The sequence below is a fragment of the Thiobacillus sp. genome (genome assembly GCF_030696885.1).
GTDB lineage: Bacteria > Pseudomonadota > Gammaproteobacteria > Burkholderiales > Thiobacillaceae > Thiobacillus.
In genome coordinates this window covers 57,672-114,424 of sequence record NZ_JAUYRI010000010.1, presented here as the reverse complement: position 1 = coordinate 114,424, position 56,753 = coordinate 57,672, and the positions used below count along the sequence as shown (strand labels likewise).

Here is a 56,753-nt window from a genome sequence, read left to right as displayed (position 1 = left end):
AAGCCTTCGCCGACTGGCAGGTTGATGCCGACATGATGAAAGTGGCCAAGTCCGATGCCGTTTTCATGCACTGCCTGCCGGCGCATCGCGGCGAGGAGGTCACCGCGGAGGTCATCGACGGCCCGCAATCAGTGGTGTGGGACGAGGCCGAGAACCGCCTGCACGTGCAGAAAGCTTTGATGGAATACCTGTTGCTCGGAAGAGTGGAAAGCTGAAACATGAATATTGCCTACTTTAAGGACATGGATTCGCTCTATGTCGAAATCAGTCCCGAAAATCCCGCGCAGTCGTGGGAAGCGCACGAAGGCATTGTGCTCAACCTGTCGGAAGACGGCCGCGTCGTCGGCATCGAAATCGAAAAGGCGAGCCTTGCCACCAACCTCGACATCCTGAAGATCGGCGGCTTCCCCGGCCAGGTCGAGATCATCGACAAGAACCAATCCGGCTCCACCCATTGAACTCACACACCATGAGCGACATCAAGAAAGTAGTACTCGCCTATTCCGGCGGCCTCGACACCTCGGTCATCCTCAAATGGCTGCAGGACACCTACCAGTGCGAGGTGGTGACCTTCACCGCTGACCTCGGCCAGGGCGAGGAACTCGAGCCGGCGCGCGCCAAGGCGCTGCAGTTCGGCATCAAGCCCGAGCAGATCTATATCGACGACCTGCGCGAGGAATTCGTGCGCGACTTCGTGTTTCCGATGTTCCGGGCCAACACCGTGTACGAGGGCGAATACCTGCTCGGCACCTCGATTGCGCGGCCGCTGATCGCCAAGCGCCTGATCGAGATCGTCAACGAAACCGGTGCCGACGCGATCTGCCACGGCGCCACCGGCAAGGGCAACGACCAGGTGCGCTTCGAGCTCGGGGCCTATGCGCTCAAGCCCGACGTCAAGGTGATCGCGCCGTGGCGCGAGTGGGATTTGCTCTCGCGCGAGAAACTGCTCGCCTACGCCGAGACCCACGGCATCCCCATCGACATGAAGCACCGCCAGGGCGGCTCGCCGTATTCGATGGACGCCAACCTGCTGCACATCTCCTACGAAGGCCGTCATCTGGAAGACCCGAATGCCGAGGCCGAGGAAGACATGTGGCGCTGGACCGTGTCGCCGGAAAAGGCACCCGACCAGGCCGAATACCTCGAGCTCACCTACGCGAAAGGCGACGTGGTCGCAATCAATGGCCAGGCCATGAAAGCACACGAAGTGCTGGCGAAGCTGAACGAGATCGGCGGCAGGCACGGCATCGGCCGGCTCGACCTGGTGGAAAACCGCTACGTCGGCATGAAGTCGCGCGGCTGCTACGAAACCCCCGGCGGCACCATTCTTCTTAAGGCCCATCGCGCGATCGAATCGATCACGCTCGACCGCGAAGTCGCGCACCTGAAAGATGATCTGATGCCGCGCTACGCCAGCCTGATCTACAACGGCTACTGGTGGGCGCCCGAGCGCGTGGCGCTGCAGACGCTGATCGACCACACCCAGCAGCACGTCAACGGCACGGTGCGGCTGAAGCTCTACAAGGGCAACGTCATCGTCGCCGGGCGCGACTCGAAGACCGACTCGCTGTTCGACTCGACCATCGCCACTTTCGAGGACGACGCCGGCGCCTACGACCAGAAGGACGCAGGCGGCTTCATCAAACTCAACGCGCTGCGGATGCGCATCGCAGCCAAACTCGACGCCCGGAGAAAATAAGCATGTCCCAGTTCGACAATGTCGCTGTCACCAAGCAGGCCAATGTGTATTTCGACGGCAAGTGCGTCTCGCACACCGTGCAGTTCGCCGACGGCAGCAAGAAATCGGTCGGCGTGATCCTGCCGTCCTCGCTCACCTTCAACACCGGCGCGCCGGAAATCATGGAAACGGTGGCGGGTGCGTGCCGGGTGAAACTGGCCGGGGACACCGAGTGGAAGACCTACAGCGCCGGACAGTCGTTCGATGTGCCGGCCCATTCCAGCTTCGACATCGAAGTGATAGGCGAGCCCTACCACTACGTCTGCCACTTTGGTTAAACGCTGAGCCATGACCACCGTCACCGTCGTCAAGAAGAACGGCCGCATCGCAATTGCGGCCGATACGCTGACGAAATGGGGCGGCGGCAAGGAATCCGCCACCTACGTGGCGAACCACGAGAAGATCATTCGCGTCGGCGACAGCTTCGTCGCCGTCACCGGCTCGGCGACTTTCAAGCTGATCCTCGCGGATTATTTCGATTCGCTGGATGAAACGCCGCAGCTGGATTCGGTCGCCAGCATCTTCAGCGTGTGGAACACCCTGCACGGCGCGCTCAAGGAGCACTACTATCTGCAGACCGGCGAGGACAAGGAGGAAGACCTCGAGTCCAGCCGGATGGACGTGCTGATTGCCAGCCCGCGCGGGATTTTTGGCGTGGCGGCGCACCGCACGGTGCAGGAGTTTTCGAAATTCTATGCCTACGGCAGCGGCAGTCCGTATGCGCTGGGCGCGATGTATGCGGCCTGGCACGCACCTGCACTCGACGCCGATGCGGTGGCGCGGCTGGGGGTGGCGGCGGCGGCCGAATTTCATGACGAAACAGGGCTGCCGGTGCAGTCGTTTGTGATGGATTGTGAGGAGTGATCTAAATGCCCAGCTTTGACATCGTGTCGGAAGTCGACAAGCAGGAAGTGCGCAACGCGGTCGATCAGGTCAACAAGGAAGTCTCCACCCGCTTCGATTTCAAGGGATCGGACGCGCGCGTCGAACAGGCCGACTATGTGCTGACGGTGCATGCCGATACCGAATTCCAGCTCGATCAGGTGCATGAGATTCTGGCGCAGAAGCTTGCCAAACGCAGCGTGGACGTGAAATGCCTGGATATTGGCAGCGTCGAGAAAGTCTCGGGCAACAAGGTCAAGCGCAACGTGACGGTGAAGACCGGCGTCGAGACCGAATTGGCGAAGAAAATCGTGCGCTGCATCAAGGACAGCAAGCTCAAGGTGCAGGCAAGCATCCAGGGCGACACCGTGCGAGTGTCCGGCGCCAAGCGCGACGTGCTGCAGGACACCATCGCACTGATGCGCAAGTCCATCACCGATTTTCCGCTGCAGTACCAGAATTTCCGCGACTGAGGAGACCCTGATGGCCAAGGTACTCGTTCCGCTTGCCGACGGCTGTGAAGAACTCGAAGCCGTCACGATCATTGATTTGCTGCGCCGTGCCGGCATCGAGGTGGTGACCGCCGGCCTCAAACCCGGCGTCGTCAAGGCCAGCCGCGGCGTGCAACTGGTGCCAGACGTGACGCTCGACGCGGCGCTGCAGGACAGCTACGACATGGTGGTGCTGCCGGGCGGCATGCCGGGCGCATCCCACCTGAAGGACGACGCGCGTATCCTTGCGTTGCTGAAAAAAATGGCGGCTGCCGGCAAGTACACCGCCGCCATTTGCGCCGCCCCGATGGTGCTGGCCGAAGCGGGCTTGCTGCAGGGCAGGCAGGCTACCAGCTACCCCGGCTTTCTCGACGGCGTGCCGGGCGTCACCGTGAGCACTTCCGCCGTGGTCCTGGACGGCACGGTGCTGACCTCGCGCGGCCCCGGAACGGCGATGGATTTTGCGCTGGCGTTGGTCGAGGTGCTGGCCGGCGGCGACACGCGCCGGCAGGTCGAAACCGCGCTGGTCAGACCATAGCCGGACGCGCGCCATCGTTCTATCATTGCTTAATACACGCTGACCCCGGAGACCTTCATGCAGATTCGCGAAATCCTCACGCTCAAAAGCGACGACATCCACAGCATCGCGCCCACCGATTCGGTGGAAAGCGCTGCCGCCAAACTGGTGGGCCTGGGGGTGGGTTCGCTGGTGGTGCTGAAGCAGGGTGAGATGGTCGGCCTGGTGACCGAACGCGACCTGGTCAAGGGCATGGTCAAGCTGGGCTGCGACCTGAAGGACGCTGAAGTCGGCACCATCATGGTGAGCGAGCCGGTGGTGGCCAGTGCCGACGATTCGGTGGACTATGCGCGCGACGTGATGACCAAGTCGCATATCGGCCACCTGCCGATTCTCGACGGCAACAAGCTGCTCGGCATCATTTCCTTCCACGACGTGGCGCGCGCCAGCCTCAAGGAAGCCAATTTCGAGAACAGCCTGCTCAAGCGCTACATCAAGCACTGGCCCGAGCAAGGCTGAGCCGTAGGTCTATCGGATCGACTCGATGTCGATCGTCTTGCTGACGATTTGCGGGATGATCAATGCATAGCCCTGCTGCTGCCAGTGCGCGAGTTCGGTGATGGCATTGGGCACCACCTCGATGAAATCCTGGAAGTCCTCCACGCGGTAGCCGTAGTCCACCGCGGCCTGGCCGCACACCTTGAACGTCACGCCGAAACCCGCGTAATAGCGCATGCGGTCGACAGCGTCCTGGTATTTTTCCTCATTCTTTTTCGCCACCGTCACGATCTCGGTGCCGTGGATGACCACGACGATGCTCAGGTCTTCCGGCGAATAGTTATAGGGTGCGTCCATCAGGGGATTCATCAACGAACGCACCCAGAAGAGCGCGCTGCCGATTTTCTGCGGGTCGTCCAGATAAAACTCGAACATGACCTTGGCCGGCGCATAGGGCGTGGCCACTAGCTTTCCCGCCGCCAGGGCCGGCGTGCCGAGGCTCAGAAACAGGCTCAGCCACAAACTTGCCAGCACGGCCAGCAGGGTTTTCATCGGGGGCTTCATATGCGTGCTCCTTATCCTAAGGAAGTGTCTTTTTTATAGGCGCTGGGCGGCATTTTGCTGCAGGCGACGCAGCGTCTGGAACAGTTTGAGCCGCGCCGGTTCGATCTCGCCCGCCGCAGCGGCCTCCTGTAGCCGGCAGCCCGGCTCGGTTTCGTGCTTGCAGTCGCGAAAGCGGCACTGCCCCAGAAGCGGACGGAATTCGATAAAAGCGTGCGCCAGTGCGCCGGCATCGAGGTGCTGCAGCGCGAATTCCTGCAGGCCGGGCGAATCGAGCACTGCCGAATCGGCGTCCAGCCGGTGCAGGCGGGTGTGGGTGGTGGTGTGGCGCCCGCTGTCGAGCGCCTCGGAGTATTCGGCGGTCAACACGTCGGCGTCCGGGAACATCGCATTGATCAGCGTCGACTTGCCCATCCCGGACTGCCCGATCAAGAGCGTGGTGTGGCCGTGCAGCGCCGGGCGCAGCGGCGCCACGTCGGTCAGCGCCGACAGCGTCACGAGCGGATAACCGATGCGGGTGAGCAGATTCAGCCGTTCGCGTGCAGCGGGCGTTTCCGGCAGGTCGGCCTTGTTCAGAATCAGCAGGCTGGCGATGCCCTGGTCTTCGGCGGCGAGGACGCAGCGCTGCACCAGTTCCATCGAGAAACTCGGCCGTGCCGCCACCACCACCGCAAGCTGCGTGACGTTGGCGGCAATCGCCTTGGTCTTGAAGGCGTCGGAGCGATACAGCAGGCTGGTACGCGGCCGTACGGCCTCGATCACGCCGGCATCGCCGTCGCGCCGGACGTCGACCTGGTCGCCGCAGACCACGCGCAGGTGGCGACCCTTGACCTGACACGGCAGGGTGCCCTCCGCCGTGGCCACGATGAAGCGGCGGCTGAAGGCGGCGACGACCTGACCGGTCAGGGCGGACACGGGCTCAGATGTCAAACAGCATGTCGACTTTGGCGGCGCAGATGAAATCGTTTTCGGACAGACCGCCGATGGCGTGCGTCCAGAATTCGACCTTGACGGTGTTGTACCCCACCAGCAGGTAGGGATGGTGGTCTTCGCGGTGCGACACCCACATCACGGCGTTGGTGAATGCCTGCGCCTGGTAGTGATCCTTGAATTTGTATTCCTTGACGATTTTCACGCCGTCGCGCTGCCAGCCGGCCAGGCCCTTCAGCAGCGGGGCGATCTGGGCATCGCTCAACGCGGCGACGCCGCCCTCGCAGGGCGCGCATTTCTTGCGCACGAGTTCTTCGACGATGGTGGTCATGACGCGTCCTTACTTGAACTTGTAGTACTGCTGGTTGAGGTAGGCGGCGACATGCGCCTCGTCTTCCGGGAACCAGCCGGCGCCGGTGTTGGCGTTGCAGCCGGAAATACGGGCCGCCAGCTGTTGCGCGGACTTGACCTTGCGGTCGGTGCGCGTGTACATCTTGCTGCCGTCACCGCCGAACATGCTGACGTGACAGCTGACGCAGGTCTTGTCGTGCAGGCTCTTGCCGGTCTTCGGGTCGCCCTTTGCGAACGGTGCAGCCTGGACGCTCAGGGAAAGCAGTGCAGTCGCGAATAAAACCGTCAGGGTTTTCATGGCCAGCCTCCTGGAGAAGAAGCCTGGATTATGGCCGCAAGCTGGGCCTTCTGCTACCCCGTGCGGGGCAAGGTCTATGCGAAAATGCAGCCTCACCACTTCAGGAAATCCTCATGGCGCTCAATCCCACGCATCTGCTCTGGCTGGACATGGAAATGACCGGTCTGTCGCCCGAAACCGATCGCATCATCGAACTGGCCATCGTCGTCACCGATGCCGATCTAAACACGGTGGCCGAAGGCCCGGTGCTGGTGGTGCATCAGCCCGACGAGGTGATGAACGCGATGGACAGCTGGAACAAGGGCACCCACGGCAAGTCGGGGCTGATCGACCGCGTCAAGGCCTCGCAGCTCACCGAGGCCGATGCCGAAGCGCAGATGCTGGAATTCGTGAAGCAGCATGTCCCGCCCCGGACCTCGCCGATGTGCGGCAATTCCATCTGCCAGGACCGCCGTTTCATGGCACGTTCCATGCCGCAGCTGGAAGCGTTTTTTCACTACCGCAACCTCGATGTCAGCACGCTGAAGGAGCTGGCGAAGCGTTGGCGCCCCGGCTTGTGCGAGACCTTCAAGAAATCCAACAAGCACGAGGCGCTGGCGGACATCTACGAATCGATTGAAGAGATGAAGTACTACCGCGAGCACTTCATCCGCAGCGAATAAAAAAAGGCGGCCGGAAGGCCGCCGCAGGAGGAGGCAGGTCAGGATTATCAGAAGAACCAGGTCAACTGGACGCTGGCCCGGTCGCCGAGGTTGTCGGCGATGAGCTGTGCATTGGTCCGCTGGGCGCCGGCCGGAATGGCGGACAGGTTGGGTACGTCCAGGTCCCGCCATTCATAGTTCAGCGTCAGCCGCGTGTTTTTGTAGAAGAACCAGTTCGCCCCCAGCGTTGTGGTGGTGAACTGGCGTTCCAGCGCTGCGGTTTCGGTCATGCGGTTGAAGACGTCGTGCCGCAGGTTGACTTCCCAGTTCTTGTGGAAGCGCCACCCGCCCTCGACATACCAGCCGTTGGCCTTTTCGTTGAGCCCGACCTGAACGGGTTGCCCCGGGAAAGGCGGGTTGGGGCCGCCGAAGATCATGCCGTCGCCGCGCAGGTATTCTGCTGTGGCACGCCAGGGGCCTTTCTGATAACGGGCGCCGATGCCCTCGCGAATGCGGTCGTAATCCTGTCCGCCGAATTCGCGCTCGCCGTTCTGGTGCCAGAGCCATACTGAGGCGTCCTCGCGATTGGGCCCCTTGCTCTTGCCGAACACGTAGGATGCCTGCAGGCGGCCGGTAATGTCCTTGTTGTTGTCGTTGTCGGACAACTCCTCGATTTCGTTGCCGTTGGAGACCATCAGCGCATAGGAAAACTCCCATGGACCCTTGTTGAACCAGTCGTAGACTTGCAGGCCCCAGTCACGGAAACCTGAGCCGCCGCTGACGGTCGCGCCGTTCGATGCGCCCGTTGCGTTAACTGCGCCCGTCGATTTGACCTGGTTTTCGACCAGCAGATTGGTCGCGGCATTGCTGAAATAGACGTACGGATAGGCCAGGTGCACTGCCACCAGCGCCTCCTCGCTGGTGGGAAGCTTGAACAGGCCGGCGCGGATGCGTGCGCCCGGGATGTAGTTGAAGGTGATCGAGGCATCGGTCATCATCACGTCGCGCTGCGAAGTGATGGCATTCTTGCCCGCCTCGGCGAGCAGGAAGTAGTTGATCTTGCCGGGCACGATGTTGCCTCGGGCGCCCAGGCGGGCACGAAAAAATTGAGCCTGGTCATTGTCTTCAAGATCGGGGCCCACCCGGTTCGGCAGGGTGAGCTGGCCGTTGAATGGTGCGGCCGCGCCGAGCAGGCCCTGAATCGGATCGGCATCGATGGTGGTGTAGGTTGGCTGAAAAAATCCGAACAGCTTGAAGTGGCCGCTGTCGGGCGCTTCATTGCCCTGGATTTGAAGCCAGTTGGCGGCTTGGGCGGGCAGTGGCAGCAAGGTTGCCAGCAGCACGATCATTTTTGTCTTCATTGATGCGTCTCCCTGAGTGTGCGTTTATTTTGGGCGTAGAGCGACCCTGAACTGAGGCCGATGGCCGCAATTCGGGGTGGACAACAGGTAACTTGATTCTGGGGCCCCGGGCCCCAGGCGGGCAGAAGCTTAGGGCTTCAGGTAGACGTAGCCTTCCTGGGCCTGCAGCTTGCCGATTTCGGCTACGCCGGACGGCACGATGGAGGCATCCGGGTTCACGGCGCTGGCATCGAGCTTGCGGCCTTTCAGCGTGTTGGCGCAGACATTGAATTTCACACCTTTGGCCGTGAGGCCTGCAATAGTGGAGCCGAGCTCGCCCTTGTCGTCCTTGGCGTCGTTCAGCAGGAAGTCGATGCCCTTGCCGTGGGTCACCACAACGATTTTGGCGTCGGGGGCAGCGTTGAGGTGGTTATTGACGTTGTTCATTGCAACGCGGGCGTTGGCGGAATCGTTGACGTGGTACACCACTTTTTCTTCAGCGGCGTTGGCGGCCATGGGGGCGGTGGCCAGAAGCAGGGCGGCGAGCATGGGGGTGAAAGCGCGTGTCATGGTTGAGTCTCCTGTATTGATGGATAAGCTGGCTCTATAGCAGCCTCGCTTGAGTGTAAGACGTATCATCTGGAACACTTATTCCATTTCCGGCCATAAAACTTTCTGGAATAAATGGACTACTGCTTCCGTCTCACCCACATGACCATGATCAGCCGATTACTGTTTGGCCCGTTTCGCCCCAGCATCGAAGCAATGCGACCGGTGCTTTACCGCATCGCCTATGCCTGGTGCCACGATGCTGCACTGTCCGACGACCTGGTGCAGGACACCCTGTCCAAGGCCTGGACGCGGCGCGCCCAGCTGCGCGACGAAGCCTCGCTCAAGGCCTGGGTCGTGTCGATCATGCATCACTGCTGGCTCGACCACCTGCGCAGCCGACGCGACTTCGATGACGTCGAACTCTGGCAGGACACGCTTGAGTCCCTCACCGAATCGCCCGAAGCCTGCTGCAACCGCGAACAGGTCATCACCTGCGTGCGGACGGCGGTGGCGCGGCTGCCGCTGGGCCAGCGCCAGGTGCTGACCCTGGTGGATCTGGAAGAATTCAGTTATGTCGAGGTGGCCGGGGTACTGGATATTCCGGTCGGCACGGTGATGAGCCGGCTGTCGCGCGCCCGCGCGAATCTGAAAATCCTGCTGGACAACACAATGAAACAGCCCGTAGCGGAATCGCTGCTGAGGAGAGTGAAATGAATGTCGCCGTATCGGACGAAACCCTGCACGCCTTCATCGATGGCGAACTCGATGTGGCGGAGTGCGAGCAGCTGCTCGCACGAATGCGTGATGACGAAGCCCTGAGCCGGCGCGCCTGCGCGCTGCGCAGCCTCAAGAGCATGGTGCGGCTGTCGTATGCAAAGCTTCCGTCTGCGGCGCCTACAGTGCGTGCCATGCCGAAGCAGCGTCGGGTGCAGCGTTGTGCCTATGCCTGCCTGATACTGCTGGCCGGCCTCAGCAGTGGCTGGGCGCTGCGCGGCCTGGACGCGCAGGTCGCCACCACGGCGCCCGCTACGCTGCCCGGCGGCTACCAGATGGTCAGTCTGGGAGGAGAGCCCGACCCCGGCCGGGTGATGCTGCACCTCGACAGTTCTGCGCCCGAGCGCATGCTGGCGGCGCTTGATCAAGCCGAACGGCTGCTCGACGAAGCGGAACGCGAAGGGCGGGCGATGCAGGTCGAAATCGTCGCCAACAGCCACGGCATCGACCTGATGCGTGCCGGCGTCAGCCCACATGCGGCGCGCATGGCGCAGATGACGCAGCGTCATGCGAACCTGCAGTGGGTGGCGTGCAGCCAGACCATTGCCCGCTTCACCGGCCAGGGAAAGAAAGTGGAATTGCTGCCGACCGCACGGGTGGCGCCGACCGCGATCGGCGAAATCGTCACCCGGCTGCAGCAAGGCTGGACCTATGTCCGGGTTTGATGGGGGTCCGCTGCATCCTTCAGGACACAAAAAAACTTACAGTCAGGCAGTCAGATGGGGAGCAGTCGCGCTCCTGCTGCTGATTCCCGCCCTGGCCGGTGCGGCCGCGCTGGACAACCGCCTCGCCCGGCACCCCTCGCCGTATCTGGCCTTGCATGGCAGCGACCCGGTGGCTTGGCAGGAGTGGAATGCCGACACCGTCGCCCGCGCTCAGCGCGAAAACAAGCTGTTGTTCGTCTCGGTCGGCTACTTCGCCTGTCACTGGTGCCACGTCATGCAGCGCGAAAGCTTCAAGCATGCGCAGATTGCGGCGCTGCTCAACCGCGATTTCATCCCGGTCAAGGTCGACCGCGAACTCAACAGCGGGCTGGACGACGCCCTGCAGGATTTTTCCACCACCCTCAACGGCACCGCGGGCTGGCCGCTCAATGCCTTCGTCACCCCGGAGGGCTTCCCCGCGTTTGTCCTGCTGTATGCGCCCCCGGACGATTTCAACACGCTGCTGAAACACCTGTCGGGACGCTGGAAGGCCGATGCGGCCGGCATTCGCGGGCTGGCACGGCAAGTGGCGCCGGCGCCCGCGCAGCAGCCGGTGGTCGCGCCGCTGACTGCCGAACGCAGCGCGCGCGCCTGGTCGCAATTCGTCGACAGCGCCCTGCAGGAGGCCGACACCCTGCGGGGCGGCTTCGGGCAGGTCAACAAATTTCCCATGGCACCGCAGTTGCATGCGCTGCTGGAACGGCAGGCGCAGCAGCCGGAGCCGAAGCTGGCCGAATTCCTGCGGATGACGCTCGACCCGATGGCGGCGCGCGGCATGCGCGACCATCTCGGCGGCGGATTTTTCCGCTACACCGTCGACCCCGAGTGGGATACCCCGCATTTCGAAAAAATGCTCTACGACAATGCCCACCTCGCCATGCTCTACCTGCGCGCCGCGAGCGTGCTGCGTCAGCCGCGTTACCGCGAGGTGGCACTCAGCACACTCGATTTCATGCAGACCGAGTTGCTCGATCCGAGTGGCGGCCTCTACAGCAGCACCTCGGCGGTGGACGATGCCGGGCGTGAAGGCGCAACCTATCTGTGGGAACCCGACGAACTGAAACGCCGCCTGTCGCCCGACGTGTTTGCCGCCGTGCGGCGGGTGTGGCAACTCGATGCGGCGCGCCCGTTTGACGACGGCTATCTGCCTGCGGAATACCGCGCGCCGACGGCAGCGGAGCGCCGCCTGCTGGCCGAGGCGGTGCGCGTGTTGCGGCCGCTGCGCCTGGCGCGCAGCCTGCCCAAGGACGACAAGCTGAACGCCGGCCTGAACGGACTGGCGCTGTCGGCGTTCAGTCAGGCCATCGCACTGGACCCGGCCTACCGGGCACGTGCCGATCGCCTGCAACATTTTCTGCTGACGCAGCTGGCCCGTGACGGACGGCTGATGAAGTCAGTGGCGCGCGGCAAAACCCTGCCGGGTGCCGAGCTGGAAGATTACGCCTATGTCGTGCAGGGGCTGCTCGACCACGCCGACGCCACCGGCAATGCGCAGTCGCGCGCACGCGCGCAACAATTTGCGCGCACTGCGTGGACGCTGTTCTGGAGCGAGAAGGGCTGGAAGCACGAGGCGCGACCCTTGCTGGCGACGCTGCAGCCGGTACCGGCGCTGGCGGACGGCGCGCTCTACTCGCCGTCGGAGGTGCTGGTGCTGGCGAGCCTGCGCCTGCAGGATCCCGTCCTGCAGCGGCAGGCCCGGACAGTTGCCGCATGGCGCCTGCCGGCGATGGAACGCGATGCCTTCGTGTTCCCCACCCGGCTGCGGGTATTGACGCAGGCGCAGTCGGGCCGGTGATGCGTTAGTGTCGCGACACTAGTTGAGCTCCCCCTCCGGGACGGGCTCCATCGCGCGCTGCAGGGGACGCCGCCCGACGCGGATCGAGAGGTCCAGCGACTGCTGCTTGCGTTCCACCGTGAGCTTCGCTTGCGCGCCCGGCTTGAGGGCGGCAATCAGGTTGAGCAGCGAAGCCGAGTCGGACACCTTGCTGCCGTTGACGGCCAGCAGGATATCGCCTGGCCGCACGCCGCCGGCATCGGCCGGGCCGCCTTTCAGCACCCCTGCAATCAGCGCGCCTTCGGTCTGTTTCAGATTGAAGGATTCGGCGAGTTCGGGCGTCAGGTCTTGCACTTCAATGCCGACCCAGCCGCGGGTCACGCTGCCGGACTGGATGATTTCCTCCATCACCTGGCGTGCGATGGAAACCGGAATGGCGAAGCCGATGCCCTGTGAGCCGCCGGTGCGCGAGTAGATCGCGCTGTTGACGCCGACCAGGTGGCCCGCCGCGTCGACCAGCGCGCCGCCCGAGTTGCCGGGGTTGATGGCCGCATCGGTCTGGATGAAATTCTCGAAGGTGTTGATGCCCAGATGGGTGCGACCGAGCGCGCTGACGATGCCCGCGGTCACGGTCTGGCCGACGCCGAACGGATTGCCCACCGCCAGCACCCAGTCGCCGACATGCAGCGTGTCGTCGCGCGCAAACGTGATGGCAGGCAGATTGCCGGCGTCGATTTTGAGCACGGCCAGATCGGTTTCCGGATCGGCGCCGACCACCCGTGCCGGCAGCGTGCGGCCGTCCGCCAGCGCGACCTGGATTTCGTCGGCGGCCTCGACCACGTGCTGGTTGGTGAGGATGTAGCCACCAGGGCTGACGATCACGCCCGAACCGAGGTTGGACACCTCACGCGGCCGTCCATCCAGGCGGTCGCCAAAGAAATAGCGAAAGATCGGGTCCTGCAGTGCGGGGTGGGTTGGGCTGCGCACCTTTTGCTGGGTGAAGACGTTGACCACGGTCGGAATGACACGCGTCGCAGCAGGCGCGAACGATTCGCCGGCGGCGGGTCCGGCGCCGGCAGGCGACTGCGCCTGCTGGATGACCAAAGGCTGCTGCGCCTGCCAGCGCAGCAGGTCGGGCTTGAACAGCACCAGAATGAACAGCACACCCAATGCCACTGTGGTGGATTGAGCGAAAAGCAGCCAGAGTTTGCGCATAGTGATTAAATTCATGGACTTGGCGTGATTTCGCCAGCCGGGGATTATAGCCCAGGGCGACCGGCAATCTGTGCTATTGCAAAGACGGGCTTCCGGAGCGTGCGGCAAATTGGTTAGAATGCCGGTTTTATCGCAAAACGTTCGGGTTAGGTAAACATGAGCCAGGAAGTTGAAGGGCAAAAAGTGGACGCACGCAAACGTAAATTTCTGATTGCGGCGACCAGTGCCGTGGGCGGGGTCGCGGTCGCATCAGTGGCCGTGCCGCTGGTGATGAGCATGATGCCGAGTGCACGTGCCAAGGCGGCCGGCGCACCGGTGGAAGTCGACATCAGCAAGGTCGAGCCGGGCATGCTGTTGACCGTCGAATGGCGCGGCAAGCCGGTGTGGATCGTCAACCGCACGCCGGAAATGCTCGCGCTGCTGAGCAAACACGACGCCAAGCTGACCGATCCCAACAGCGATATGCCGCAACAGCCCGACTATTGCAAAAATCCGACGCGTTCCATCAAGCCCGAGTATCTGGTGGCGGTCGGCATCTGCACGCACCTGGGCTGCTCGCCGACCTTCCGTCGCGAGATCGGCGCCGCCGACCTCGGCGCCGACTGGTCGGGCGGCTTCTTCTGCCCCTGTCACGGTTCCACCTTCGACCTGGCCGCGCGCGTGTTCAAAGGCGTGCCGGCCCCGACCAATCTGGTGATTCCGCCTCATCAATACCTCAGCGACGCCAAGTTGCTGATCGGTGTAGACGCAAAAGGAGCTTAAATAAATGTCTGCCCTGCAAAAAATGATGGGTTGGATCGACGATCGTTTCCCGCTCACCGCCACCTACAAGGCGCACCTGTCCGAGTACTACGCGCCCAAGAACTTCAACTTCTGGTACTTCTTCGGTTCGCTGGCACTCCTGGTGCTGGTGATCCAGATCGTCACCGGCATTTTCCTGACAATGAACTACAAGCCGGATGCGGCGCTTGCGTTCATCTCGGTCGAGTACATCATGCGCGACGTCGAGTGGGGCTGGCTGATCCGCTACATGCACTCCACCGGCGCCTCGATGTTCTTCGTCGTCGTCTACCTGCACATGTTCCGCGGCCTGATGTACGGGTCCTACCGCAAACCGCGCGAGCTGATCTGGATCTTCGGCGTGCTGATCTATCTGGTGCTGATGGCCGAAGCCTTCGTCGGCTATATGCTGCCGTGGGGCCAGATGTCCTACTGGGGCGCCCAGGTGATCGTCAACCTGTTCGCCGCCGTGCCCTTCATCGGTGAAGACCTGTCGATCTGGATTCGCGGCGACTACGTGATTTCGGATGCCACGCTCAACCGCTTCTTCGCCTTCCACGTGATTGCCTTGCCGCTGGTGCTGATCGCGCTGGTTGCGGTGCACCTGGTGGCGCTGCACGAAGTCGGCTCCAACAACCCGGACGGCATCGAGATCAAGAAGAAAAAGGATCCCAAGACCGGCATCCCGCTCGACGGCATTCCCTTCCACCCGTACTACACGGTCAAGGACATCGTCGGCGTCATCGTCTTCCTGATGCTGTTCTCGGCGATCGTCTTCTTCGCACCGGCGATGGGCGGATACTTCCTCGAAGCGGCCAACTTCGTCCCGGCCGATCCGCTGAAGACGCCGGAGCACATCGCGCCGTTGTGGTATTTCACGCCGTTCTACGCGATCCTGCGCGCGGTGCCGCCGCTGTTCGGCTCGCAGTTCCCGGGCGTGGTGGCGATGGGGCTGTCGATCGTGTTCCTGTTCTTCCTGCCGTGGCTGGATCGCAGCAAGGTCAAGTCGATCCGCTACCGCGGACCGATCTACAAGGCCTTCCTTGCTGCATTCATCGTGTCGTTTATCGGTCTCGGCTACCTGGGCCTGCTGCCGTCCACCCCGGTGGCGACGATTTTTGCCCAGATCTTCTCGGTCATCTACTTCCTGTTTTTCCTGTTGATGCCCTGGTATACCTCGATTGACAAAACCAAACCGGAACCGGAAAGGGTGACTGGCTAAATGAAACGCTTGAAGAATTTTCTTTTCCTGCTGGCGGCAGCCCCCGTCGTGGCTTTTGCGGCGGGCCCCACGGTTCCCCTGGACAAGGCGCCGATCAACCTCTCGGACCAGGATTCCCTGCAGCGCGGCGCACGCATGTTCGTCAACTACTGCCTCAACTGCCACAGCGCCAGCGTGATGCGCTATTCGCGGCTGCAGGACCTGGGGCTGACCGAAGAGCAGATCAAGGACAACTTGCTGTTCGCGACCGAGAAGCCGGGCGAGCCGATGCATGTGGCCATGCGCCACGCCGAGGGCAAGGCCTGGTTCGGTGCCACCCCGCCCGACCTGTCCGTGATCGCCCGTTCGCGCGGTGCCGACTGGCTCTACACGTACCTGCGCGGCTTCTATCGCGACGACACCCGCGCCACCGGCTGGAACAACACCGTGTTCGACAAGGTGGGCATGCCGCACGTGATGTGGGACCTGCAGGGCGAGATGGTGCCGGTCTACAAAAAGGATGGCGAGCATGAAGTCATCGAGCGCCTCGAGCTGGCCAAGCCCGGCAGCGTCAGCCTGGCCGAGTACGATGCCATGGTCGGCGACCTGGTCAACTACCTGCAGTGGATGGGCGAGCCTGCCCAGAACCAGCGCAAGCAGCTTGGCGTGATTGTGCTGCTGTTCCTGGGCGTGTTCTTCGTGGTGGCCTATTACCTGAAGAAAGAATTCTGGAAAGACATTCACTGAGCCCGCTCACTGCCGTTCGCCAACAGCCGGACTGTGTCCGGCTGTTGGCGTTTTAAGCATTTAACACCGCAACACCTTAGGGAGCCCCCGCCATGATGACCCTGTATTCCGGCAGTACCTGTCCGTACAGCCACCGCTGCCGCATCGTCCTGTACGAAAAAGACATGGACTTTGAAGTCATCGATGTAGACATGCACAACAAGCCGGAAGAAATCGCCAGCATCAGCCCCAGCGGCAAGATGCCGGTGCTGGTCGAGCGCGACCTGGTTCTGACCGAGTCCAACATCATCAACGAATACATCGACGAGCGCTTCCCGCATCCGCAGCTGATGCCGCCGGACCCCGTCATGCGCGCCCGCGCGCGGCTGGTGCTGTTCAACTTCGAGCACGACCTGTTCACCCACGTCAACACGCTGGAGCACAGCCTCGGCAAGGGTTCGGACAAGGCGCGCCAGGAAATCCGCGACAGCCTGTCGCAACTCACGCCCATCCTCACCAAGCAGAAGTACCTGATGAACGATGAGTTCTCCATGCTCGACGTGGCGATCGCACCGCTCTTGTGGCGTCTTGAGCACTACAGCATCGAGCTGCCCAAAGTGGCCGCGCCGGTGCTCAAGTACCGCGAGCGCCTGTTCAGCCGTCCCGCGTTCATCAACGCGCTGACGCCCACCGAAAAAGCGCTGCGCAAGTAAGCGGCAAAGGGAATAAGAGCAGCGCGGTGGCAGAAATTTCATCCAAGCCCTACCTGATCCGCGCGCTGTACGAGTGGTGCACGGATTCGGGTTACACGCCGCAGCTGCTGGTTGCTGTCGATGGCCGCACGCGTGTGCCGGCCGGCTTCGTCAAGGATGGCAAGATCGTGTTCAACATCAGCGCCGGGGCGACGCGCAACCTGATGCTGGACAACGACTGGATCCAGTTTTCTGCACGCTTCGGCGGCGTCTCGCACGAGATCTCGGTTCCGGTGGATCGCGTTGCCGCGATCTTCGCGCGAGAAAACGGACAGGGCCTGCATTTCGAACCTGTCGACGCGCCCGGCTCGCCCGAACCGACCCCGCCGACGGCGTCGCCGTCGGGCGAGGTAGCCGCACCGCCCAAGGGCAAGCCCTCGCTCAAGGTCGTCAAGTAATCCACTGCTGCGCGGCATCGCTATAATGTCGCGCTTCGCCGCTTTAGCTCAGGGGTAGAGCAACCGCCTTGTAAGCGGTAGGTCGTCAGTTCGAATCCGACAAGCGGCACCAATTACCCATAGCAACACGTATCATGCAGTAACCTAAACCCGCATCTAGCAATGGATTGCGGGTTTTTTGTTGTTTCATGTCGCAACATGGCATAGCATGGAAATACCGCCCAACTGGCGGTACGTAGGGGCGGTATGTGACATGCCGCCAAACCGCATACCGCCAAAACCATGAAAGGCAACAGCCATGCCGCTATCCGACCAGGCCGCCAGGAAAGCCAAGCCCATCGACAAGCCTTACAAATTGGCCGATGAAAAGGGGCTGTATCTGTTGGTGAACGCTGCCGGGAAGTATTGGCGGATGAACTACCGCCACGACGGCAAGCGCAAGACGTTGGCGCTGGGGGTCTATCCAGATGTGACCCTAGCCCGCGCCCGTGAGAAGCGCGACGAAGCCCGCACCCTGCTGGCGGATGGCATAGACCCAAGCGAAGCGCGCAAGCATCGCAAGCTGGCAGATAGGGCTGCCAGTGCAAACAGCTTTGAGGCCGTTGCCCGTGAATGGCACGCCGGCAAGTCGAAGTCGTGGGCGAAGGTGACAGCCGACAAGGCCATCACCCACTTGCAAGCCTATGTATTTCCCGAGATAGGGCACCTGCCCATCACCAGCGTGAAGGCGGCCCACCTGCTGGCGATGCTGCGCAAGATTGAGTCCAAGGGAATCGCCTACACTGCCAGCCGGTTGCGGGAGATGTGCGGGCAGGTATTTCGTTATGCCGTGGCTACCGGCAGGGCGGAAGATAACCCGGCTGCGCACCTGCTGGGGGCAATGCAAAAGCCCGCCACCAACCACCGGCCAGCCATTACCGAACGGCGCGAGTTTGGCGCTTTCCTGCGCGATCTGCGGGAGGCCACCGGCTTTGAGCCTGTCACACGGTATGCGGCCTATTTCGCCATGCTGACGATGGTGCGGGCGCAAGAGTTCCGCTTTGCACGCTGGGAGGAAATCGACGTTGAGGCGCGGGAATGGAAAGTGCCAGCGCATCGCATGAAGGTCGGCAAGACGCTGCCAGCACATACCGTTGCATTGTCCCGGCAGGCGCTTGAGTTGCTGGAAGAACTGCGCTTGCTGACTGGACACACGCCCTTCCTGTTTCCTAAGTCCAAAGGCTACGGCGAAGGCGAAGTCATATCCGAAAACACCGTCGGCAAGCTGTTGAACAATCTGGGCTACCAAGGCCGCCAGTGCGTGCATGGCTTTCGTGCGTCGGCGCGCTCGATCCTGAGCGAACAGGGTTGGAGTGTTGAAGCGATGGAACGCCAGCTAGACCACAAGGAAGCCAGCGGCACCGTGGCGGCCTACGCCCGCAGCCAACACCTGCCCGAGCGGCGGAAGATGATGCAGGCGTGGGCGGACACCTGCGACGCACTGGAAACCGGAGGGGAAGTGATACCGTTGCACCGGGGCGCATAATGAGTTAGCTGCGCCTAGCCCGACGGGGCGAAAACCGGGTTCCCTTGCCCGGCTGGCGCGGCTCCCCACAAGGGCTGCGTGGAGGGGCGCCGATGATGGATTTATCGCACTGGGATTTGGTTGATGAATTTTCGATGAGGGAGGCGGCTTGTCTGGCCGGTGGAATTGAACCGCTTGTTTATGCGGAACTGCCAGTGGAGCGGAGAGCGAAGGCCGATCTTATCTATCGACAAATTTCCGTAGGCTATGCCACGGCAGAGTCTGCCGTTAGTTTTTCGCTCATATTCGGTAATCGGTTCGATTCAGGCGAGACACTGGGTTCGGTTTTCTCGGGATTTTCTTTCCCGCTACCGAGTACGCAGCTTGTACGAGAGGTGGAGGGCTGCCTTCGGATGGGGCGCGCATTTAATTCGACAATATTGGATGATGCCCCGTCTTTCTCTAGACAAAGCCTTGGCGACTGGTTCAACCTCAAGGGGTTCCATCCGATCTACAAGTTTGCTCAGACTTCAATGGAAGATGGCCGTGAGGAACAGTCCGTGATTCAGTCTCCATCCAGGGAGCATGTTTCCGACAAGCTAGCGAAATTGAATCAGGCTGCGGCGAAATTCTGGGCTAACGCTGATCGGGATGACCGAGGGACACACCCCGATAATGCCAAGGTAACCGCGTGGTTGGTGGATCAGGGTTTTTCTCCAACGCTGGCAGACAAAGCGGCGACTATCATCCGCCCTGAATGGGCACCTACGGGCCGTAAGCCGGAAGACTAGAGATACCTTCAACAAATAATCTGTGACACCCATATCACCAATAGCGGCGGGGGTTTCAGAGGGGCGACTCCCTTAAAACAAAACCCCTTTCCGTTTTTCTTCGGCGGCTGCACTGGAATATTTACGCCAATGCACTGCCAGGCCATCGTGTGTGCTTGGCTGCTTCTCGAAGGAAAACAGCATGGCGAATCAAACCGCGCCCAACCTCGACACCCTGCCGGACTCCGGCTTCATTTCCTGTAGCACGCTCGCTGCCGCACTCGAAACCAGCCTAACGACAGTATGGCGTTGGTCTAAATCTGGACGGCTGCCGAAACCGCACCGCCTGGGCGAAGGGACGACCCGCTGGCGTGTTGGCGAAGTTCGCGAAGCACTCTCAAAGCTTGCAGCCTGAGCGGAGCCGACCATGGAAAAAGAAAAAGGCCACCCGCAGGCAGCCCAAAACACACACGGCGATCATAACGATAACTCCGCCCACACTCAACGCCTGCACCTGCTGGCGGCGTTCGAGAAACAGCATTCACTGACGACGATTGAAGCCCGGCGCGATCTGGACATTTTGATGCCTGCTGCGCGCGTGTTCGAGTTGCGCGCGATGGGGTATGACATTGCGACGATCTGGACACAAGGCGTAACCGAGTGCGGGCGCAAGCATCGCATAGCACGCTACGTCTTGAAAAAGGCCGCGCCATGAATGGCGAATGGCTGGAACGCCTGCAATCGCTCTGTGAGCGATTTTCTCACCTTGGCATAGGGGCTGACCTTGCCGCCCTGTCTTTAATCGAACTGTGGGGCTTGTATTGCCACCTGTCCCGGCTGGTGGAGGGGTGAGCCATGGCCGAGAGAAAGCAGAAGCGGCTCCTAGAGTCAATTTCCGGCCTTTACAGCGGGATACCTCACGCGGTTTTGGATTGCACTGCGTTCAAGGGGTTGAGTTATCCGGCAAAGGCTCTGCTGTTCGAGTTGATGAGGCAGCACAATGCATTGAAGGGAAATAACGGACACCTGCACTTGTCGTTCTCATGGCTTGCGAACCGGGGCTGGAAATCGCGCGATGTAATCCAGCGGGCAAGGGATGAACTCATGCGACGCGGCCTGCTAATTCAGACAAGGCAGGGCGGGCTGAATATTGGCGCTTCGCGTTACGCAGTTACTTGGATCAAGATTTCAAACTTCGTCGGGCTGGAAATTGAAAGTAAGGACTATCACCCCGGCGCATGGGGTTTTATGGACGCCTTGCCCATCGCCCAGAGAAACGCGAGCACCAGCCCGCCAGCCAGTAAAGGCAATACCCCCAGCCGGTACGGTCCACTCCCGCCAGCCGGTAAAGCTGAAGCTCTTACAGTACCGTGAGCAGGTACGTAAACGGGGGTATTTGGTGCGTTCAATGTACCGCCAGCCGGTAACAATGAATGTATTACCACTCCCTGCCCGTGATTCGCTTGATTGCTCTCCTGGATGGAAGAGGGGGAGGGCGTGGAAAAACTAGCCCGCTATCGAAAACATCGACCGTGCTTGCTCTTTCGAGCTAACGCTGACCCGGAAAATGGAGCGGCGAGAAAGCTCAATTTTTGATGGCCCTCGCGCGCGCACGCGTTTGCCCAGTATTGGCGGGCCTTTCGGTCTGGTTTGATGGCTCGCAACAAGTGTCATTTATCTAATGATTTCGTATTCTGTGGGGGCTAAATAATGGGCACTGGTGGCATGAGATTCGGGGCTGGCCGTCCGGGGTGGAAGCGCAAGGCCGAACAATCGATGGCTTTTGACGTAAGGCAGATTGCCAGGAAAGGGCTGCTGAGGCCGGGGGCGTTTTCATGGCATTGGTCACGTAACGGGGAGAGCGCCGGCAGCGTAGGCGTGCGTGTTGCTGCTGATACCGAGCGTGTAACCCTCTCTTACCAGTGGACGCCTTATAACAGCGAGCCGCGTAATGTTGAATGCTCGCTGTGGATCGAACGCACCCCCTGCAACTATGGCGGCTCGCGTCCGTGGTTTCGTTGTCCCTCATGTGGGCGCCGCTGTGGGATCGTGTACTACGGGGCACCTGGAGGGCGTTTCGCGTGCCGTCATTGCGTCCGTGTTGGCTACTTCAGCCAATGCGAAGACGAAACGGGGCGGCTGTGGCGCAGGCAGCGCAAGGTTGAACGTAAGCTGGCCGGCGGCGCTTGCGAGTGGAACGGCTGGCGAAAACCCAAGGGGATGCACCAGGAGACTTTTGATCGGCTGCGCAGTCAGATATGGGAGCTGGAAATGCGCAGGGATGAGGTGTTTGAGATTCAAGCGGCTGCGTTACTGCGGCGATGGGGAGTTCTTTAAAGAACTTCAGGCTTGACCTGGTGGTATGTGCGGCTCAAGATTATGCTTAGTCGTTTAATTAACGGCAAGAATAAAACAAAGGGGGCAATGGAAATGAAAAGAATTATTGGTGGCCTTTTAGTAGTGGCGGCCTGCTCTTCTGCAATGGCGGATGATAACTGGGTAGTTACTGGGGCAAGTGAAGAAAGAGGTACTGAGTTCTCAATAAAAAAGGAATCGGGCCTGATCACAAAAAACAAAGCTGGTGACGATATTTTTGTAGTCGTAGGTCGGGTGACTTATAAAAAGACCACAAAAATTGACCTTGAAAAATGGTATGTGAAGTATTCGGACTGCATAAATAAACAAGGACAACTCGTGACTCTCTCTCTTGGTGGAGATTACCTATATGAGAATGACTTTGTTTTTAATGCGGGGTCTATAGCCAGCGCAAACGCGGAGTTCATTTGTGCTGCATATGAATATGCATTAACTGAAATGAATAAAAAGGGTATTTGAATCGATAATCGCTCGCTGTTTTCCGCTGAACTATCTTTAAGCCACCATCACGGTGGCTCTATTTTTTCCTGGGTCGATCCGACAACCTTGTGATCGAAGGGCAAATGTTAGGCTCTACGACGATAGACGATTGGAGCAAAGGTAGCAGCGATCAAGTGGCGGTAGTTCTGGCGGTATGTTTGTATTATTAAATTATTGGATCAAGCAACCACGTTGTCTGTAGCTTGTTATTCGAGTCAGACAAGCGCACCACTCACATGCACGTCAAAAAGCCGCATCCGATATTGGATGCGGCTTTTTGACGTGCGCTACAGGCAGCAGCAGCTTAGTCGATTCCCAGCCGCTCCAGCCGGTAACGCAGGCTGCGGAAGGTGACGCCCAGCACGCGGGCGGCGGCGGTCTTGTTGTAGCGTGTCTGTTCCAGCGCTTCGAGGATGGCGGCGCGTTCCATCTGGTCGAGATAGTCCTGCAGCGGGTACTTGCTGCCGGGCGGGGCGCCGGACGCAGTCGGGAGCGGGGCGAGGTTGAGTTCGTCAGATGTGATGCGTTTGTTTTCGCACAGCGCCAGTGCGCGCTCCAGGGTGTTTTCCAGTTCGCGCACGTTGCCGGGGAAGGCATAGGCGCAGAGCGCCTTTTCGGCGTCGCGTTCGAGTTTGACGTCGCCGCCGCCCAGCTTGCTGAGCAGAAAGCGCGCCATCTCGGGAATGTCTGCGGCGCGGTCGCGCAGGCTGGGCATGACGAGGTCGATGACGTTGAGACGGTAGTACAGGTCCTGGCGGAAGCGTCCGGCCTCCACCAGTGCGGCGAGGTTCTGGTGGGTGGCGCTGATGATGCGCACGTCGACAGATTCCTCGGTGGTGGCGCCGACCTTGCGCACCTTTTTTTCCTGCAGCACGCGCAGCAGCTTGACCTGCATCGACAGCGGCAGGTCGGCCACTTCATCCAGGAACAGGGTGCCGCCATCGGCCGCCTGGAAAAAACCGTTGCGGTCGGCTTCGGCACCAGTGAATGCGCCTTTGCGGTAGCCGAAAAATTCGCTTTCCATCAGGGTTTCCGGAATCGCGCCGCAGTTGACCGCGACGAAGGGCTTGTCGGCCCGGCTGCCGAGGCGGTGAATCAGGCGTGCCGCCAGCTCCTTGCCGCTGCCCGATTCGCCCGAGATGTGCACCGGCGCCTGGGTGCGCGCGAGCTTGGCGATGCGCTCGCGGATGTCCTGCATGGCGGCCGACTGGCCGATCAATTCGCGCGAGGGCGACTGGGCCAGCGCGGCCTCGGGGATCTTCAACGCGGATTTGACCAGCGCGCGCAGCTGGTCGAGCGCCACCGGCTTGGACAGATAATCGAAAGCACCTGCCTTCAGCGCGGCCACCGCGTTGCCGGCATTGCCGTAGGCGGTGATGACCGCGACCGGCACCGGCAGGTTGAGTGCACTGGCGGTGGTAATCACGTCGAGGCCTTCGCCGTCCCCCAGCCGCATGTCGGTGAGGCACAGGTCGTAACGGGTTTGCGCGAGCCGCAGCTGCGCCTCCGCCACGCTGGCGGCGCGGTCGGTTTCCAGGCCCATCTTGGCCAGCGTGAGTTCCATCAGGTCGAGCAGGTCGGGCTCGTCATCCACCAGCAGAATGCGCGGTACGGTTGCCATGCTCACTCGCTGCCGCGCAGGCTCAGGCGGAAGCAGGCGCCGCCCGGTGCGGGGAGGTGGGTGAGGCTCGCGTGATTGGCCTCGGCCAGCTCGCGTGCCAGAAACAGCCCGAGGCCGGTGCCCTGCGCATCGGTGGTGCTGAAGGGTTCGAACAGCTTGCTTTCGAATTCGGCGGCGACGCCGGGACCGTCGTCCTCGATCTCGATCCGTGCGCTGCCACCCACGACCTGGGCGCGGATGCGCAGGCTGCCGGCTTGTTTGCGGCTGTAACGCCAGGCGTTGCGCATCAGGTTCCACAGGATCTGGCGCAGATGGTCGGCATCGAACTTGAAGTGAAGCGCGTCGGGCATGGTGACTATGACGGCCTCAGCCGGGATTTCTTCAGTCTGGCGCAGTTCATCGATCAGGGCAGTCAGCAGGGTCGTATCGAAGCTGACCGGGTTGAGGCGGTCGCGCCGGTTGAGCGTCAGCACTTCTTCCACCAGTCGGTCGAGCCTGTGCGCGTTGTTTTCGATGATGCCGGTCAGCTTGGTCAGGGCAGGGTCGTGGGTTTCCTCGCGCAGCAGTTGCGCGGCATGGCTGATGGCCGACAGCGGGTTGCGGATTTCATGCGCGATGTTGGCGGTCAGCCGGCCCAGTGCGGCCAGCTTCAGCCGCTGCGCGACCTGCTCGGCCTGGCTTTGATCCTCCAGCACCAGCACCCGGCTGTTGTCGGCGGTGGTCAGCGGAATGCAACGCACCCGCAAGCGCGCAGCCGCCGTGTTGAGCGTGGGCGTGGCGCCGGGGGCGATCAGCTGCGACAGCCGTGCCAGTTCGGGCGACAGCGCCTCCAGGCGGGTGATGCCGGGCAGGATCGCCTTGGTGGTGCCGAGCAGCGTCAATGCGCGCGGACTGGCGTGGCGCACGACGCCATCGCCGCGCACTGCCAGCAGGCCGTCGGGAGAATTCTCGATGGCCAGCGCATTGATGCGGTTGAGCAGCGCCAGTTCATCCGCCTGACGCTGCGCCAGCTTTTCCGACTGCAGCGCGCGCTGGGTCAGCGCATGCGCCACCCAGCCGATGGCGAAATAGCCCAGGCACAGGATGCCCACCTGAAAAAAACTGTCGCTCCGCTGGGTGGCGTTGAGAATGCTGAAGCCGTGCTGCAGCAGCACCGCAATCGACGCCATTGCCGCGTACAGCAGGCTGAGCCGGCCGCTGCCGATCAATCCGCCCGATGCGATCGAGATCACCAGCAGCAGACCCAGGCCTGTGGACAGGCGTTCGCTGGTGCCCATCAGCAGCACGACAAACAGGATGTCCGCGATGATGTGCGCGGTGAGCTGGATCTGAAAATCCGGCCAGCGCGCGCGGATGCCCAGCACGAACAGGGCCGTGGCCACCAGGTAGGCATAGGCAAAAGCCTGGAAGCGGGGTGCGGCGTCGGGGCGAAACAGATCGGACGCGTCAAACAGCAGGCCGGTGAACACCAGGGCCAGCGTCAGCGTCAGGCGGTACAGGTTGAAATAGTCGAGACTGCGCCAGTGCGACGCGAAATAACCCTGCGAGGCAAGGCGCGGCAGAGGGGCTGCCGCCGTGCTCATTTTTTACCGAGTTGCTTGTGTTCGGGTGTGCAGAACAGCTCGCCGCCGGAGTAGATGGCTTCGCTACGCGGCAGATTTACCCCGCAATGCGCGCATTTCACCATGTCCTCGACGACCGGGGGCTTGGACGCGGGCGGTTTGGCCAGCGAACGCTGATAGGCGCGGACAATGCCCCACACCACAAACCCGATCACCAGCAGCACCAGAATCTTGATCACGCCATTGCCTCCAAAAGGGCGCCCAGCATAGCATGGCCGCGCACGGCCTGGCAGCGTGCGGCGAGCGCGGAGCGGCATCGGGGTTGCCGCTTTCGTGTGTCGGAATTTTTTACATCAGGTGCGCGGTTCCGTCGTGCTGCAACTCGGGAATGGTATAAAACACCCACGAATACAAGTCCTTATTAACCGAACAAAACCGGTGGCACGGGTCCTGCTAGTAATCAGGCAGGTTATTCGGACAACAGATTCGAAAGCCGACACATAAAAAACAAGCTTTACAAAAAAAGCAACAAACAGTGCGCGTGAAAAGCAGTGGACATCGGCAGTACGGATGTCCGGGCGGGTTCGATTCGGACCTTGCCGCATCCTGTGATCGTTGGGTTCGCTCAACGGTATCTCATGCGCACGCCAAGACGGTGCTGCGCCGCATTTACTATTGCAGATTCCGTCTTGCCGTGCGCGTGCGCCCCGGTCCCGGTACGTTTGGACTCGGGCGGGACGAGGCGGGCTGAAACGAATGACAAGGTGTAACCAGAAAAGCAGCCGGGCCGGCACGGCAAGGCGGACGACAGATCCGCCCTATTCGGCCCGACAAGCTGCACACAACAAAAATAGCAACAGGTAGTGCGCGTGAATAGCAGTAGGCGTCTTCGGCAACGGTGACGCCAGGAGGGGTGTGTTACATGCATGCCCCGCCGCTTCTGTTTCGCTGGGCTTTCGCCCAGCGATGCCTCATGCGCACGCCGGTAAGGCGCTGCGTTTTTTTTTGCTCCTTGCCGGCGTGCGCTGGGTTTGTTTGCCCCGGGTGTCCGTGCGCCCAGCGAAGCGGTTTTGGGAGGCGGCCGCAAGGCTGAACGGTTTGACAGACTTAAAGCGGAGATTTGCCTGGATCGCATATCCGGCCTTAAACCCAACATCATTCCAAAGGAGCAATCGATGAAGCGCATGAAAACACTGACTGCAGGACTCTTCCTGTTGAGCCAGGCATTATCCGGAGCCGCTCTCGCAGCCTCCGTCACCCTGTCGGGCACGACCGTCGACTTCACCTTCGACGACGCCATGCTCGGCCTGTTTGGCCCCGCCAATGTGTCCGGCAACAGCCTCTACTTCACCCCGACCGATTTTGAGGCCAAGTCGCTCAATGGCGCCGGTTTCGCGCTCACCAACGACACCATCAACATCAAGGTGTCGGCGCATTCCGGTTGGTTGTTCTCCAGCATCGGTCTCGTGGAAAAGGGCGATTATCTGCTGCTGGGTTCGGGCAGCATGGCCGATGTCGCGGGCCAGATGCGGATCTTCGATATCGCGGCCCCACTGGTCGACATCACCACCAGCATCGTATCCAGCAGTCCGCTCACCCAGATGGGTTTGCCCACCCACAACTGGGACGCCCAGGTGTCGACCGACCTGTCTGCATGGAATACCGCCCAGGCGCTCAACGTGACCATCGAAAACCTGCTTCTGGCGTCCACCGGCATATCACCTTCTCTGGCATTCGTGGAGAAAAAATTCGTCGGCCTGACCGTGGTCACGGCGCCGATACCCGAGGCTGAAACCTACGCCATGATGCTGGCAGGCCTGGGGCTGGTGGGTTTCGCGGCGATGCGCCGCCGCGCAGCATTGAAATCGATCGTGTAGCCATCAAGCAAACAAAAAGGGCAGCCTGAACTGCCCGCCAGACAAGAGCCTTCCCGGAACGGCGTACTGCTCGCATACGCACTGTCGGGAGAAGGTTCGATCGAATGCGTTCACGCGCATCTAGGCCCGCTCAATCGCGGGCCGTTTTTTTGCGCTGCGGGGGTGTCGGTACCACGGCCGGATGGGCGGGTCCGTCGCCCGGACCGGCCAGCTCAGGCCGTCTGGTTTTCGGGGTAGGGCGAATCGAAGGCGGCGCATCAGCGCTTCTTGCTTCCCGGCAAAATGGAAATGCGCACTGGCCCGGAAGCCCGCCGGCATGCCGAAGCCTCGTCCCTATGTTCGTGCGGCTGTCGGGATTCTTTACTTTCGGCGTTGAATCCGGCCCCGCATATCAGCGTGAAAAGTTAAATTCTTTTTGCAATCATGAAGGTACAAAAGTCTCTTCAGTCAGGCGTGCATCTTGCTTACTTATCCGTGACGAACAAATTCTATAAATATCAAAAAAACATGCGGACAACAAAAAAAATATGGATGGGCCTGGGACTGCTGGCGTTTGCACACGCTTCCTCGGCCGCCCCCCTCACTCTGTACGGCAACGGCTTCAGCGTTACTTATGACACCGCCCAGACCGGCCTCTTCGGCACGGGCGACCTGTCCGGATCGCTCGATACCTTGTATTTCCAGCCCACCCGCTTCGCTGCCGTCTCAAACGGTCCTGAAGTCTCCACGTCTTCCTCGCTGGAATTCACGCTCACCATTGACACGGGCTACCGGCTCAACGGGATCGTGCTGACCGAGCGCGGCAACTACACCCTGCACAACGGCGGGTTGGTGGACGTGTCCGCCATCTTGGGCGTCACCGCCAACGATACGCTCGGCGCGACAATCCTGAATCTGGCGCCCGCGCAGCCGCTCAACCAGGTCGGCCGCACCAGCATCACCTGGGCGATGTCCGGTCTGTTGGCCGCGCCTGCCAGCACGGCGCAAGTCTTCACCGTCAGGCTCGACGACACGCTCATCGCCGATCCGACCAGCGGCATCGGCTTCATCCGCAAGAACTACGCCGGCTTCGGTATCATGGCCGCGCCGGTCGCGGTGCCCGAGCCGTCCGCGCTGGCGCTTCTGCTGGCGGGTGCCGGCGCGGCACTGTGGGCCCGGCGTCGCCGTCAGCCTGCAGCATAAAGCCTGGCTTCGGCCGGGCCACATACATATAAACATACATAATAAAGAGGAGCGCAGCACACAATGAGAACCCCCACCAAAGCCGCCGTCGCGGCACTCGGTCTCGCCGGTTTTTTGCTCGTCGGCGCAGCATCGGCCAACGAAGTCACCTTCACGTTTGATACCACGCAGCCGGACTTCAGCATGTTTGGCACGCCCACGGTATCCGGCAACAGCCTGACCTTCGCCCCGAGCAGCTTCCGCGCTACTGATGGCGCGCCGGCCTATCCGATGATCACCATCACCGTTACGGCCAATGCCGGCTATTTCCTGTCCGGTTTCCAGTTGATCGAGACAGGCGGCTACACCCTGCCCACGAGCGTGGACGAGGTCTCTCTTGGCGGCGTCTTCGAGGCGCTGGACATCGAGGGAACCACCGGCAATTTAGTGTCTTCCGCCATCACTGGCTCAGCGTTCACCACGACGGGTAGCAACCTCGCCTGGACGGGCGGCGCGTCGCTCGCCATTCCGGCCAGCGGCTGGGGCGGCCCCGACGGCCTCGTCACCAGCGTCACGCTCACCATCGACAACCAGCTCTTCGCCTTCGGTGCCGGCGAAATCTGGAAGGACGCGATCAGCGTGGTGGCCGTGGCCACGCCGGTCCCCGAAGCCGAAACCTACGCCATGATGCTGGTGGGTCTGGGCCTGGTCGGTTTCATGGTTCGGCGCCGAAGCCGTGCAATCGCCTGATCGATAGGCAAATGCATGCAAACGGCTCCCGATGGGAGCCGTTTGCATTGGTGCATGCTTGATTGGGTGTTCCTTGTGCCGCACAGGAGGACCTACATACCGGCAGCCCTTTGGCTGTCGGTTTTTTTTACATTCGTGATGGATGGAATTTATCGGCGAGTGAGAAAACGATAAGTTTTTTCGAGCAATCAATCTGGTATGAAATGTCTACGCGATCTGGTGCGTTTTTTGCTAAACGGTCTTTGCCTCGTAAGACGGTGTCTGTACAGGCCCACTTCCATTTCTAAGCATGCTCATGAAATGGCATAAAACGTGTGTGTGAAGGAGGGGTGATGAATCGTAAGAACGTTTTGCTGGCTTCGCTATTGGCCGCGTCAAGTTTTGTCGTTCAGTCCGCGCAAGCGGCACCCAACTGGATTGGTACTGCCGACTATACGGCCGGGAGTCCTGAGGGGGACGAAGATGTGGTTGGCCCGTTCAGTACCTATGACTTTGGCACGGGTGTGGTGTTGCTGGAAACAACCAGTGTGGTGGGTAACGTGTCCACCCTGAATGGCTACTTCCAATCGTTTGTCACCAATCACGAACTGAATAGTGTCCTGGTGCTGGCGGCCAATCTGAACACCACCTATGAGTTGACGGTGGTCGCCAATTTCTCGCAGACAACGACGCAAATCGACCCGAATACCGCTTCGACGGTGATCCAGAATGGCGGCAGTTTCACGATCTATCGCGATACATACCCGGACCGCGACTACACGACGGATAGCGGTTTTACGAACGGCGAAGTCATCATGAGTGGCACCGTCACCGGCGGGGGCGGGGTAGCGGCGACCTTTGGCAGTGCGATCTTTGGCGCGAACGACATCACTGTCCAGGTCACCAGTTTCGATGCTGCTGTGTTCGATCCTGACACCATCGCCACTGCAGACGGGATTTTTACATTGCGCCTTGGAAATTCAGCGGATGCAAGCTTTTTGAGCGATGTGCCCAGTGTTCTCGGTAACACCGCGGATGCGGGTGATTACAAATTTGCCGCCGATGGCTATGCCACGCTGGCGGTCCCCGAAGCCGAAACCTACGCCATGATGCTGGTTGGCCTGGGGCTGGTCGGCTTCATGGTTCGGCGCCGCACGCGTTTGCTAGCCTGAACTTCATCTCCGTGGGTATCGCGGCCCCCTCCGGGGCCGTTTTTTTTTGATTCGGCCTGAAACGCGGTGCGGCAATGCTGGCCCGGGACCATCGTCTTCACCCATCGAGTTCGCCGAATCTCGCACCTGAGCCTGCATACCCGGATCGATGCTGTGTGGGGGGGCATTCTCGCCGTCATTCCCAAGACACAAACCTGCGCCATGATGCCGGATGGATTAGGGTAGGTTGGATTCATGGCGCACCGCCGCACGCGTTGGCCGGATTGAGTTTCGCGGCGCAGGTAGGGTGGCCCATCATAAGGCTTGGTATATATGTTGCTGGAATATGGTATGGATGTAGCATAATGACCCATCAGGTCTGGCCACCAGGCAAACAAACGGCGGGCGGCCTGACCCGATAAGTAATAAAAAACGCATCCCTGCGGTGCGCCAGGAGCAATGACAAACCACAATCAGTGGCTATTCCGCCAGCAACTTTCCGTTGTGTCGCTAACCAAGATCCTGCTCGACCCCTTTGTGGCCGTGCTGGTCCTGATCGCCTGCACCGTGGTATTTGGCGAGCCGTTTCGCGGGCCGTATCCCATTCTGGCGCTGATCGTTTTTACACTGACCTTCCCCGGAAAATGGCCCGAAGTGACGCTGCGCGCCTTCTGGAACGAGGTCATCATGCCCTGGATCTTTCTGGCCGGGCTGATCCTGCTGTTTGGCTATTCCTCCGGCTACCTCGACTGGTTCCCGCCCGATCTGGTGCTGGCCTGGGTGCTGGCCACACCGGTGGCCATGTACTTCGCCCACCGCGTGGTGCGCCGGCTGCTGCCGCGCCTGCTGCTGCTGGAAGGCGGGCGCCGCCGCGCCATCATTGTCGGGGCAGGGCAGTTGGGCACCGAACTGCGCGGCCGCTTTGCCAACGACAGCTCGCTCGGCGTCGACGTGATCGGCTTCTTTGACGACCGCAGTATGGACCGCACCGAACTGGTCGACCCCAAAAAACTGCTCGGCAAGCTCGACGACATCCCGAGCTATGTGAACAGCAACGGCATCGACCTCGTCTACATCACGCTGCCCATGGCCGCCCAGCCGCGCACCCTGAACCTGCTCGACGCCCTGCGCGACACCACCACCTCGGTCTATTTTGTGCCGGACATTTTCGTGTCCGACCTGATCCAGGCCCGGGTCGACCACATCCACGGCATGCCCGTGGTGGCGCTCACCGAAACGCCCACCCTCGGCGTCTCCGGCATCGGCAAGCGCATCAGCGACGTCGTCATCGCCAGCCTCATCCTGCTACTGATCTGGCCCTTGCTGCTGATCGTGGCCGCCGGCGTCAAACTGTCGTCCCCCGGCCCCATCATCTTCAAGCAGCGCCGCTACGGCCTCGACGGCCAGGAAATCCTGGTCTACAAATTCCGCTCCATGCGTGTCTGCGACGATGGCGAGGTCATCAAGCAGGCCGGCCGCTGCGACCCGCGCATCACCCGTTTCGGCGCCTTTATCCGCCGCACCTCGCTCGACGAGCTGCCGCAGTTCATCAACGTCTTGCAGGGCCGCATGAGCGTCGTCGGCCCGCGCCCGCACGCCGTCGCCCACAACGAGCAGTACCGCAAGCTCATCAAGGGCTACATGCTGCGCCACAAGGTCAAGCCCGGCATCACCGGCTGGGCCCAGGTCAACGGCCTGCGAGGCGAAACCGAAACCCTCGACAAGATGCGCGCCCGCATCCAGTACGACATCGATTACATGCGCAACTGGTCGCTGGTGTTCGACCTGATGATCATCGGCAAGACTCTGGCGGTCGTCTGGCGCGATCAGAACGCGTACTGACATACATAGGTTGGCAATCCCTTGCCAACGTCCATGCGCCACAACCGTCCAAGCGGCGGGAAAGGATTCCCGCCCTACGGCTGCTCGCGGGTGTTCGACCTGACCTGATGATCATCGGCAAGACCCTCGCCGTCGTCTGGCGCGATCAGAACGCGTACAGACATACGTAGGTTGGCAATCCCTTGCCAACGTCCATGCTAATGCAGGCTGGCCCGGATGGATCGGGACAGCGACCGCATTGCCCGCACAGCAAAACTCCCGATCCGCGACGCCCTGCGAAGGCTGCGTTACCCAATGCCCGGTCCTATCAGATGGGCCCGGGTGTGGGGCGTATGTTTATACATGTATTAATTAAATTAATGATTGCCGTTGTGTCGATAAATTTTACACATGGCTTGGCGGATGGTAATAAGGTACCAATATATTGAATCAAAAGACTATTATCCGCTGGTATAAGGAAATTCTGCCGGTGATTCGAGCCCATTTAACTGCATCAGCCTATTTTTTTGCATCCCAGGTGTCGGATTTTTTTACAGTGGTAGTTCGAAACTACCAGTACGTTCTGCAGAGCCGCAGCACCGAATCCTTAAACGATTGATTCGATGGCCATAAATAATTATCCAACAAAGCTGGTACGGCCATTGCTAAACAGGCAGGGCCGCAAAGCATTTTGTACGGTGCAGCGTATCGCACCGGGTGGCAGGAGGATGTAGTTGTTTGATCGATCGATACTTTCTACACGACTAGAGGAGATACACAATGAATTTCAAGATGACAAAAATTGCTGCAGCAGTCGCGATGGCGATGGCCGCGAATGGCGCCTACGCTTTGAGCGTGACCAGCGTGCAGATTGCTGACACCATTAACGCTACTACCAACGCGCTGGGTACTGATGGGAGAGAAGGTGCTTTCCGTTTCGGCAATATCAACACGACCACGTACACCGGCGCAAGTCTTTGGTTTGGTGACTTGAACGGCGGCATGATCAACATGTCGGGCGGCGCGCCGCTGCAATTCACATCCGGTTTTTCGTTTGCCGGTGCTGATTTCCAGCCCTTCAATGCAAAAGTGAACGGTGGTGTGGTTGTTCCGGGTTCGGGCGCCATCACCTGGTCCACCAGCGCTGCAGCTGATGCGGCAGCAGTCGGTACGGTTCTTTCCGGTTCCGACCTGATCATTTCCAACTTTGACTGGGCTGGTTACTACGTTGGTGCGAATTTCAACTTCGCGCAGTCGCCTGATGCCGCCCCGAATGTGCTCAACTTCATCAAGACGGGTTCCGACGAATATGCTTTCCGCCTGTCGTTCCAGCATGACATCACGACGGCTGACGATCCGTCGCAGTCCTATACTACCCAGACCGCACGCTGGGTGCTGGAAGGCACCATCTCCACTGCTGCGCCCATCCCCGAGGCTTCCACCTACGGCATGATGCTGGCCGGTCTGGGCCTGGTTGGCGCCGTGGTTGCCCGCCGTCGCCGTTCCGTCTAGTAATTTGCCAAAGCAATTTCGTAGCATCTTGAAGCCGACACCCTTTGGGGTGTCGGCTTTTTTGATTGGTTGTGTTGTGCCGGATAACCATGCAGCAAACTGATATCGACTCATTGGCCGACCAGGCCTGGGCGTTGGTGGATGCCAGCCGGTTCCATGAGGCCCATGCATTGTTTGCCCGACTTTGTGAGCTGACGCCCGGGGACCCGGAAGTCTGGATGATGCGTGGCGTCACCCAGATGGAGCTGGACGACAAGGCGGGCGCACGCCTGCATCTGCAACGGGCACTCGAACTGGATTCCGCGTATGCCGATCCCTGTTTGCATCTGGGTAAACTTGCGCTGGGTGCAGGCCATGTCGCTGAGGCGCTTGAGTATGCGAAAAAGGCGCTTGCTCTCGACCCCCGGTATGCCGAAGCCTGGGTTCTGCTGGCCGCTGTGCAGGGCTCGTTGAACAATCACGCCGAAGCTGAGAACGGCGCACACAAGGCTTTGAGCCTTGACCCTGAGTCAGTTCAGGCAGGTGTTCAATTGGCGCATGCCTTGCGTGCGCAAAACAAGCTTGATGAGGCGGTCAGACAGTTTCGCCAGATATTGACCCGACATCCGGGATTGATTGAGGTCGAGATGGAGCTGGCGGCGACGTATGCCCGGCTCGCGCACTATGAGCAGGCGGCCGCCTGTTATCGGGATATCCTGGCGCGTGCACCTTGCAACGCCAGAGCCCATAACGAACTGGGCAATGCATATATGGCGCTGGACGACCACATTCAGGCTGAGCGCAGTTATCGACAGGCCCTGGAATCGCCGGATGCTGCCCCGGAAGCGTATGCCAACCTCGGCTTGATCCTACAGACCAAGGGAGATTTTACCGGCGCCGCCCATTTGTGCAGGCAAGCGCTGGCACGCAAGCCGGAGAGCGCGCCCCTACATCAAATGCTGGCGACAGTCCTGGAGTTTCTTGGCCAATACGACGAAGCGGTCGCTCATTGTGACCTGGCTTTGTCTCATGATCCGGGCTTTACCGAGGTGCTGGGCACTAGGGGGCGTATCTTGATCAAGCAAGGGGATTATCAAGGATGTCACGCCTTGCTAAAGCCCCTTATCCAGAGTGGCGCGGCCAAAGCCAAGGCCAAACTTGTTTTTGCCGAGGCGGCCACCCGTCTGGGGCAGTCTGATGACACGGTCAACATGCTGGAGGAATCGTTGCTGAAAGATCGGTTGGATAAAACCGAACGGCAACAGATTCATGCGGCTCTGGGGCGGATTTACGACGAGACAAATCGCTATGACCTGGCTTTTGCGCATTTTCAGCAATCAAATGCGCTCAAGGTCGGCAGCTTTGATTTGTCGCGGTACGAACACGTAGTCAGCCAGTTGATTGCAACATTCAATGCGGATTTTCTGTCGTCCGCGCCCCGCAGTCAGTGTGCTTCCAGCTTGCCTGTATTCATTGTGGGCATGCCACGCTCCGGCACCAGCCTGCTGGAGCAGGTTCTGGCCAGCCATCGCAGTGTTTTTGGGGCGGGGGAGCTAAGCGATATACAGGAGCTTGCCGGCGCGTTCGCCAGGCGCCATGCCCCGGTGAAATATCCGCAGTGCCTGACGCATGCAGGTGCCGATGAGCTTACGCAAGCAGCATTGACCTATGTACAACACCTGCGGGGTTTGAATGCAGACGCGATTCGCATCGTGGATAAAATGCCGCAGAATTTCATGCACCTGGGGCTGATTCAGTTGTTGTTCCCCCACGCCCGGATTATCCACGTGAGCCGCGACCCGCTCGATACCTGTTTGTCCTGCTACACCCAGGAATTCACTGCGGCTCATGCTTACACTTACGACCTCGGTGTATTGGGTGCTTACTACAAACAATATGAACGACTCATGCAGCACTGGAACAAGGTGCTGAAAATCCCTATTCTTAATGTCGAATATGAAGCGCTGGTCAATGATCAGGAAGCTGTCAGCCGCCAGTTGATCGAGTTTTGCGAACTGGAATGGGATGAGCGGGTGCTGCGTTTCCACGAAACCCGGCGCGATGTAGCCACGGCCAGCTTCGATCAGGTAAGGCAGCCCCTGTATAAAAAATCGGTTCAGCGCTGGCGGCATTACGAGGCGCATCTTGGGCCATTGATCGCTGCACTCGAGCCGTCCGTAAACCCATAACCCGTTAATTGCGTGTCACAAGATGATGGATGCTAACGCCCTGTTGGAGCAAGCCGATGCGCTGCTTGAGCGGAACCAGCTCAATGAGGCCAAGCGGCTTTACGCCGAGGTTGCTCAACACGCCCCCGCCAACGCGGATGCATGGATGATGTTGGGTCTGATCGAGCAGGAGCAGGCGCAACCCGCAGCGGCGGAAGCCCATCTGCGCCGTGCCGTGGAACTGGATGATCAGTTTGTCGAGGCCCAGTTGAATCTTGCCAATTTGCTGCGGCAGCAGGGGCGGCTGGATGAGGCCACTCATTTCGCCAATCTTGCAGTGAAGTGCGATGAAGGTTACACCGAAGCCTGGGTGTTCCTGGGGGGGGTGTATCAATCCCGGGGCATGCTTGCAGAGGCGATTGCGGCTAATCAGCGCGCGCTGCAACTCGCCCCGGATCTCACCGACCTGTGGTTGCATCAGGGTGCGCTATCTCTGCAGTATGGCCAGTTTCAGAACGCAGTGCAGTGTTATCGCCAGGTGATCGCGCAAGCGCCGACGCATGCCGAAGCGCACAATCGACTCGGCGGTGCGCTGATGCGCCAGGCAAAGTACGCTGAAGCCGAAACGGCCATCCGGACGTCTTTGCAAATCGATCCGGGCTACGTTGAAGCCCACGCTAATCTTGGGAATCTGTTCCTGGAGATGGAGCAGTACAACAGGGCTGCTGATTGTTTTCGTCAGGCGCTGCAAATCAACCCCAACTTCGTGGGTGCGCTGGCCAATCTGGGACATCTGGCTTATCAGCAGAAACAGTTTTCGGACGCCGCGCCATATTACGAAAAGGTATTGCAACTTGCCCCGGACTTCACGGAAGCACATCTGGTGCTCGGTAATATTCATCTGGAGTTGGGCGATGCAGCAGCGGCGGTGAGATGTTTTGAGGAAGGGGTGCGCAGCGCACCCCTGAATCCCGACGCTCGAATCAGCCTCGGATACGCGCTAAACGAGCTGGGTGAGCAGAGCAAGGCCAACGCGCAGTTTATTCGGGCGCTGGAAATCAATCCGAACCATGCGCAGGCTCACTTCAACCAGGGGCTCACCCAAAAGGCGCTTGGCAATTACACGGAGGCCGCCAGTTGTTTTGGCAAGGCGCTTTCGCTTGAACCCAACAATATCGAGACCCAGTTGGCGTTGAGTCTGGTGAGCCTGCTTTTGGGCAATCTGGCAGAGGGATGGCGGCATTACCGCGCGCGACCGAGCATGCGGGATAAGCCGTGGAGCGCACCAGACGCCTTGGCGAATGACCTGCACGGAAAGCGCTTTTTGCTGGTCAAGGATCAGGGGATAGGGGATGAGATATTTTTCCTTAGATTTGCCCCGTTGTTGAAGGCGCGGGGTGCGTGGATCGCGTATCGGACTGATCCAAAAATCGCCAGCCTGGTAGCGCGTTGCGCCTTTATCGATCAGGTTGTCGGTGAGCATGAAGCGCTGGAGTCCATCGATGCGACCCTTTCTGTGGGCGATTTGCCTTACCTGCTGGAGGTGAATGAAATCGACCAGATTCCGGCTCCCATCCCTTTACCTGTTCTTGCCGACGCGATGGACGCAGTGCAACAAGAATTGAAAAAAATGGGTGAAGGGCCTTTCATCGGGGTGACCTGGTGGGCGGGCAGCAAGCAGACTAGAGCTGATCAAGCGAATTTGGCTTTCCGGGAAATACCCTTGCCCGAGCTGGCTGATGTTTTGCGAGGCGTTCAGGCCACCATCCTGATATTGCAGCGCAACCCATCACGGGAGGATATTGAATACCTCAGGCAGGCGGTCGATTTGCCGATTCACGATCTGAGTTATCTGAACAACAACATTGAACATATGCTGGCGCTTCTGTCTTTTCTCGATGATTACATTGGCGTTGATAATACGAACATGCATTTGAGTGCGTGTGTCAGTAAGCCATGCCGGATTCTGGTGCCGCACCCTCCGGAGTGGCGGGCGATGTCGGAAAGCAGGCATTCGATCTGGTTCCCCGGGTTTTCTTTGTACAGGCAGTCGCCCGATTCAGATTGGTCACCTGCACTGCAAGCATTGAAATCTGATTTGGCAGGATTCGCTGAACGTGGCTGAGCTAGCTCAGCCACGTTGTTTGGTTGCCGCACCCTGAAAACGTCCGATTCGTGAATATGCAATCTACAAATAGCCAATCCCTTTTAGATGAAGCCTGGGCGCTGGTTGAAAACAATCGTTTGCGGGACGCTCGGAAAGTGTTCGAGCGTGTCTGTGAACTAGATGAAACCGAGGCTGAAGCATGGATGATGCGTGGCTCCATTCATGGTGATTTGGGAGAGACAGAGCCTGCCATCGCCTGCCTGGAGCGCGCAATTGCAATTGATCCGTGTTATGCCGATGCCCTTCTACATTTGGGCAAGATCAGGCTCAACCAGGGGCAACTCGATCAGGCGCTTCAGGATTGCCGGAAGGCAGCTCAGTGCGACCCCGCGTTCGTGGAGGCATGGCTGCTGTTGAGTGCGGTACAGGCGCAGTCCGGGAGTTGGGTTGACGCAGAACAGTCGTGTCGGCAGGCGCTGGTACATAACCCTGGCGAACCTCGGGCAGTTCAACAATTAGCGCGCATCACCCAGGTTGTGATGCGGCAGAGCGATCTGGGCAGTCTCGAAAAAACGCCGCCGATTTTTGTGCTGGGGATACCCCGTTCCGGGACATCGATGATTGCCGGTGCCCTCCATCATTGCGGCGCCTGGATCGGCGAGACCGTTCCGGGCGGCCCATCCAATCCCGAAGGCTTTTTTGAGAATGTGATGCTGCGCGAGCGCGTGCTCAAACCCATGCTTTCCCATCAAGGCGCCGATCTACTGGATGTGCGCGCGATGCCCGAACTGGATCGTCTGACGCCGCAGTCTGGACTCAAGGATCAAGTGTTGCGCCAGTTGTCGATCGAACAGTACCCCGGCGGTGATCAAGCCTGGTTGTATAAGGATGGAAAGCTGTCACTCGTCTGGCCGCTTTGGCGTGATGCGTTTCCCAATGCGCGCTGGGTGATTGTGCGACGTCCAGCGGACGATATTGTTCGTTCATGTTTGCACACCAATTTTATGAGTCAGCATTCTTTCGATCCGCAGTTTTGGCGCGCGTGGGTCAGGCAGTATGAACAACGGCTTGAGGCGCTTAAAGCATCGGGGGTGTGGTGGCGGGAAATCGATTCTCACGACACCGTTTCGGATCTTAGTACGCTACGCACCCTGGTGCAGGATCTGGGTCTGCAATGGAATGAACCCGCCGTGCGTTCCTTCATCAAACCACAGCATTGGCACGCTCTTTCGAATGATCCGGAAAAAGGGGGAAAGGGGCTGTCGCCCACTCACTCGGAGGCAAAACCATCAGGCAACCGGATCCTGTTGAACAGTGTTGCCAAGGCGGGCACCCACCTGCTGACCCGGACCGTGGCGCTGTTGCAGTGCGAGCCATTCCCTTTCTTTTTACATGGCGCACACACCAAGCAACGGCCGATAGAGGCCGAGGAAACCGAAGACAGCGTGCTTGTCGGCGTGATCTGGCCCTGCCTGGTCAATGCAGAAGGATTGACATCCATTCTGGGCGATGTGCCGAGGAATCAGTATCTAAAGGCACATCTCCCCTACTCGCCCCGGACGGCCAAAATTCTGGAAGACCTGGATTACAAGATGGTGATCATCGTGCGTGACCCGCGCGACGTTGCTTTGTCGCACATCAATTGGTCGCTGACCCGGGATTACCTGCCGCATCAAAAATATTACGAATCCTTGTCGCCAGATGAGCGCTTGTCCCAGGAGATTGAGGGATTTGCGTTTCTACCCGATGGCCCGGTGGTGCTGGATTTGCGCAAACGCTACGAATACATCCTGAAATGGCGCGGCCATCCCATGGTGTACGTCACATCATTCGAGCGACTGGTTGGCCCAAGTGGGGGGGGGAGCGCAGAAGCGCAGCGGGAGGAGATTGATAATATTGCGGCGCATCTGGGTATCGAGTTAACCGATGATCATCGCAAAGCTGTAATCGATAATCTATTCGGTGGCACGGTGACCTTCAAGAAGGGTAAAAGCGGTGGGTGGAAACAACACTTCAGCGAGAAACATAAACAGAAAATCAAGGCCTTGATGGGCGACCTGATTATTGAATTGGGATATGAACGGAACAATGATTGGTAATTTGAACCACTGATTATTTTGTTTGGCGTTGATTTCCATGTAGTCATGAGGTAACGAACCCGATGGCTCCGCTTTTGGCTGATACTGAAAACGGGAAATTAACTGGATAAAGCTGCATGGAAAAAGGAAACCCTATTCATGGATCGGTTAGAGTCATGCAAAACCGAGTCGGGCCGGTGCATTGGTGAAGTGGATTGCTGTAAGAAACCGAGGAAAAGACACAATGTTTAATTATTCGATCAAATACGTCACGGGCGCCGCCCCACTTTCGCCTGTTGGCTTAAATGACGCTGATCAAATGAACCTAGTGCATTTTCTGCACATTGGAAAATGTGCTGGAACCACGATTAGATCACTCATCAATTCCGTGAATCAGAATAGAAGCCAAATGTTGATAATGGCGCACGGGCACAGAGTTGTACTTTCAGATATTCCGCCTAAAGCCCGCTTTTTTTTCTCGATCCGAGATCCGATAACGCGTTTTTACAGTGGTTTCTACAGTCGTAAAAGAAAAGGTCAGCCTTATCTATATGTTGAATGGGGGGAGGGGGAAAGAAAAGCCTTTGCTCGCTTTCCTGAGGCGAATGATCTTGCAGAAAGTCTTTTTGACAATTCTCCCGTCGGGCTTCAGGCGTTCTCTGCAATGCAATCTATAAGGCATGTCAAGCAGCCTCAGTATTCGTGGTTTCCTGACCTTGAGGAAATATTCGACAGCCGTCCTCCGATCTGTATTCTTAGGCAAGAAAACCTTGAAGCCGACGTTCGCTATCTTGGAAAAGTGTTGGATCTTCCTAAAGACATAACCCTGGAAACGGATAATGTCAGGGCTCATAAAAATGATTACTCTGCAACCCCGCCTCTAAGTAGTCGTGCCGTTGAGAACCTCAAGCGCTGGTATGCGGCCGACATTAATTTTTACGCTTTAGCCACTTCCTGGGTGGAGCGAAACCAGAAATAACGGAACGGGCCTTTTGTGGCTTATTTGTACTAGTTTTTTGAGAGAGTCATGTAAAACTGAGGTTTTGCTGACATATACTTATGCGGCGAGAAACCTGAAAACCCATTAAGTATATTTATTTAGTACAAATTAAATCAATAACCCATAGGATAGGAGGAGACGATGTTGAAAACAAAATTGTCAATTGCGCTAACGCTGGTTTTGGCTCCCGGCTTGGTCCACGCTACCAACGGCTATTTTTTACCTGGATTTGGCGTGAAATCGCAAGGAGCGGGTGGTGTAGGCATTGCGTTGCAGGCAGATTCCCTGTCGCAGGCAGCCAACCCGGCCAACCTGATCGGCACCGGCATGCGAGGCGACTTGGGCATGACATTGTTTAATCCCGAACGTTTGTCGGCAACGGGCGCTGCAACCGGGTTGCCGGCTGATCCTGACGGACTGGCTGGGGGATTTAACTTCGGTACGGCGGGGCAGTTGGCAACCGGTGCTTCGCAAAGCGGGAACCGACTTTATCTGATGCCAGACATGGCATTCAGCATGCCTCTGTCGGAAAAGGTCAGCGTGGGGCTTGCAGTTGTAGGCAATGGAGGCATGAACACCACCTACAAAGAGAACATTTTTGGTTTGGGTGGCGGAGCAAGTGGGGAAATTAGTACTGGAACGGCAAAATGGGGAGGGAGAAGAGACGCGCTGGGTATTGATCTGATGCAGTTGCTTGCCCCTGTTTCCGTTGCCTATCAGGTTGTGCCTGATCATACTTTGGGCGTGTCGCTGAATCTGGCGGCCCAACGTTTCAAGGCTAAAGGACTGGGTCAATTTGTTTCATTCGGTATCACTTCGGATAATAAGCACATGACCAACAACGGTTACGATTATTCATACGGAGGCGGTGTGCGCTTGGGGTGGCTCGGAAAGTTTGCCGATGACAGGGTGTCAGTAGGGGCAACTTGGGCATCGAAGACTTATATGACCGAATTCGATAAATATAAGGGGTTGTTTGCCGAGCAGGGTGATTTCGATATTCCAGAAAACTATGGTTTAGGTATTGCGATCAAGGCCACGGATCGTTTAACGGCAGCATTTGACGTGACACGAATTATCTATTCAGGGGTGAAAGCGGTCAGCAACCCTGGGCCGGGCATCGACGGCGGATCGGGCGTGGCCCAAGACTTCATCCTGAATGAAATTGCTGCTGCTGGCGGTAATAATTCTACACATCCGATGGCACTGGGTCAGGATGACGGCATGGGATTTGGATGGCAGGACATGACGGTCTATAAGTTGGGTGTGATTTATGATGCAACTGACCGGCTGACCCTGCGGGCGGGTTACAACTATGGCAGGATGCCAGTCCGTATCGATCAGGCTGTTTTTAGCGCACTGGCGCCTGGCGTAACTGAACACCATTATTCGGCTGGCTTTACTTACCAGATGAAAGGTGAACTGGACTGGGAAATTTCTGGCGCCTACATGTACGTTGCCAATAAGGAAGTCAGATCAAATCAGCAGGCTGTTGTGGATCAGGTGTGGTACAAGATGCATCAACATGTGCTCGGAATTGGATTGGGCATTAAATATTAATTTGTGTTCTGGTCCGGGAAAAAGCCCGTTTTAATAACGGGCTTTTTTCTTGTTAAAAGTTTGCTCTCAATTCGATATCAGTAGCATGGATGGCGCCTGTATAAAGTTTTGCGCGGGCGCCATTCATATTTTCGTTCCATCTGTGACGCGGCACGCGACCTGCTTTTTGTATTCCTGCGGTGCGCTTGGTGTAACATTCGTACCACATAATTTCGATAATTCGGATTGCGAGGAAGACAATGATGCAAAGCTACAAGAAGCTGTATTTTCCCCTATTGATTGCTGTGCTGGCTGCCGGTTGCGGCGACAAGAAAGACGAGGCCGCAACGGACGAAAAGGCCCCCACCCAGGTGGCGGCCAAGATCAACGGCACCGAATTGACGGTGCATCAGGTGAATTACGCGTTGCAGCGCATTCCCAATCTGAATGCGGAGCAATCCAAGGCGGCTTCGCTGCGGGTGGTGCGCAATCTGGTGGAGCAGGAGTTGCTGGTCCAGAAGGCGCTGGAAGACAAACTGGATCGCGATACCAACGTGGTACAGGCGCTGGATGCCGCACGTCGCCAGATTCTGGCCGAGGCTTACATGGGCCGCAAACTGGGCACATCGGCCGAGCCGACCGATGCCGAGGTGTCGGGCTATTTTGAGCAGAACCCGGAATTGTTTGCCCAACGCAAAATTTATCGCCTGCAGGAAATCTCGATCAAGGCGCCAGAGGACAAGCGCGACGTGATCCGTGCACAGTTGGAGGCGTCGAAAACACTGAATGATTTCGGCACATGGCTGAAGGCCGAGAACTATGAGGTTAAAGCTGCGCAGGGCGTGAAACCGGCTGAGCAGCTGCCGCAGGCGATGCTGCCCCAACTGGCTAAAATGCCGGACGGCCAGGCGATGGTGATGAACACACCCGATGGCCTGCTGGTTATCGTGCTGGCCGATTCGCAGACACAGCCGGTGACGCTGGAACAGGCCAAGCCGGCCATCGTTCGCAAGCTTAAAGTCGAAGCCCGCCAGAAGGCCGCCAAGGCCGAACTGGATGCGCTGAAGGCCGCGGCCAAGATCGAATACATGGGTGAATTTACCGATGCGGGCAAAGAGGAAGCAACTCCTGCTGCGGCGGCAGAGCCCGCTGCTGCCACTACGCTCGAAGAGCCCGATGCTGATGCCGATGCGATCAGCAAAGGCATTTCCGGTCTTAAGTAAAAGGCAGGTCCAGGAAGCAAGATACAAGATTCAAGAAGGCTGCTGGCGGGCGGCGTGCCGCACGCTTCGCATGACCTTGAATCTTGAGTCTTGAATCCTGGCGCGCGTTCCATGTTCATGTCCCCCATCTTCGTCCGCAGCCTGCCGTTCGGGCTCTACATCGCCCTGCTTGCGCTGGAAGGCCTGTTGCCCGAATGGCAGCCGGACTTCGACGTTCGCCTGTTGTACCCGGTGAAGGCGGGCCTGGTCGCACTGGCGCTGGCGGTGCTGTGGCGCCATTACACCGAACTCAAAACCTGGGGTCTGCCGCTGCGGCACCTGCTGCTGTCGGTGGGTGTGGGTGTCGTGGTGCTGGTGCTGTGGGTCAATCTGGATGCCGGCTGGATGCTGATGGGCGAGGTGGGCGAAGGCTACAACCCCACCGACGAGGCCGGCCGCATCGACTGGTGGCTGGTGGCCTTTCGCATTGCCGGTGCCGCGCTGGTGGTGCCGCTGATGGAGGAATTGTTCTGGCGCTCGTTTTTGCAGCGCTGGGTGCAGCAGCCCGATTTTCTGACGCTCGATCCGGCCCGTGTCGGCCTCAAGGCATTGCTGATCGTCAGCGCGCTGTTTGCCGTGGCACACCTGCAATGGTTTGCCGGGCTGATCGCCGGCCTGATCTATGGCTGGCTGTATATCCGCACTCGCAACCTCTGGGCGCCGATCATCGCGCACGCCGTTACCAATGGCCTGCTGGGTGCGTATGTGGTGACGACTCGGCAATGGGGTTTCTGGTGAAGCACGCGCTGCCGCTTGCCGGATTGGCCGTGGCATTGGGCGCGCTGATGGTTCCGCCCGCGATGGCGAAGGAGGGCGATACCTTCCGGCCGTTCGTCTCTTACACGCGCTATTACGACAGCAACCTGTATCGCCTGGCCGAGAGCGAGAAAAACCTGGTGCCGCAGCTGTCCGACCAGTACAGCGTGCTGAGTGCCGGGCTGAACGTGGATTGGCAACCCGGCCGCCAACGCATTACCGCCAGCGCAGCCAAGAACCTGGTGCGGTTCTCGCGCTATTCCAATCTGGACTATGACGGTTCGGACTACCAGCTGAGATGGAACTGGCGGCTGGGCAACTACTGGTCGGGCCTGGTGGGCGCAACCGAAGGCGTCACCCAGAGCAGCCTCAGCGATCAGCTGGGTTTGCCGGTCAACAACACGGTCACCCGCGAAAATCGCTTTGCCAACGCCGAGTGGCAGTTTCATCCGCGCTGGCATGTGGGCGTGGGGGCGGCGACGGCAACGTCGACCAATAGCACCTCACAGCTGGCACCAGCGGATTACGAAGACCAGAGCATATCCGCAACGCTGGGCTACACCACACCCAAGGGCAGCAAGCTGCGCGCCCAGTTGCGGCAAGTGGATGGCGAATACCCCAATCGTCCGGTCACCTACGTTGACCGACTCTATACGCAGACCGAGTACAACCTGCTGGGCGACTGGAGCCTGACCGGCAAGCTGACAGCGCGCGGCAAAATCGGGTATACCCAGCGCGAGAACGACACCCAGTCCCAGCGCGACTTCTCCGGGCCGACGGGGCGCGTTTCCGTGGATTATTTGCCGACCGGTAAAACCATGCTGACCTGGGCGCTTTATCGTGAAATATCAAACACGGACGATCTGAACGCCAGCTATCAGTTGAACACCGGCACCAGCCTGGGCGCGGCCTGGCTGTTGACCTCCAAAATCACCCTGCGTGCCAATGGCAGTTTCGAAAACCGCACCTCCGAAGGCGACACCGGTGTCGTGACACCCGGGCTCGTCCAGCGCGACGAAGACACGTTGAGCGGTTCGCTTTCGCTGAGCTATGCCCCGTTGCGCATGGCCACGATCGATGTCGGCCTGCAGGCCGGGCGGCGGGATTCCAACACTCCCGACAACGATTACACGTTTCGTTCGGTGTTCGTCAGTGTGCGGGCTGATTTTTAGTCGCCGCACTGCGAAATGAAGCGGGCATGGGTTTTGCAGGTGAGACGGGCTGGCCGCTGAGCGGTTTTGACTATAGACAAGGATAAAATGCGCTTTCTGGGCGAGAGCCTGGGTGCATGATGTGGAATGCCAGGTTCCTGAATGCTGTACTACAGAGGTTGTGCGGACTTTCTCTGTAACTTGAATCTTGTAACCTGCACCTTGATCAATTTGAAGCAGGAGGGCAGTCGTCCAAGTAACGGCCGCCGATTGGAGAGAGTAATGACGAAGTTGTGGCGTAGTGTTTTGATGATGTGCGTGTTGCTGCTGGCGGCGCCGGCATGGAGTGCGGATAACGACTACCGCATGGGCACCGGCGATGTGTTGCGCATCACGGTGTATGGGCAGCCCGACCTCACCACCGAGGCACGAGTGGGCGAAAGCGGCAACATCACCTTTCCGTTGATCGGCGAAGTCAAACTGGCTGGCACCACGCCTGCCCAGGGCGAAACTGAAATTGCACAGCGACTGAGCAAGGGTGGATTCATCAACGAGCCCTTCGTCACGCTCAACGTGGTGCAATACCGCAGCCAGCAGATTTCGGTGCTGGGGCGGGTGAACCGGCCGGGCAAATTCACGCTGGAAAAAGTCAGCCGCATCTCTGACGCGCTGGCCTTGGCTGGCGGCATCGTCCCGGACGGATCCGACGTGGTGACCCTGGTGCGCACCCGCGACGGCAAACCCGAATACCGCGAGATCGATGTGATCGCACTCTTCAAGCCGGGTGGCGAAGCCAGCAACGAGCTGGTGCAGGACGGTGACATCATCAACGTGGCACGCCAGCCGATGTTCTACATCTATGGCGAAGTGAACCGGCCCGGCGCGTTTCGCCTGGAGCAGGATATGAACGTGGTGCAGGCCCTGTCGATGGGTGGCGGCGTCAACGCGCGCGGTACACAGCGAGGCATCCGGATCCTGCGCCGCGACGGGAACGGCGCCATGCAGGAACTGGAGGCCAAGCTCGCCGATATGGTGAAAAAGGACGACGTGATCTACGTCAAGGAAAGCCTGTTCTAAGGGAACGTCGCAATGAACTTCACTCAATTTCTGCTGATTCTGAACGCGCGCAAGTGGGTCATCCTCGGTGTACTGCTGGCCACCGTGGCCGTCACCGCCGCCGTGAGTCTGCTGCTGCCCAAGCAATATACGGCGTCCACTACGCTGATCATCGATTCCAAGAGCAAGGACGCCGTGACCGGCCAGTTGTTGCCGTCGCAAATGTTTCCCGGCTACATGGCTACGCAGATCGACATCATCAACAGCAGTCAGGTCGCGAACAGCGTCGTGCGCGATCTGAAGCTGGCAGAGAATCCGGCCACCCGTGAGCAGTTCATGAATGCGACCAAGGGCGAGGGCACGATCGAGCAGTGGCTGGGCAACCTGCTGTTGCAAAATATCAGCGCCGAGCCGTCGCGCGAATCCAGCATCATCTCCATCGGTTTTACCGGTTCCGACCCGCGCTTTGCCGCGATCGTCGCCAATGCCTTTGCCAAGTCCTATATCGAAACCAATCTGGACCTGCGTGTGGCGCCCGCGCGGCAGACCGCTGCCTGGTTCGACCAGCAGATTATTCAGCTGCGCGAGAAAGTCGACCAGGCGCAGCAAAAGCTCACCGCGTATCAGCGCGAGAAGGGCATCGTCGAATCCGAAGAACGACTTGACGTCGAAACCCGTCGCATGGCCGACCTGGCCGGGCAGATGGTGGCCGCGCAGTCGGCCTCGTTCGATGCCAGCTCGCGCACCCGCGACAGCGCCAGCCTGCCCGAAGTCATCAACAACCCGGTGGTGCAAGGCTTGAAGTCGCAAGTGGCGCAGGGCGAAGGCCAACTGGCCATGCTGGCCGAGCGCGTGGGCGCCAACCATCCCGATTTCATCCGCCTGCAGGCCGAGGTGAACAGCTACAAGGCCAAGCTCGCCAATGAGCTGAACACCGCCAGTCGTGGGGTCGGCGCCACGGCTGGGGCTGCGCGCCAGCGCTTCAACGAACTTTCGGGCGCATTCGACCGGCAAAAAAGCAGGGTGCTGGAACTGAAGCAGCAGCGCGAGGAGGCCTCCCTGCTGGCCCGCGATCTGGAAAATGCCCAGCGCATCTACGATTCCGCGCTGCAGCGCTACGGCCAGAGCCGCATGGAAGCGCAGTCGACGCAGACCGACATTGCCGTGCTGAATCCGGCCGTTACGCCCACCCGTGCATCCAAACCGCGCGTAATGTTCAATCTGGTGCTCGCCGTGTTTTTCGGCACCCTGCTGGGCGTGGGCCTTGGCTTCCTGGTCGAACTGCTCGATCGTCGAGTGCGTTCGGGTCAGGACATCGTCGCAGCGCTCGAAATACCAGTGTTGGCCGAAGTCACGAAAAACAGCCGTGTGCTCGAAATTCTGCGCAGACTTTTCCGCCGCAATCGCGCCATGATTGCCTGAGCAATCGTACCCCAAACGCATAAGTCGAGGTTCACATGAATTCTTTCATAAGCACCAGTGAGCAGGACCGAATCGCCGAGGCGGTCACCAGTATTCGCGCCGATGCCAACATCGGCAAGCTGCTGCGGGATGCCGGCAAACTCAAGCCACAGGACATGGAGCGTGTGCTCCAATTGCAGCAGAAGGAAAACCTGCGCTTTGGCGAAGCCGCGCAAAAACTGGGTCTGGTCAGCGAGGCCGACATTCAGCAGGCGCTGTCGCATCAGTTCGAATACCCCTATATTCCCGCCGCCGAAGCCAGCCTCAGCCCCGAACTCACCGCCGCCACCGCGCCCTACAGCAAGGAGGCCGAAGCGCTGCGGTCGGTGCGCTCCGAATTGTTGCTGCGCTGGTTCAAGGACGGCCGCAAGACGCTGGCGATCGGCAGCGCACGCGCCGACGAAGGTTCGAGCTACCTTGCTGCCAACCTGGCGGTGCTGTTCGCGCAAATGGGCCGCAAGGTGCTGCTGATCGACGCCAACATGCGACAGCCTCGCCAGCACGACATCTTCCACCTGGGCAACGGCATGGGGCTGTCCGATATCCTGGCCGAGCGTGCATCCTCGCTGCAAGCACATACCATCAAGCCGTTCCAGACGCTGTCCGTGCTGCCGGCCGGATCGCCGCCACCCAACCCGGCCGAACTGCTGGCGCGACCGGCATTCGGCGCGCTGTTGTCCGGGCTGGAAACCAGTTACGACATCATCCTGATCGACACTGCACCGTCGCAGCTCACATCGGATTACCAGTTGGTCACGGCGCGTGTCGGCGGCATGCTCATCGCTGCGCGCCGCAACGTCAGTCGCATCAATCCGCTGTCCGAGCTGAAGGAAAAAATCACCCTTTCCGGCGCGCAGGTCGTGGGCGCCGTCGTCCTGGATTAACCACATGAATACGCTTGTCCCGCGCGCTTCTGTTCTCGATGCACTGGTCCCCCTCAAAGCCTGGTGGCCGATCGTGCTCGGCCTGCTGGTGCTGTATGTGCCCACCTACTGGATGCTGGCGCATGGAATCTGGAATTCGGACGACTACGCACACGGCCCCATCGTGCTGGTGGTCACGCTGTACCTGATCTGGCAGCAGCGTGCCGTGTTCATGCACGATGCCAGCCGCGTTCCCGGGCGCGGCGAAGCTTTCGTCGGTTGGGTTTTGCTGGTGTTTGGTTTGCTGGCCTATGCTGTGGGCCGCTCGCAGGACATCATCATTTTTGAGATCGGATCGCAAATCCCGGTCATCCTGGGCGTGCTGCTCGTCACGCTGGGGATGACCGCCGCGCGAGCGTTGTGGTTTGCGCTCTTTTTCCTGCTGTTCATGGTGCCGTTGCCGGGCTTCTTCGTCGACGCGGTCACCGGCCCGCTCAAGAATTACATCTCGATCATCGCCGAGCAGATCCTGTATGCCGCCGGCTACCCCATCGCGCGCAGCGGCGTGGTGCTCACCGTGGGGCAATATCAGTTGCTGGTGGCCGATGCCTGCTCCGGCCTGCATTCGATGTTCAGCCTGTCGGCCATGGGCCTGCTGTATTTGTATCTGATGCAGCGCACCAGCGTCGCGCGCAACCTCATCATCATGGCGGCCATCATCCCGATCGCCTTTGCCGCCAACATCGTGCGCGTGATGGTGCTGATCCTAGTCACCTACCATCTGGGTGACGAAGCCGGGCAGGGCTTCCTGCACGGATTTGCCGGCATCATGCTGTTCGTCATCGGCCTGCTATTCCTGTTCCTGCTCGACTGGGTGCTCGGCTTTATCTTTCCAGACCGTCCGCGCGCACGCGCCTGAATCATGGAGACACGCATGAAATTCATCAGCTTCAAGCATCTTGTCATCGGCCTGTGCATGTTTGCCGGAGCGGGCCTGGCGCTTGCGCTCAAGCCCACGGACAAGCTGGTCGGGAGCGGACCGGAGATCAATCTGGAAACCCTGATTCCGGAGCGGCTCGGCGACTGGAAAATCGATCAAACCATCGTAATGTTGATCTCGCCCGATCAGCAACAGGCCCTCGAAGAGGTATACAGCCAGACCTTGACCCGAACCTACATCAATAGCGCAGGCAAGCGGATCATGCTTTCCCTTGCCTATGGCGGAACCCATGGTGAAGGCATGCAACTTCACCGCCCGGAAAACTGTTATCCCGCTCAGGGATTTCAGTTGGTTACCGACACCCAGGCCGTGATCCTGCCCACCCAATATGGCGAACTCCCGATCAAACGTCTGGTGGCTGCGCAGGGGTCACGCAACGAGCCGATCACCTACTGGACGGTTGTGGGAGACCAACATACCCAGTTTGGCTGGCGCATGAAGCTCGCGCAGATGCGCTACACCCTGACCGGCGTCATTCCGGACGGCATGCTGGTGCGCGTGTCGTCGATCGACCGCGACGAGACAGGCGCATACGAAATCCAAGCTGATTTTATCCAGGCGTTGCTTGCATCCATGAACGACGCCGAGCGGGAGCGCATCACCGGTAAGTTCAAATCCTGACGGTGTGAACGCCAGGCCGCTTCACGACCGGGAGCGATAAAGATAATTTTGGAAACCAGACAAGACAACCATGACTAAAAAAGCCCTCATCACCGGCGTCACCGGCCAGGACGGCGCCTACCTCGCCGAATTCCTGCTGGGCAAAGGCTACGAAGTCCACGGCATCAAGCGCCGCACGTCCCTCTTCAACACCGACCGCATCGATCATCTGTATCAGGACCCGCACGAGACCGGCCGCAAGTTCATCCTGCACCACGGCGACCTGACCGACAGCTCCAGCCTCATCCGCATCATCCAGCAGGTCCAGCCCGACGAAATCTACAACCTCGCCGCGCAGTCGCATGTGGCAGTGAGCTTCGAGGAACCCGAATACACTGCCAACTCCGATGCCCTTGGCGCGCTGCGCATCCTCGAAGCCATCCGCATCCTTGGCCTGGAAAAGAAAACCCGCTTCTATCAGGCGTCTACCAGCGAACTCTTCGGCCTGGTACAGGAAACCCCGCAGAAGGAAACCACCCCTTTCTACCCGCGCAGCCCCTACGCCTGCGCCAAGCTCTACGCCTACTGGATCACCGTCAACTACCGCGAGGCCTACGGCATGTATGCCTGCAACGGCATCCTGTTCAACCACGAATCCCCGATCCGCGGCGAAACCTTCGTCACCCGCAAGATCACCCGTGCCCTGGCCCGCATCAAACTCGGCCTGCAGGACTGTCTGTTCCTCGGCAATATGGATGCCAAGCGCGACTGGGGTCACGCCAAGGACTACGTCGAAATGCAATGGCTGATGCTGCAGCAGGACCAGGCCGAAGACTTCGTCATCGCCACCGGCGTGCAGTACTCGGTCCGGGACTTCGTCAACGCTGCTGCCAAGGAACTCGGCATGGCCATCCGCTGGGAAGGCCAGGGCGTCGACGAGAAGGGTTATGACGCCCATGGCAAATGCATCGTCGCCGTCGACCCGCGCTATTTCCGCCCCACCGAAGTCGAAACCCTGCTGGGCGATCCCAGCAAGGCCAAGAACAAGCTCGGCTGGACCCCGAAGATCACGTTTGACGAACTGGTTTCCGAGATGGTGCGCGAAGACCTGAAGGCGGCCGAGCGCGACGAACTGGTGAAGAAGCATGGCTACAAGGCCATGGACTATCACGAGTAACGGCAGATACAAGATTCAAGGGGCAAGATTCAAGAAACAATGGCCAGATTTGAGGAACTGGAAGTCTGGAAGAGGGCAGCGCGTCTAAGTGCTGATCTTTATAAAGCGTTTGTCGACCTGAAGGATTTTGGGTTTCGTGACCAGATTACGCGCGCAGGTTTGTCGATCCCCTCGAACATCGCAGAGGGTCACGAACGTGGATCGAACAAGGAAATCGCCAACTTCCTGAACTACGCAAAAGGCTCGGCAGGCGAACTCAGAACGCAAATTTATATAGGGATGGATATTGGTTACATAGAACGGGAACAGGGAAGACGCTGGCTGGTTGAAGCGGAGGAAATCTCCAAAATGCTTCATGCCCTAATAAAAGCCATTCGCGCTCGAGCATCCTGATCTTTGAATCTTGCACCTTGAATCTTGAGACTTGAATCTTGAACCTTGAATCTAAAATCTACATCGCCGGGCATCGGGGTCTCGTCGGCACCGCACTGCAACGTAGCCTGCGGGACAAGGGGTTCGAGAACTTTGTTACCCGAACGCACGCCGAGCTCGACCTCACCAGTCAGGCGGCAGTAGAAGAATTTTTCGCTTCCGAAAAGCCCGCCTATGTTTTCCTGGCAGCCGCAAAGGTCGGCGGCATCCATGCCAACAACACCTACCCCGCTGAATTCATCCGCGACAACCTCGCCATCCAAACGAACATCATCCACGCCGCGTACACGAATGATGTGAAGCGCCTGTTGTTTCTGGGATCCAGCTGCATCTATCCGCGGCTGGCCCCACAGCCGATGCAGGAAGCACACCTGCTGACCAGCGAACTGGAGCCGACCAACCGGCCCTACGCGCTGGCCAAGATTGCCGGCATCGAAATGTGTTGGGCCTACAACCGGCAGTACAAAACGCAGTATCTGGCGGTGATGCCGACCAACCTGTACGGCCCCGGCGACAACTACCATCCGGAAAACTCCCACGTCATCCCCGCGCTCATCCGCCGCTTTCACGAAGCCAAATTGGCAAATGCACCGAGCGTGACCGTGTGGGGCACCGGCACCCCTAAGCGCGAATTCATGTATAGCGAAGACATGGCCGACGCCTGTGTCTACCTGATGAACCTGCCGGATGAGAAATTCGTCCCGCTGCTGGGGCAGGACCGCAACGATGGTTTACCGCCGCTGATGAACATTGGTGTTGGTCACGATCTCACCATCCGCGAACTGGCCGAAGCCGTGGCTGCGACGGTGGGCTACCAGGGCACCCTGGAATTCGATTCGACCAAACCCGACGGCACGCCGCGCAAGCTGATGAATGTCGACCGGCTGAACGCGATGGGGTGGAAAGCGAAGACCGACATGCGAACCGGGCTTGCGACCGCTTATCAGGATTTCTTGGCCAGCATCAAGCAGGCTTGAGCACGAACATGCGTGCGCAGGCTTTTACGGGGACTCAATCGATATCACGAATTCACTGTGAGGTCGTTTCAACTTCGGCTTCATGCCAGCCGACATTCAGCGGAACTTGTTCGGGACAGCCAGGCCTGGCGTCCTGATCGAGCCAGCCCCGCACGTCACTGTTGCCATGGCACCCGCAACCCCGCCGCCACCTTTGAGTGATCCCCGGCCGACTGGTCTGGCTCAGCGCAGCATCGGTGCGCTCAAGTGGAATTACCTCGGAACAGGCGTCAAGGTCACCAGCCAGCTCATCATCGGCATCGTGCTGGCACGTCTGCTGGGCCCCGAACCCTTCGGCCTGATTGCCGTTGCCTGGCTCATGCTCGGACTGGGCAATCTCATCGCCGATTCGGGGCTGAGTGTTGCGCTTATCCAGAAACAGACGATTTCTGCACGCGACATTTGCTACGTCTTCACCCTGCAAATTCTGGCAGGGCTGGGTCTGACCCTGTTGGCCCTGATGGCTTCGCCATGGATCGCTGCTTTTTTTGGCCGCGCCGACGCGGTGCCTGTCCTGCGCTGGATGAGCCTGCTGTTTGTGCTTCAGGCGTTCGGCCAGACCGCCACCGCCTTGTTGCGCCGTGACCTGGACCACAAACGGGTTCAGCTTTTGCAGGTATTCAGCTATCTGGCCGCGTATCTGTTGCTAGGACTGCCGCTTGCCTTTTCGGGATGGGGCGTCTGGGCGTTGGTCATTGCCCAGCTTACGCAGACCGTTCTTTACTCGGCCGCGGCTTACCTGAGCGTTCGTCACTCGCTCACGCCCACATTCCGTGCCGAGCAGTCCGGTCTGTTCCGGTTCGGCTCCAAAGTCCTTGGCAGCAACCTCACCAGCTGGGGAATCAGTTATTTCGATTCGGCGATCATCGGCCGCATGCTGGGCATGGTCGACCTGGGTTTTTACAACCGCAGCATGAATCTCCTTGCATCACCGATGAATGCTGCGGTATCCACGCTGCAGGGCGTGCTGCTGCCTTTTTACTCGCGCCTTCAAGGCCGCACCGGCGATGCGCGCGACACCTATCTGGCCACGATTTGTTTTCTGTCCGCCATACTCGCGCCGGCCTTTGCGGCCATCGCGGCGATTCCGGAAACGACCATGCTGGCCGTATACGGTCAGCAATGGCAGGCGGCCGCCGTGCTCATCACCCCCCTTGCGCTCGCCATGCCCATTAATGCCATGCTCGCATTGGGTGGGCCGATGATGCAGGGTATGGGCCGAGCCGGCATGGAGGCCGTATCTCAGGGCGTCGGACTCATCGTGCTGATCATTGCCGTGATCGCGGCTGCCCGCATTTCGCTGGCAGCCGTGGCGTGGGCCGTGCTGGGTGTTTACCTGCTGCGTGCCTGGCTGGTGACGCGACTGGCCGCCGGTTTGGTCTTCGCGCCGGCCAGCGCATTTCTACGCGCGTTGGTGGGCCCCTTGCTGCTGGCCGTGCTGGCCTTTTCGCTTGCCTGGTCGGCCGATCATTGGCTGGCCGCCTCGCTGTCGCACCCGGGCGTGCGTTTTATCGTGGTGATGGGTGCGGCCGCGATCACCGTCATGTTCGCCATCGGATTGTGGGGCCGCTGGATTTTCTGCGCCGAAGCGAAAACGCTCATGCACAAGGCTCGGCCGCATTTGGCCCCCCGCATGGGTAGCCTGCTGTTGCGCTGGAGTGGCACATGACGCCCCCCGTGATCCTGGTCGCCAGCCTGTTGCCCGAGCACGGGTATTGCGGCGTGCAGACGCATGCGCGCGCCGTCTCTGGATTTGCGCGCAGCCAGGGCTACGAAGTGAGACTGGTCGAGCCGCATCAGGTCAACCGCTGGATACGCAGGCTCCCGTCCCTGGTAACGCGGATGCTGAGACGGCTCGACCCGGAAAAAGCCGTTCTGTGGCACCGTGCGCTTGCGTTCCGTTACTTGCGTTTCCGCTTGCGGAAAAGCTTGCGTGAACTGGAAGGCCGGCCGGTGGTGATTTATGCGCAGGACCCGCTGAGCGCACGCGCCGCCCTGGCCTTGCGGCACGAGGGATTCGACTTTCGAGTCATCGCGGTCCTGCATTTCAACATTTCCGAGGCTTACGAGCATCAGCTCAATGGCCAGACCCGCGAAGGTGGGGCATTGTGGCGCAGCCTGATGCGCATCGAGCAGGCGGTCCTGCCTCAGCTCGATAAGCTCATTTTCGTATCCGACTACATGCGGCGCATCGTGCTGGCGCGCAATCCTGCGTTGGCAAATGTCGACGTCGCCGTCATCCCAAACTTTCCGGAGCATGCTGTCGAGCGTGCAGCCAAGGACCAGCCCTTGCGCGCGGACATCATCTCCATCGGCACGCTGGAGCCGCGCAAGAATCAGGGCTATCTGCTGCAGGTTCTGGCAGAAGCCAAGCGGCTTGGATACCGCTACCGCCTTACCCTGGCAGGCGATGGCCCCAGCCGCCCCGAATGGGAAGCGCTAGCAAAGCAGCTTGGCGTCGCGGACCAGGTCGAGTTTCTGGGATATGTGGCCGGAGCATCCAGCCTGCTCCCGGCACATCGCGTTTATGCGCATGCGGCGCAAATGGAAAATCTGCCGTTGACACTGATTGAAGCGCTGGCTTGCGGCCTGCCAGTTTTTGCACCGGCTGTCGGTGGCATTCCGGAGGTATTCGACGATGGGGTGGACGGCATTGCCTGGCTGTTGAATGACGCCACGGCATGTGCTGAAAAGCTGATCGAAATACTTGAAGACCCGCGCATGTGGGAGCGCATGTCAAAGGCTGCAAGGCAGAGCTATCAGGTTCGGTTTTCTCCCGACGTGCTGGGACCGCAATGGGTGTCGGCCATCACTACTGATCTATCGTCGGTTGAATCAGAACGCGCCACCTCGGCCACAATGGAAATGAAAACGACATGAGTTACACCCTTGGCATGACCGGTCCCATCAATGTGGCCGATTTCCGTGAATTCATCGACCCTGCGCAATGGCGCGACGATTTGCCCAAAGGGCAGGGCGGAACGCCGGTGAACCTGCTATGCCGTGAATTGCTCAAGCGCGGCCAGAAACTGGTGGTGTTCAGTTGCGATGCGGCAGTCAAGGATGAAATCGTGTTGCAGGGCGACAACCTGCGCCTGTGCCTTGGGCCCAAGGGGGTACGGCCGGCGCGCAATTTCTTCAGGGTCGAGCGCGACTATCTGCAACGGGCCATCGCCCGAGAGAAGCCCGATATCGTCCATGCGCAGTGGACGTATGAATATGCAATGCCTGTTCAGATCAGTGGCATTCCGCATGTAATTACCGCGCACGATACCCCCCTGCGCTACCTGTGGCACAACTTCATTCCCTATCGAATCGCACGTACGCTGATGGCTTATCGCGTGATCAGCCGCGCGAGGCGAATTGTTTCAGTGTCGCCTTACGTGGATGAGCATTTGCGCAGATACATGTTCTACCGCGG

58 protein-coding genes and 1 tRNA gene (2 of these 59 cut by a window edge) are annotated in these 56,753 nt (G+C 59.5%); 49 read left to right on the top strand and 10 right to left on the bottom strand.

All coding sequences use genetic code 11. The features are described 5' to 3' along the window. The 8 genes in view from argF to Q8R61_RS05170 are tightly spaced (at most 57 nt apart) and all read left to right on the top strand, a layout consistent with a single transcriptional unit that may run on beyond the window. Positions 1-215, top strand: partial view of an ornithine carbamoyltransferase gene (gene argF, locus Q8R61_RS05205; RefSeq protein WP_305534930.1) — the 3' portion only. The gene continues 703 nt to the left of window position 1, outside the view; the window shows 215 of its 918 coding nt (coding positions 704-918); the start codon falls outside the window, past its left edge; it ends in the stop codon at positions 213-215. Positions 216-218: 3 nt separating this feature from the next. Beyond that, the gene (locus Q8R61_RS05200) at positions 219-458 is read left to right on the top strand and encodes a DUF2283 domain-containing protein (protein ID WP_305534928.1); all 240 of its coding nucleotides are present in this window, start codon (positions 219-221) and stop codon (positions 456-458) included. Positions 459-469: 11 nt separating this feature from the next. Next, the gene (locus Q8R61_RS05195; RefSeq protein WP_305534926.1) at positions 470-1,699 is read left to right on the top strand and encodes an argininosuccinate synthase; all 1,230 of its coding nucleotides are present in this window, start codon (positions 470-472) and stop codon (positions 1,697-1,699) included. Between the two features lie 2 nt (positions 1,700-1,701). Beyond that, positions 1,702-2,016, top strand: coding sequence for a pyrimidine/purine nucleoside phosphorylase (locus Q8R61_RS05190; RefSeq protein WP_305534924.1), 315 nt, complete (start codon positions 1,702-1,704; stop codon positions 2,014-2,016). A 10-nt stretch (positions 2,017-2,026) separates the two neighbouring features. After that, positions 2,027-2,602, top strand: a complete 576-nt coding sequence (locus tag Q8R61_RS05185; RefSeq protein WP_305534922.1) for a hypothetical protein — start codon at positions 2,027-2,029, stop codon at positions 2,600-2,602. A 5-nt stretch (positions 2,603-2,607) separates the two neighbouring features. Continuing rightward, positions 2,608-3,093: a YajQ family cyclic di-GMP-binding protein gene (locus Q8R61_RS05180; RefSeq protein ID WP_305534920.1), complete on the top strand. Its 486-nt coding sequence runs from the start codon at positions 2,608-2,610 to the stop codon at positions 3,091-3,093. Between the two features lie 10 nt (positions 3,094-3,103). Then, positions 3,104-3,649, top strand: a complete 546-nt coding sequence (locus Q8R61_RS05175) for a DJ-1 family glyoxalase III (protein WP_305534918.1) — start codon at positions 3,104-3,106, stop codon at positions 3,647-3,649. Positions 3,650-3,706: 57 nt separating this feature from the next. Continuing rightward, positions 3,707-4,147: a CBS domain-containing protein gene (locus tag Q8R61_RS05170; RefSeq protein ID WP_305534916.1), complete on the top strand. Its 441-nt coding sequence runs from the start codon at positions 3,707-3,709 to the stop codon at positions 4,145-4,147. A 9-nt stretch (positions 4,148-4,156) separates the two neighbouring features. Here Q8R61_RS05170 and Q8R61_RS05165 read toward each other — a convergent pair whose 3' ends face one another. From Q8R61_RS05165 to Q8R61_RS05150, 4 genes are read right to left on the bottom strand one after another with little or no spacing between them, the layout of a single operon-like run. After that, positions 4,157-4,690 carry a DsrE family protein gene (locus Q8R61_RS05165; RefSeq protein WP_305534914.1) on the bottom strand — a complete coding sequence of 178 codons (534 nt, stop codon included), beginning with the start codon at positions 4,688-4,690 and terminating at the stop codon, positions 4,157-4,159. A gap of 33 nt (positions 4,691-4,723) precedes the next feature. Beyond that, positions 4,724-5,602: a ribosome small subunit-dependent GTPase A gene (gene rsgA, locus Q8R61_RS05160; RefSeq protein WP_305534912.1), complete on the bottom strand. Its 879-nt coding sequence runs from the start codon at positions 5,600-5,602 to the stop codon at positions 4,724-4,726. Between the two features lie 4 nt (positions 5,603-5,606). Next, the gene (locus Q8R61_RS05155) at positions 5,607-5,948 is read right to left on the bottom strand and encodes a 4a-hydroxytetrahydrobiopterin dehydratase (protein WP_305534910.1); all 342 of its coding nucleotides are present in this window, start codon (positions 5,946-5,948) and stop codon (positions 5,607-5,609) included. Positions 5,949-5,957: 9 nt separating this feature from the next. Then, a complete protein-coding gene (locus tag Q8R61_RS05150) occupies positions 5,958-6,266 on the bottom strand; it encodes a cytochrome c (RefSeq protein ID WP_305534908.1) in 309 nt (102 codons plus the stop codon). A 113-nt stretch (positions 6,267-6,379) separates the two neighbouring features. On the opposite strand from Q8R61_RS05150, the gene orn reads away from it, so the two are divergent. Continuing rightward, entirely contained in the window at positions 6,380-6,928 is a 549-nt protein-coding gene (gene orn / locus Q8R61_RS05145; protein WP_305534906.1) for an oligoribonuclease, read from the top strand. A 47-nt stretch (positions 6,929-6,975) separates the two neighbouring features. On the opposite strand, the gene Q8R61_RS05140 is transcribed toward orn, so the two are convergent. Both Q8R61_RS05140 and Q8R61_RS05135 read right to left on the bottom strand, forming a co-directional pair. Beyond that, complete coding sequence (locus tag Q8R61_RS05140) at positions 6,976-8,268, bottom strand: porin (protein WP_305534904.1); 1,293 nt, start codon at positions 8,266-8,268, stop codon at positions 6,976-6,978. A 129-nt stretch (positions 8,269-8,397) separates the two neighbouring features. Beyond that, positions 8,398-8,817, bottom strand: a complete 420-nt coding sequence (locus tag Q8R61_RS05135) for a DsrE family protein (protein ID WP_305534902.1) — start codon at positions 8,815-8,817, stop codon at positions 8,398-8,400. A gap of 195 nt (positions 8,818-9,012) precedes the next feature. On the opposite strand from Q8R61_RS05135, the gene Q8R61_RS05130 reads away from it, so the two are divergent. From Q8R61_RS05130 to Q8R61_RS05120, 3 genes are read left to right on the top strand one after another with little or no spacing between them, the layout of a single operon-like run. Next, positions 9,013-9,513 carry an RNA polymerase sigma factor gene (locus tag Q8R61_RS05130; RefSeq protein ID WP_305534900.1) on the top strand — a complete coding sequence of 167 codons (501 nt, stop codon included), beginning with the start codon at positions 9,013-9,015 and terminating at the stop codon, positions 9,511-9,513. Next, positions 9,510-10,238 (top strand): hypothetical protein, encoded by a 729-nt coding sequence (locus tag Q8R61_RS05125; protein ID WP_305534898.1) that lies wholly within the window; start codon positions 9,510-9,512, stop codon positions 10,236-10,238. Before Q8R61_RS05130 ends, Q8R61_RS05125 begins: the two co-directional genes overlap by 4 nt. After that, positions 10,225-12,072: a thioredoxin domain-containing protein gene (locus Q8R61_RS05120; protein WP_305534896.1), complete on the top strand. Its 1,848-nt coding sequence runs from the start codon at positions 10,225-10,227 to the stop codon at positions 12,070-12,072. Before Q8R61_RS05125 ends, Q8R61_RS05120 begins: the two co-directional genes overlap by 14 nt. A gap of 18 nt (positions 12,073-12,090) precedes the next feature. On the opposite strand, the gene Q8R61_RS05115 is transcribed toward Q8R61_RS05120, so the two are convergent. Next, positions 12,091-13,281 (bottom strand): Do family serine endopeptidase, encoded by a 1,191-nt coding sequence (locus tag Q8R61_RS05115; RefSeq protein ID WP_305534894.1) that lies wholly within the window; start codon positions 13,279-13,281, stop codon positions 12,091-12,093. Positions 13,282-13,422: 141 nt separating this feature from the next. On the opposite strand from Q8R61_RS05115, the gene petA reads away from it, so the two are divergent. From petA to Q8R61_RS05055, 12 genes are all read left to right on the top strand, one after another. Further along, entirely contained in the window at positions 13,423-14,028 is a 606-nt protein-coding gene (gene petA, locus Q8R61_RS05110) for a ubiquinol-cytochrome c reductase iron-sulfur subunit (protein ID WP_305534892.1), read from the top strand. Between the two features lie 4 nt (positions 14,029-14,032). Continuing rightward, positions 14,033-15,268 (top strand): cytochrome bc complex cytochrome b subunit, encoded by a 1,236-nt coding sequence (locus tag Q8R61_RS05105; protein WP_305534890.1) that lies wholly within the window; start codon positions 14,033-14,035, stop codon positions 15,266-15,268. Next, on the top strand, positions 15,269-15,994 hold the full coding sequence (locus Q8R61_RS05100; RefSeq protein WP_305534888.1) for a cytochrome c1: 726 nt from the start codon (positions 15,269-15,271) through the stop codon (positions 15,992-15,994). 92 nt (positions 15,995-16,086) lie between these two features. After that, positions 16,087-16,686, top strand: a complete 600-nt coding sequence (locus Q8R61_RS05095) for a glutathione S-transferase N-terminal domain-containing protein (RefSeq protein ID WP_305534886.1) — start codon at positions 16,087-16,089, stop codon at positions 16,684-16,686. 26 nt (positions 16,687-16,712) lie between these two features. Further along, a complete protein-coding gene (locus Q8R61_RS05090) occupies positions 16,713-17,123 on the top strand; it encodes a ClpXP protease specificity-enhancing factor (protein WP_305534883.1) in 411 nt (136 codons plus the stop codon). A gap of 37 nt (positions 17,124-17,160) precedes the next feature. Further along, a tRNA-Thr gene (locus Q8R61_RS05085) sits at positions 17,161-17,235 on the top strand. A 186-nt stretch (positions 17,236-17,421) separates the two neighbouring features. After that, complete coding sequence (locus Q8R61_RS05080) at positions 17,422-18,648, top strand: integrase arm-type DNA-binding domain-containing protein (RefSeq protein ID WP_305534881.1); 1,227 nt, start codon at positions 17,422-17,424, stop codon at positions 18,646-18,648. Positions 18,649-18,740: 92 nt separating this feature from the next. Then, the gene (locus Q8R61_RS05075) at positions 18,741-19,418 is read left to right on the top strand and encodes a hypothetical protein (protein WP_305534879.1); all 678 of its coding nucleotides are present in this window, start codon (positions 18,741-18,743) and stop codon (positions 19,416-19,418) included. Between the two features lie 181 nt (positions 19,419-19,599). Further along, positions 19,600-19,812, top strand: a complete 213-nt coding sequence (locus Q8R61_RS05070; RefSeq protein WP_305534877.1) for an AlpA family transcriptional regulator — start codon at positions 19,600-19,602, stop codon at positions 19,810-19,812. Positions 19,813-19,824: 12 nt separating this feature from the next. Beyond that, positions 19,825-20,112 carry a helix-turn-helix domain-containing protein gene (locus Q8R61_RS05065; protein WP_305534875.1) on the top strand — a complete coding sequence of 96 codons (288 nt, stop codon included), beginning with the start codon at positions 19,825-19,827 and terminating at the stop codon, positions 20,110-20,112. 140 nt (positions 20,113-20,252) lie between these two features. Next, complete coding sequence (locus Q8R61_RS05060) at positions 20,253-20,771, top strand: hypothetical protein (protein ID WP_305534873.1); 519 nt, start codon at positions 20,253-20,255, stop codon at positions 20,769-20,771. A 975-nt stretch (positions 20,772-21,746) separates the two neighbouring features. Further along, on the top strand, positions 21,747-22,232 hold the full coding sequence (locus Q8R61_RS05055) for a hypothetical protein (protein ID WP_305534871.1): 486 nt from the start codon (positions 21,747-21,749) through the stop codon (positions 22,230-22,232). Between the two features lie 325 nt (positions 22,233-22,557). Here Q8R61_RS05055 and Q8R61_RS05050 read toward each other — a convergent pair whose 3' ends face one another. Genes Q8R61_RS05050 through Q8R61_RS05040 form a run of 3 tightly spaced genes read right to left on the bottom strand, consistent with a single transcriptional unit; the run spans position 22,558 to position 25,675 of the window. Further along, the gene (locus tag Q8R61_RS05050) at positions 22,558-23,874 is read right to left on the bottom strand and encodes a sigma-54 dependent transcriptional regulator (RefSeq protein WP_305534869.1); all 1,317 of its coding nucleotides are present in this window, start codon (positions 23,872-23,874) and stop codon (positions 22,558-22,560) included. Between the two features lie 2 nt (positions 23,875-23,876). Next, positions 23,877-25,457: a nitrogen regulation protein NR(II) gene (locus Q8R61_RS05045; protein ID WP_305534867.1), complete on the bottom strand. Its 1,581-nt coding sequence runs from the start codon at positions 25,455-25,457 to the stop codon at positions 23,877-23,879. Further along, complete coding sequence (locus tag Q8R61_RS05040) at positions 25,454-25,675, bottom strand: PP0621 family protein (RefSeq protein WP_305534865.1); 222 nt, start codon at positions 25,673-25,675, stop codon at positions 25,454-25,456. The genes Q8R61_RS05045 and Q8R61_RS05040 overlap by 4 nt, the downstream gene beginning before the upstream one ends. Before the next feature lie 936 nt (positions 25,676-26,611). Between Q8R61_RS05040 and Q8R61_RS05035 the strand changes: the two genes are divergently transcribed. From Q8R61_RS05035 to Q8R61_RS04915, 25 genes are all read left to right on the top strand, one after another. Further along, positions 26,612-27,313: an FxDxF family PEP-CTERM protein gene (locus tag Q8R61_RS05035; RefSeq protein WP_305534863.1), complete on the top strand. Its 702-nt coding sequence runs from the start codon at positions 26,612-26,614 to the stop codon at positions 27,311-27,313. Positions 27,314-27,820: 507 nt separating this feature from the next. Then, the gene (locus Q8R61_RS05030; protein WP_305534861.1) at positions 27,821-28,495 is read left to right on the top strand and encodes a PEP-CTERM sorting domain-containing protein; all 675 of its coding nucleotides are present in this window, start codon (positions 27,821-27,823) and stop codon (positions 28,493-28,495) included. A 63-nt stretch (positions 28,496-28,558) separates the two neighbouring features. Beyond that, a complete protein-coding gene (locus tag Q8R61_RS05025) occupies positions 28,559-29,224 on the top strand; it encodes a PEP-CTERM sorting domain-containing protein (RefSeq protein ID WP_305534859.1) in 666 nt (221 codons plus the stop codon). A 332-nt stretch (positions 29,225-29,556) separates the two neighbouring features. Then, positions 29,557-30,375: a flocculation-associated PEP-CTERM protein PepA gene (pepA, locus tag Q8R61_RS05020; protein WP_305534857.1), complete on the top strand. Its 819-nt coding sequence runs from the start codon at positions 29,557-29,559 to the stop codon at positions 30,373-30,375. Between the two features lie 438 nt (positions 30,376-30,813). After that, positions 30,814-32,196, top strand: a complete 1,383-nt coding sequence (locus tag Q8R61_RS05015; RefSeq protein ID WP_371133558.1) for an undecaprenyl-phosphate glucose phosphotransferase — start codon at positions 30,814-30,816, stop codon at positions 32,194-32,196. Positions 32,197-32,955: 759 nt separating this feature from the next. Further along, on the top strand, positions 32,956-33,687 hold the full coding sequence (locus Q8R61_RS05010) for a PEP-CTERM sorting domain-containing protein (RefSeq protein WP_305534853.1): 732 nt from the start codon (positions 32,956-32,958) through the stop codon (positions 33,685-33,687). Between the two features lie 89 nt (positions 33,688-33,776). Next, positions 33,777-35,855 (top strand): tetratricopeptide repeat-containing sulfotransferase family protein, encoded by a 2,079-nt coding sequence (locus tag Q8R61_RS05005; RefSeq protein WP_305534851.1) that lies wholly within the window; start codon positions 33,777-33,779, stop codon positions 35,853-35,855. A 22-nt stretch (positions 35,856-35,877) separates the two neighbouring features. After that, entirely contained in the window at positions 35,878-37,959 is a 2,082-nt protein-coding gene (locus tag Q8R61_RS05000; RefSeq protein ID WP_305534849.1) for a tetratricopeptide repeat protein, read from the top strand. Between the two features lie 56 nt (positions 37,960-38,015). Continuing rightward, a complete protein-coding gene (locus Q8R61_RS04995; RefSeq protein ID WP_305534946.1) occupies positions 38,016-40,040 on the top strand; it encodes a tetratricopeptide repeat protein in 2,025 nt (674 codons plus the stop codon). A 223-nt stretch (positions 40,041-40,263) separates the two neighbouring features. After that, on the top strand, positions 40,264-40,998 hold the full coding sequence (locus Q8R61_RS04990) for a sulfotransferase family 2 domain-containing protein (protein WP_305534847.1): 735 nt from the start codon (positions 40,264-40,266) through the stop codon (positions 40,996-40,998). A gap of 162 nt (positions 40,999-41,160) precedes the next feature. Next, complete coding sequence (locus Q8R61_RS04985) at positions 41,161-42,579, top strand: OmpP1/FadL family transporter (RefSeq protein ID WP_305534845.1); 1,419 nt, start codon at positions 41,161-41,163, stop codon at positions 42,577-42,579. A 239-nt stretch (positions 42,580-42,818) separates the two neighbouring features. Next, positions 42,819-43,781: an EpsD family peptidyl-prolyl cis-trans isomerase gene (locus tag Q8R61_RS04980; protein ID WP_371133557.1), complete on the top strand. Its 963-nt coding sequence runs from the start codon at positions 42,819-42,821 to the stop codon at positions 43,779-43,781. 111 nt (positions 43,782-43,892) lie between these two features. After that, on the top strand, positions 43,893-44,558 hold the full coding sequence (locus Q8R61_RS04975; RefSeq protein ID WP_305534841.1) for a CAAX prenyl protease-related protein: 666 nt from the start codon (positions 43,893-43,895) through the stop codon (positions 44,556-44,558). Further along, entirely contained in the window at positions 44,543-45,748 is a 1,206-nt protein-coding gene (gene epsL, locus Q8R61_RS04970) for an XrtB/PEP-CTERM-associated polysaccharide biosynthesis outer membrane protein EpsL (protein ID WP_305534839.1), read from the top strand. The genes Q8R61_RS04975 and epsL overlap by 16 nt, the downstream gene beginning before the upstream one ends. A 261-nt stretch (positions 45,749-46,009) precedes the next feature. Continuing rightward, positions 46,010-46,804 carry a polysaccharide export protein EpsE gene (gene epsE, locus Q8R61_RS04965; protein WP_305534837.1) on the top strand — a complete coding sequence of 265 codons (795 nt, stop codon included), beginning with the start codon at positions 46,010-46,012 and terminating at the stop codon, positions 46,802-46,804. Positions 46,805-46,816: 12 nt separating this feature from the next. After that, positions 46,817-48,205 carry a chain length determinant protein EpsF gene (gene epsF / locus Q8R61_RS04960; protein WP_305534835.1) on the top strand — a complete coding sequence of 463 codons (1,389 nt, stop codon included), beginning with the start codon at positions 46,817-46,819 and terminating at the stop codon, positions 48,203-48,205. Between the two features lie 35 nt (positions 48,206-48,240). Next, positions 48,241-49,128 (top strand): chain length determinant protein tyrosine kinase EpsG, encoded by an 888-nt coding sequence (epsG, locus tag Q8R61_RS04955; RefSeq protein WP_305534833.1) that lies wholly within the window; start codon positions 48,241-48,243, stop codon positions 49,126-49,128. 4 nt (positions 49,129-49,132) lie between these two features. Continuing rightward, entirely contained in the window at positions 49,133-50,026 is an 894-nt protein-coding gene (gene xrtB / locus Q8R61_RS04950) for an exosortase B (protein WP_305534831.1), read from the top strand. Positions 50,027-50,041: 15 nt separating this feature from the next. Next, positions 50,042-50,728: an exosortase-associated protein EpsI, B-type gene (gene epsI, locus Q8R61_RS04945; protein WP_305534829.1), complete on the top strand. Its 687-nt coding sequence runs from the start codon at positions 50,042-50,044 to the stop codon at positions 50,726-50,728. A 70-nt stretch (positions 50,729-50,798) separates the two neighbouring features. After that, positions 50,799-51,884, top strand: coding sequence for a GDP-mannose 4,6-dehydratase (gmd, locus tag Q8R61_RS04940; RefSeq protein WP_305534827.1), 1,086 nt, complete (start codon positions 50,799-50,801; stop codon positions 51,882-51,884). A 39-nt stretch (positions 51,885-51,923) separates the two neighbouring features. Further along, positions 51,924-52,277, top strand: a complete 354-nt coding sequence (locus Q8R61_RS04935; protein WP_305534825.1) for a four helix bundle protein — start codon at positions 51,924-51,926, stop codon at positions 52,275-52,277. Between the two features lie 38 nt (positions 52,278-52,315). Further along, on the top strand, positions 52,316-53,293 hold the full coding sequence (locus Q8R61_RS04930) for a GDP-L-fucose synthase (RefSeq protein WP_305534823.1): 978 nt from the start codon (positions 52,316-52,318) through the stop codon (positions 53,291-53,293). 166 nt (positions 53,294-53,459) lie between these two features. Further along, positions 53,460-55,001 carry an oligosaccharide flippase family protein gene (locus tag Q8R61_RS04925; RefSeq protein ID WP_305534821.1) on the top strand — a complete coding sequence of 514 codons (1,542 nt, stop codon included), beginning with the start codon at positions 53,460-53,462 and terminating at the stop codon, positions 54,999-55,001. After that, positions 54,998-56,212: a glycosyltransferase family 4 protein gene (locus Q8R61_RS04920; RefSeq protein ID WP_305534819.1), complete on the top strand. Its 1,215-nt coding sequence runs from the start codon at positions 54,998-55,000 to the stop codon at positions 56,210-56,212. Before Q8R61_RS04925 ends, Q8R61_RS04920 begins: the two co-directional genes overlap by 4 nt. Further along, positions 56,209-56,753 carry the 5' portion of a glycosyltransferase family 4 protein gene (locus Q8R61_RS04915; protein ID WP_305534817.1) on the top strand. 637 nt of this gene lie beyond the right edge of the window, so only the first 545 of its 1,182 coding nucleotides appear in the window; its start codon is at positions 56,209-56,211; its stop codon lies beyond the right edge, outside the window. The genes Q8R61_RS04920 and Q8R61_RS04915 overlap by 4 nt, the downstream gene beginning before the upstream one ends.

Coding starts and splice junctions, on each gene's coding strand:
- Q8R61_RS05200 (WP_305534928.1), top strand. CDS start 219: ATGAATATTGCCTACTTTAAGGACATGGATTCGCTCTATGTCGAAATC.
- Q8R61_RS05195 (WP_305534926.1), top strand. CDS start 470: ATGAGCGACATCAAGAAAGTAGTACTCGCCTATTCCGGCGGCCTCGAC.
- Q8R61_RS05190 (WP_305534924.1), top strand. CDS start 1,702: ATGTCCCAGTTCGACAATGTCGCTGTCACCAAGCAGGCCAATGTGTAT.
- Q8R61_RS05185 (WP_305534922.1), top strand. CDS start 2,027: ATGACCACCGTCACCGTCGTCAAGAAGAACGGCCGCATCGCAATTGCG.
- Q8R61_RS05180 (WP_305534920.1), top strand. CDS start 2,608: ATGCCCAGCTTTGACATCGTGTCGGAAGTCGACAAGCAGGAAGTGCGC.
- Q8R61_RS05175 (WP_305534918.1), top strand. CDS start 3,104: ATGGCCAAGGTACTCGTTCCGCTTGCCGACGGCTGTGAAGAACTCGAA.
- Q8R61_RS05170 (WP_305534916.1), top strand. CDS start 3,707: ATGCAGATTCGCGAAATCCTCACGCTCAAAAGCGACGACATCCACAGC.
- Q8R61_RS05165 (WP_305534914.1), bottom strand. CDS start 4,690: ATGAAGCCCCCGATGAAAACCCTGCTGGCCGTGCTGGCAAGTTTGTGG.
- Q8R61_RS05155 (WP_305534910.1), bottom strand. CDS start 5,948: ATGACCACCATCGTCGAAGAACTCGTGCGCAAGAAATGCGCGCCCTGC.
- Q8R61_RS05150 (WP_305534908.1), bottom strand. CDS start 6,266: ATGAAAACCCTGACGGTTTTATTCGCGACTGCACTGCTTTCCCTGAGC.
- orn (WP_305534906.1), top strand. CDS start 6,380: ATGGCGCTCAATCCCACGCATCTGCTCTGGCTGGACATGGAAATGACC.
- Q8R61_RS05140 (WP_305534904.1), bottom strand. CDS start 8,268: ATGAAGACAAAAATGATCGTGCTGCTGGCAACCTTGCTGCCACTGCCC.
- Q8R61_RS05135 (WP_305534902.1), bottom strand. CDS start 8,817: ATGACACGCGCTTTCACCCCCATGCTCGCCGCCCTGCTTCTGGCCACC.
- Q8R61_RS05130 (WP_305534900.1), top strand. CDS start 9,013: ATGCGACCGGTGCTTTACCGCATCGCCTATGCCTGGTGCCACGATGCT.
- Q8R61_RS05125 (WP_305534898.1), top strand. CDS start 9,510: ATGAATGTCGCCGTATCGGACGAAACCCTGCACGCCTTCATCGATGGC.
- Q8R61_RS05120 (WP_305534896.1), top strand. CDS start 10,225: ATGTCCGGGTTTGATGGGGGTCCGCTGCATCCTTCAGGACACAAAAAA.
- Q8R61_RS05115 (WP_305534894.1), bottom strand. CDS start 13,281: ATGAATTTAATCACTATGCGCAAACTCTGGCTGCTTTTCGCTCAATCC.
- petA (WP_305534892.1), top strand. CDS start 13,423: ATGAGCCAGGAAGTTGAAGGGCAAAAAGTGGACGCACGCAAACGTAAA.
- Q8R61_RS05105 (WP_305534890.1), top strand. CDS start 14,033: ATGTCTGCCCTGCAAAAAATGATGGGTTGGATCGACGATCGTTTCCCG.
- Q8R61_RS05100 (WP_305534888.1), top strand. CDS start 15,269: ATGAAACGCTTGAAGAATTTTCTTTTCCTGCTGGCGGCAGCCCCCGTC.
- Q8R61_RS05095 (WP_305534886.1), top strand. CDS start 16,087: ATGATGACCCTGTATTCCGGCAGTACCTGTCCGTACAGCCACCGCTGC.
- Q8R61_RS05080 (WP_305534881.1), top strand. CDS start 17,422: ATGCCGCTATCCGACCAGGCCGCCAGGAAAGCCAAGCCCATCGACAAG.
- Q8R61_RS05075 (WP_305534879.1), top strand. CDS start 18,741: ATGATGGATTTATCGCACTGGGATTTGGTTGATGAATTTTCGATGAGG.
- Q8R61_RS05070 (WP_305534877.1), top strand. CDS start 19,600: ATGGCGAATCAAACCGCGCCCAACCTCGACACCCTGCCGGACTCCGGC.
- Q8R61_RS05065 (WP_305534875.1), top strand. CDS start 19,825: ATGGAAAAAGAAAAAGGCCACCCGCAGGCAGCCCAAAACACACACGGC.
- Q8R61_RS05060 (WP_305534873.1), top strand. CDS start 20,253: ATGGCCGAGAGAAAGCAGAAGCGGCTCCTAGAGTCAATTTCCGGCCTT.
- Q8R61_RS05050 (WP_305534869.1), bottom strand. CDS start 23,874: ATGGCAACCGTACCGCGCATTCTGCTGGTGGATGACGAGCCCGACCTG.
- Q8R61_RS05045 (WP_305534867.1), bottom strand. CDS start 25,457: ATGAGCACGGCGGCAGCCCCTCTGCCGCGCCTTGCCTCGCAGGGTTAT.
- Q8R61_RS05035 (WP_305534863.1), top strand. CDS start 26,612: ATGAAGCGCATGAAAACACTGACTGCAGGACTCTTCCTGTTGAGCCAG.
- Q8R61_RS05030 (WP_305534861.1), top strand. CDS start 27,821: ATGCGGACAACAAAAAAAATATGGATGGGCCTGGGACTGCTGGCGTTT.
- Q8R61_RS05025 (WP_305534859.1), top strand. CDS start 28,559: ATGAGAACCCCCACCAAAGCCGCCGTCGCGGCACTCGGTCTCGCCGGT.
- pepA (WP_305534857.1), top strand. CDS start 29,557: ATGAATCGTAAGAACGTTTTGCTGGCTTCGCTATTGGCCGCGTCAAGT.
- Q8R61_RS05015 (WP_371133558.1), top strand. CDS start 30,814: ATGACAAACCACAATCAGTGGCTATTCCGCCAGCAACTTTCCGTTGTG.
- Q8R61_RS05010 (WP_305534853.1), top strand. CDS start 32,956: ATGAATTTCAAGATGACAAAAATTGCTGCAGCAGTCGCGATGGCGATG.
- Q8R61_RS05005 (WP_305534851.1), top strand. CDS start 33,777: ATGCAGCAAACTGATATCGACTCATTGGCCGACCAGGCCTGGGCGTTG.
- Q8R61_RS05000 (WP_305534849.1), top strand. CDS start 35,878: ATGATGGATGCTAACGCCCTGTTGGAGCAAGCCGATGCGCTGCTTGAG.
- Q8R61_RS04995 (WP_305534946.1), top strand. CDS start 38,016: ATGCAATCTACAAATAGCCAATCCCTTTTAGATGAAGCCTGGGCGCTG.
- Q8R61_RS04990 (WP_305534847.1), top strand. CDS start 40,264: ATGTTTAATTATTCGATCAAATACGTCACGGGCGCCGCCCCACTTTCG.
- Q8R61_RS04985 (WP_305534845.1), top strand. CDS start 41,161: ATGTTGAAAACAAAATTGTCAATTGCGCTAACGCTGGTTTTGGCTCCC.
- Q8R61_RS04980 (WP_371133557.1), top strand. CDS start 42,819: ATGATGCAAAGCTACAAGAAGCTGTATTTTCCCCTATTGATTGCTGTG.
- Q8R61_RS04975 (WP_305534841.1), top strand. CDS start 43,893: ATGTTCATGTCCCCCATCTTCGTCCGCAGCCTGCCGTTCGGGCTCTAC.
- epsL (WP_305534839.1), top strand. CDS start 44,543: ATGGGGTTTCTGGTGAAGCACGCGCTGCCGCTTGCCGGATTGGCCGTG.
- epsE (WP_305534837.1), top strand. CDS start 46,010: ATGACGAAGTTGTGGCGTAGTGTTTTGATGATGTGCGTGTTGCTGCTG.
- epsF (WP_305534835.1), top strand. CDS start 46,817: ATGAACTTCACTCAATTTCTGCTGATTCTGAACGCGCGCAAGTGGGTC.
- epsG (WP_305534833.1), top strand. CDS start 48,241: ATGAATTCTTTCATAAGCACCAGTGAGCAGGACCGAATCGCCGAGGCG.
- xrtB (WP_305534831.1), top strand. CDS start 49,133: ATGAATACGCTTGTCCCGCGCGCTTCTGTTCTCGATGCACTGGTCCCC.
- epsI (WP_305534829.1), top strand. CDS start 50,042: ATGAAATTCATCAGCTTCAAGCATCTTGTCATCGGCCTGTGCATGTTT.
- gmd (WP_305534827.1), top strand. CDS start 50,799: ATGACTAAAAAAGCCCTCATCACCGGCGTCACCGGCCAGGACGGCGCC.
- Q8R61_RS04935 (WP_305534825.1), top strand. CDS start 51,924: ATGGCCAGATTTGAGGAACTGGAAGTCTGGAAGAGGGCAGCGCGTCTA.
- Q8R61_RS04925 (WP_305534821.1), top strand. CDS start 53,460: ATGGCACCCGCAACCCCGCCGCCACCTTTGAGTGATCCCCGGCCGACT.
- Q8R61_RS04920 (WP_305534819.1), top strand. CDS start 54,998: ATGACGCCCCCCGTGATCCTGGTCGCCAGCCTGTTGCCCGAGCACGGG.